This is a genomic window from Pontixanthobacter sp. CEM42 (assembly GCF_017812015.1).
Taxonomy (GTDB): domain Bacteria; phylum Pseudomonadota; class Alphaproteobacteria; order Sphingomonadales; family Sphingomonadaceae; genus Pontixanthobacter.
The window spans coordinates 2,003,101-2,060,771 of record NZ_JADQTN010000001.1; the positions used below are offsets into that span (position 1 = coordinate 2,003,101).

At 57.7% G+C, this 57,671-nt stretch carries 50 protein-coding genes and 1 riboswitch (2 of these 51 only partly in view); of the genes, 22 read left to right on the forward strand and 28 right to left on the reverse strand.

All coding sequences use genetic code 11. The annotated features are described in order from the left end of the window. Positions 1-759, forward strand: the end of a protein-coding gene (locus J9777_RS09490; protein ID WP_209348456.1) for an acetyl/propionyl/methylcrotonyl-CoA carboxylase subunit alpha. The gene continues 1,122 nt to the left of window position 1, outside the view; 759 of the gene's 1,881 nt are visible here — the last part of the coding sequence; its start codon lies off the left edge, out of view; it ends in the stop codon at positions 757-759. 93 nt (positions 760-852) lie between these two features. Next, positions 853-2,403: a carboxyl transferase domain-containing protein gene (locus J9777_RS09495; protein ID WP_209348457.1), complete on the forward strand. Its 1,551-nt coding sequence runs from the start codon at positions 853-855 to the stop codon at positions 2,401-2,403. Here J9777_RS09495 and J9777_RS09500 read toward each other — a convergent pair. Continuing rightward, positions 2,400-3,632: a multidrug effflux MFS transporter gene (locus J9777_RS09500; protein WP_209348458.1), complete on the reverse strand. Its 1,233-nt coding sequence runs from the start codon at positions 3,630-3,632 to the stop codon at positions 2,400-2,402. The genes J9777_RS09495 and J9777_RS09500 overlap by 4 nt on opposite strands. A 104-nt stretch (positions 3,633-3,736) precedes the next feature. Here J9777_RS09500 and dinB point away from each other — a divergent pair, with 104 nt between their 5' ends. Then, on the forward strand, positions 3,737-4,861 hold the full coding sequence (gene dinB, locus J9777_RS09505; protein ID WP_209348459.1) for a DNA polymerase IV: 1,125 nt from the start codon (positions 3,737-3,739) through the stop codon (positions 4,859-4,861). Here the strand turns inward: dinB and J9777_RS09510 are convergent. The 5 genes from J9777_RS09510 to J9777_RS09530 all read right to left on the reverse strand — a co-directional run bounded on the left by J9777_RS09510 (position 4,847) and on the right by J9777_RS09530 (position 8,575). Then, positions 4,847-5,245: an NUDIX domain-containing protein gene (locus tag J9777_RS09510; RefSeq protein ID WP_245228561.1), complete on the reverse strand. Its 399-nt coding sequence runs from the start codon at positions 5,243-5,245 to the stop codon at positions 4,847-4,849. The two genes, dinB and J9777_RS09510, sit on opposite strands and share 15 nt — an antisense overlap. Before the next feature lie 77 nt (positions 5,246-5,322). Next, positions 5,323-5,943, reverse strand: a complete 621-nt coding sequence (locus J9777_RS09515; protein ID WP_209348460.1) for a 6-phosphogluconolactonase — start codon at positions 5,941-5,943, stop codon at positions 5,323-5,325. Between the two features lie 70 nt (positions 5,944-6,013). After that, on the reverse strand, positions 6,014-6,487 hold the full coding sequence (locus tag J9777_RS09520) for a DNA starvation/stationary phase protection protein (RefSeq protein ID WP_209348461.1): 474 nt from the start codon (positions 6,485-6,487) through the stop codon (positions 6,014-6,016). Positions 6,488-6,584: 97 nt separating this feature from the next. After that, entirely contained in the window at positions 6,585-7,148 is a 564-nt protein-coding gene (locus J9777_RS09525; RefSeq protein ID WP_209348462.1) for a hypothetical protein, read from the reverse strand. A gap of 56 nt (positions 7,149-7,204) precedes the next feature. Further along, a complete protein-coding gene (locus tag J9777_RS09530; RefSeq protein WP_209348463.1) occupies positions 7,205-8,575 on the reverse strand; it encodes an alkaline phosphatase PhoX in 1,371 nt (456 codons plus the stop codon). 91 nt (positions 8,576-8,666) lie between these two features. Between J9777_RS09530 and J9777_RS09535 the strand changes: the two genes are divergently transcribed. From J9777_RS09535 to J9777_RS09545, 3 genes are read left to right on the forward strand one after another with little or no spacing between them, the layout of a single operon-like run. Then, positions 8,667-9,461: an SDR family oxidoreductase gene (locus J9777_RS09535; protein ID WP_209348464.1), complete on the forward strand. Its 795-nt coding sequence runs from the start codon at positions 8,667-8,669 to the stop codon at positions 9,459-9,461. Between the two features lie 29 nt (positions 9,462-9,490). Then, entirely contained in the window at positions 9,491-10,699 is a 1,209-nt protein-coding gene (locus J9777_RS09540; RefSeq protein ID WP_209348465.1) for an acyl-CoA dehydrogenase family protein, read from the forward strand. 4 nt (positions 10,700-10,703) lie between these two features. Continuing rightward, on the forward strand, positions 10,704-11,786 hold the full coding sequence (locus J9777_RS09545) for an acyl-CoA dehydrogenase family protein (RefSeq protein WP_209348466.1): 1,083 nt from the start codon (positions 10,704-10,706) through the stop codon (positions 11,784-11,786). Between the two features lie 14 nt (positions 11,787-11,800). On the opposite strand, the gene J9777_RS09550 is transcribed toward J9777_RS09545, so the two are convergent. Both J9777_RS09550 and J9777_RS09555 read right to left on the reverse strand, forming a co-directional pair. Continuing rightward, positions 11,801-12,049: a DUF6356 family protein gene (locus tag J9777_RS09550; RefSeq protein WP_209348467.1), complete on the reverse strand. Its 249-nt coding sequence runs from the start codon at positions 12,047-12,049 to the stop codon at positions 11,801-11,803. A 13-nt stretch (positions 12,050-12,062) separates the two neighbouring features. Further along, entirely contained in the window at positions 12,063-13,130 is a 1,068-nt protein-coding gene (locus J9777_RS09555; RefSeq protein ID WP_348631971.1) for a putative sulfate exporter family transporter, read from the reverse strand. Positions 13,131-13,327: 197 nt separating this feature from the next. Between J9777_RS09555 and J9777_RS09560 the strand changes: the two genes are divergently transcribed. The 10 genes from J9777_RS09560 to mmsB all read left to right on the forward strand — a co-directional run bounded on the left by J9777_RS09560 (position 13,328) and on the right by mmsB (position 21,568). Beyond that, positions 13,328-14,824 carry a CoA-acylating methylmalonate-semialdehyde dehydrogenase gene (locus J9777_RS09560; RefSeq protein ID WP_209348468.1) on the forward strand — a complete coding sequence of 499 codons (1,497 nt, stop codon included), beginning with the start codon at positions 13,328-13,330 and terminating at the stop codon, positions 14,822-14,824. 6 nt (positions 14,825-14,830) lie between these two features. Further along, entirely contained in the window at positions 14,831-15,133 is a 303-nt protein-coding gene (locus tag J9777_RS09565; protein ID WP_209348469.1) for an I78 family peptidase inhibitor, read from the forward strand. After that, positions 15,133-15,747: a DUF1214 domain-containing protein gene (locus J9777_RS09570; protein WP_209348470.1), complete on the forward strand. Its 615-nt coding sequence runs from the start codon at positions 15,133-15,135 to the stop codon at positions 15,745-15,747. The genes J9777_RS09565 and J9777_RS09570 overlap by 1 nt, the downstream gene beginning before the upstream one ends. Beyond that, positions 15,744-16,262, forward strand: coding sequence for a DUF1254 domain-containing protein (locus J9777_RS09575; RefSeq protein ID WP_209348471.1), 519 nt, complete (start codon positions 15,744-15,746; stop codon positions 16,260-16,262). Before J9777_RS09570 ends, J9777_RS09575 begins: the two co-directional genes overlap by 4 nt. Before the next feature lie 3 nt (positions 16,263-16,265). Beyond that, the gene (locus J9777_RS09580) at positions 16,266-16,652 is read left to right on the forward strand and encodes a RidA family protein (RefSeq protein ID WP_209348472.1); all 387 of its coding nucleotides are present in this window, start codon (positions 16,266-16,268) and stop codon (positions 16,650-16,652) included. Continuing rightward, on the forward strand, positions 16,649-17,623 hold the full coding sequence (locus tag J9777_RS09585) for a polysaccharide deacetylase family protein (RefSeq protein WP_245228562.1): 975 nt from the start codon (positions 16,649-16,651) through the stop codon (positions 17,621-17,623). Before J9777_RS09580 ends, J9777_RS09585 begins: the two co-directional genes overlap by 4 nt. Positions 17,624-17,641: 18 nt before the next feature. After that, positions 17,642-18,787, forward strand: coding sequence for an acyl-CoA dehydrogenase family protein (locus J9777_RS09590; protein ID WP_209348473.1), 1,146 nt, complete (start codon positions 17,642-17,644; stop codon positions 18,785-18,787). A gap of 87 nt (positions 18,788-18,874) precedes the next feature. Next, positions 18,875-19,918 (forward strand): enoyl-CoA hydratase/isomerase family protein, encoded by a 1,044-nt coding sequence (locus J9777_RS09595; protein WP_209348474.1) that lies wholly within the window; start codon positions 18,875-18,877, stop codon positions 19,916-19,918. Beyond that, a complete protein-coding gene (locus tag J9777_RS09600) occupies positions 19,915-20,697 on the forward strand; it encodes an enoyl-CoA hydratase-related protein (RefSeq protein ID WP_209348475.1) in 783 nt (260 codons plus the stop codon). Before J9777_RS09595 ends, J9777_RS09600 begins: the two co-directional genes overlap by 4 nt. Continuing rightward, positions 20,681-21,568, forward strand: a complete 888-nt coding sequence (mmsB, locus tag J9777_RS09605; RefSeq protein WP_348631983.1) for a 3-hydroxyisobutyrate dehydrogenase — start codon at positions 20,681-20,683, stop codon at positions 21,566-21,568. Before J9777_RS09600 ends, mmsB begins: the two co-directional genes overlap by 17 nt. On the opposite strand, the gene J9777_RS09610 is transcribed toward mmsB, so the two are convergent. Beyond that, positions 21,555-22,289, reverse strand: coding sequence for a hypothetical protein (locus J9777_RS09610; protein WP_209348477.1), 735 nt, complete (start codon positions 22,287-22,289; stop codon positions 21,555-21,557). The genes mmsB and J9777_RS09610 overlap by 14 nt on opposite strands. 9 nt (positions 22,290-22,298) lie before the next feature. Next, positions 22,299-23,255 (reverse strand): tetratricopeptide repeat protein, encoded by a 957-nt coding sequence (locus J9777_RS09615; protein WP_245228563.1) that lies wholly within the window; start codon positions 23,253-23,255, stop codon positions 22,299-22,301. Positions 23,256-23,382: 127 nt separating this feature from the next. Here J9777_RS09615 and J9777_RS09620 point away from each other — a divergent pair, with 127 nt between their 5' ends. The 5 genes from J9777_RS09620 to J9777_RS09640 are packed head-to-tail and all read left to right on the forward strand — an operon-like array spanning position 23,383 to position 30,631. Continuing rightward, positions 23,383-25,836, forward strand: coding sequence for an NAD(P)-binding domain-containing protein (locus J9777_RS09620; RefSeq protein WP_209348478.1), 2,454 nt, complete (start codon positions 23,383-23,385; stop codon positions 25,834-25,836). Further along, on the forward strand, positions 25,836-26,714 hold the full coding sequence (locus J9777_RS09625) for a hypothetical protein (protein WP_209348479.1): 879 nt from the start codon (positions 25,836-25,838) through the stop codon (positions 26,712-26,714). Before J9777_RS09620 ends, J9777_RS09625 begins: the two co-directional genes overlap by 1 nt. A 10-nt stretch (positions 26,715-26,724) precedes the next feature. After that, positions 26,725-28,488, forward strand: coding sequence for a cytochrome c3 family protein (locus J9777_RS09630; RefSeq protein ID WP_209348480.1), 1,764 nt, complete (start codon positions 26,725-26,727; stop codon positions 28,486-28,488). 18 nt (positions 28,489-28,506) lie between these two features. Then, positions 28,507-29,358: a phosphodiesterase gene (locus J9777_RS09635; protein WP_209348481.1), complete on the forward strand. Its 852-nt coding sequence runs from the start codon at positions 28,507-28,509 to the stop codon at positions 29,356-29,358. A 25-nt stretch (positions 29,359-29,383) separates the two neighbouring features. After that, on the forward strand, positions 29,384-30,631 hold the full coding sequence (locus tag J9777_RS09640; protein ID WP_209348482.1) for a divalent metal cation transporter: 1,248 nt from the start codon (positions 29,384-29,386) through the stop codon (positions 30,629-30,631). A 38-nt stretch (positions 30,632-30,669) separates the two neighbouring features. On the opposite strand, the gene J9777_RS09645 is transcribed toward J9777_RS09640, so the two are convergent. The 15 genes from J9777_RS09645 to J9777_RS09715 form a co-directional block, all read right to left on the reverse strand. Next, positions 30,670-30,930 carry a hypothetical protein gene (locus tag J9777_RS09645; protein ID WP_209348483.1) on the reverse strand — a complete coding sequence of 87 codons (261 nt, stop codon included), beginning with the start codon at positions 30,928-30,930 and terminating at the stop codon, positions 30,670-30,672. Between the two features lie 36 nt (positions 30,931-30,966). After that, positions 30,967-35,028, reverse strand: a complete 4,062-nt coding sequence (locus tag J9777_RS09650) for a hypothetical protein (protein ID WP_209348685.1) — start codon at positions 35,026-35,028, stop codon at positions 30,967-30,969. Between the two features lie 5 nt (positions 35,029-35,033). Continuing rightward, entirely contained in the window at positions 35,034-37,058 is a 2,025-nt protein-coding gene (locus J9777_RS09655; protein WP_348631973.1) for a hypothetical protein, read from the reverse strand. Next, the gene (locus tag J9777_RS09660; RefSeq protein WP_209348484.1) at positions 37,059-39,053 is read right to left on the reverse strand and encodes a heme-binding protein; all 1,995 of its coding nucleotides are present in this window, start codon (positions 39,051-39,053) and stop codon (positions 37,059-37,061) included. Beyond that, positions 39,053-40,429, reverse strand: a complete 1,377-nt coding sequence (locus J9777_RS09665; RefSeq protein ID WP_209348485.1) for a multiheme c-type cytochrome — start codon at positions 40,427-40,429, stop codon at positions 39,053-39,055. Before J9777_RS09665 ends, J9777_RS09660 begins: the two co-directional genes overlap by 1 nt. A gap of 78 nt (positions 40,430-40,507) precedes the next feature. Then, on the reverse strand, positions 40,508-41,227 hold the full coding sequence (locus tag J9777_RS09670; protein WP_209348486.1) for a hypothetical protein: 720 nt from the start codon (positions 41,225-41,227) through the stop codon (positions 40,508-40,510). Next, a complete protein-coding gene (locus J9777_RS09675) occupies positions 41,214-43,292 on the reverse strand; it encodes an adenylate/guanylate cyclase domain-containing protein (protein WP_209348487.1) in 2,079 nt (692 codons plus the stop codon). Before J9777_RS09675 ends, J9777_RS09670 begins: the two co-directional genes overlap by 14 nt. 57 nt (positions 43,293-43,349) lie before the next feature. Continuing rightward, a complete protein-coding gene (gcvPB, locus tag J9777_RS09680) occupies positions 43,350-44,936 on the reverse strand; it encodes an aminomethyl-transferring glycine dehydrogenase subunit GcvPB (protein ID WP_209348488.1) in 1,587 nt (528 codons plus the stop codon). Further along, positions 44,933-46,294, reverse strand: a complete 1,362-nt coding sequence (gcvPA, locus tag J9777_RS09685) for an aminomethyl-transferring glycine dehydrogenase subunit GcvPA (protein ID WP_209348489.1) — start codon at positions 46,292-46,294, stop codon at positions 44,933-44,935. Before gcvPA ends, gcvPB begins: the two co-directional genes overlap by 4 nt. 100 nt (positions 46,295-46,394) lie before the next feature. After that, positions 46,395-46,766, reverse strand: coding sequence for a glycine cleavage system protein GcvH (gene gcvH, locus J9777_RS09690; RefSeq protein WP_209348490.1), 372 nt, complete (start codon positions 46,764-46,766; stop codon positions 46,395-46,397). Positions 46,767-46,770: 4 nt separating this feature from the next. Continuing rightward, the gene (gene gcvT / locus J9777_RS09695; RefSeq protein WP_209348491.1) at positions 46,771-47,925 is read right to left on the reverse strand and encodes a glycine cleavage system aminomethyltransferase GcvT; all 1,155 of its coding nucleotides are present in this window, start codon (positions 47,923-47,925) and stop codon (positions 46,771-46,773) included. Between the two features lie 158 nt (positions 47,926-48,083). Then, a riboswitch (glycine riboswitch) is annotated at positions 48,084-48,180 on the reverse strand. Positions 48,181-48,234: 54 nt separating this feature from the next. Beyond that, a complete protein-coding gene (gene metH / locus J9777_RS09700; RefSeq protein ID WP_209348492.1) occupies positions 48,235-50,874 on the reverse strand; it encodes a methionine synthase in 2,640 nt (879 codons plus the stop codon). Further along, entirely contained in the window at positions 50,874-51,932 is a 1,059-nt protein-coding gene (locus tag J9777_RS09705; protein WP_209348493.1) for a homocysteine S-methyltransferase family protein, read from the reverse strand. Before J9777_RS09705 ends, metH begins: the two co-directional genes overlap by 1 nt. Then, the gene (gene metF, locus J9777_RS09710) at positions 51,929-52,858 is read right to left on the reverse strand and encodes a methylenetetrahydrofolate reductase [NAD(P)H] (RefSeq protein WP_209348494.1); all 930 of its coding nucleotides are present in this window, start codon (positions 52,856-52,858) and stop codon (positions 51,929-51,931) included. Before metF ends, J9777_RS09705 begins: the two co-directional genes overlap by 4 nt. Further along, positions 52,855-53,841: a metalloregulator ArsR/SmtB family transcription factor gene (locus J9777_RS09715; RefSeq protein ID WP_209348495.1), complete on the reverse strand. Its 987-nt coding sequence runs from the start codon at positions 53,839-53,841 to the stop codon at positions 52,855-52,857. The genes metF and J9777_RS09715 overlap by 4 nt, the downstream gene beginning before the upstream one ends. Before the next feature lie 112 nt (positions 53,842-53,953). Between J9777_RS09715 and J9777_RS09720 the strand changes: the two genes are divergently transcribed. Then, positions 53,954-54,979 (forward strand): aldo/keto reductase, encoded by a 1,026-nt coding sequence (locus J9777_RS09720; protein ID WP_209348496.1) that lies wholly within the window; start codon positions 53,954-53,956, stop codon positions 54,977-54,979. Here J9777_RS09720 and J9777_RS09725 read toward each other — a convergent pair. The 3 genes from J9777_RS09725 to J9777_RS09735 all read right to left on the reverse strand — a co-directional run. Then, positions 54,976-56,001, reverse strand: coding sequence for a substrate-binding domain-containing protein (locus J9777_RS09725; protein WP_209348497.1), 1,026 nt, complete (start codon positions 55,999-56,001; stop codon positions 54,976-54,978). The genes J9777_RS09720 and J9777_RS09725 overlap by 4 nt on opposite strands. A gap of 90 nt (positions 56,002-56,091) precedes the next feature. Then, positions 56,092-57,354 carry a glutamate-5-semialdehyde dehydrogenase gene (locus J9777_RS09730; RefSeq protein WP_209348498.1) on the reverse strand — a complete coding sequence of 421 codons (1,263 nt, stop codon included), beginning with the start codon at positions 57,352-57,354 and terminating at the stop codon, positions 56,092-56,094. Between the two features lie 71 nt (positions 57,355-57,425). Further along, positions 57,426-57,671, reverse strand: partial view of a glycosyltransferase gene (locus J9777_RS09735; RefSeq protein WP_209348499.1) — the final stretch only. The gene runs 882 nt beyond the window's last position; 246 of the gene's 1,128 nt are visible here — the last part of the coding sequence; its start codon lies beyond the right edge, outside the window; its stop codon occupies positions 57,426-57,428.

The following is a 57,671-nucleotide window of genomic DNA, read 5'->3' on the forward strand; positions in this document are numbered from 1 at the left end:
GGCTATGAAGCCGGTTTGGCCGTGGAACCGTTTTACGACCCGATGATCGCGAAGGTCATAGTTCATTCCGACACCCGGTCGAACGCCATCGTCTTGATGAAAGACCGCCTTGAAGGTCTGGCCGTTTGGCCGGTGAAGACGAATGCCGCGTTCCTCTATCGCGCGGTCGATCATCGGGCTTTCGAAGCGGCCGAACTGACTACCGGATTTGTCGAGCAGTACGAAGATGATCTGATCCCGCAGGACGCTCCATCCAAAACAGCCTTAGCCACAGCAGCAAAACATTTAGCAGATGAGTTCGCACCAGCGGATGCAAATGCCGTTCTTGGATTCAGACTGAATGCAGAAGCGAACCGATCTGTCCGGCTCATTGTCAATGGCGAAGCGATCGAAACGCCCATAGCTACGGATTGGCCGGACGGAGTTTTCTCGTCGTCTGCCGAACCTGCTGTGGCGTTGGTAACAGAGAAAGCGCAAACTTTCGCAATTGGACTGGATCATCCGCATGGGCTTGGAACTGCCTCCGCCGCAGACGGCGCAATCCTCTCCCCCATGCCGGGTAAGGTTATCGCAGTTGATGTGGCCGAAGGTGACAGCGTCACCGCCGGACAGCGCCTTATGGTGCTCGAGGCGATGAAGATGGAGCATGCGCTGACCGCTCCGTTTGACGGGGTTGTGACGGAACTGGATGCCAGCGTCGGCGCGCAGGTTCAGGTTGAAGCTGTGCTGGCGGTGGTGGAGCCAGCGGCAGACAGCTAACCCGTCCGTTTGTGTCAAGCGAAGTCGAGACACGTTGACGCCTCTGTCACATAGGTTCTCGACTTCGCCCGAACCGAACGGCAAAGGTATTTCATGACCTGGCAAAAAGAACTCGAAGAACTCCGTCAGCGCGAGCAACTCGCCGAGCAAATGGGCGGCGAGGAGAAAGTTTCGCGCCAACATGCTCGCGGCAAAATGGATGCGCGAGCCAGGCTGGCGGCGCTATGCGACGAAGGCTCCTTCCGCGAAATCGGCAAGATCGCGGGTAAGGGTTCGTATGATGCAGAGGGCAATCTCGAGGGCGTGCTGCCAGCACCTTTCCTGTTCGGCAAAGCCACTGTCCATGGCCGCCCGGTCGTCGCTACGGCAGATGATTTTACCATTCGCGGCGGCGCGGCGGATGCGGGGATCAAGCGCAAAATGGTTCAAGCCGAGCGTATGGCGCATGAGCTGAAACTACCGATCATTCGCATGATCGACGGCACTGGCGGCGGCGGTTCGGTCAAAACGCTCGAACAGATTGGCGCGACCTATATTCCCGCTGTCCCTGGCTGGAGCGATGTGGTGACCAATCTGGATACGGTGCCGGTTGTCGCGCTGGCTCTGGGCCCAACCGCAGGCCTCGGCGCGGCACGGATCGTCGCCAGTCATTATTCGATTATGGTGCGCGGACTGTCGCAAATCTTCGCAGCCGGGCCGGCCGTGGTCGACGGACTGGGCGCAAGCTACAAAAGCGCGGATGATCACCAACAAGCCAAGGAAGATCTAGGCGGCAGCGACATCCATACCCGCAACGGCGTGGTCGATGATGAAGTCGCCAGCGAAGCCGAAGCCTTTGTCCGCGCGCGCCATTTCCTCAGCTTCATGCCCGAATATGCCGGACAGCCTGCGCGCCGCGCAGAATGCACCGATCCGGTCGACCGCCGTGAGGAAGAACTACTCAACCTCGTCCCGCGCGATCCCAAGCAGGTCTATTCAATGCGCCGCGGTATGGACATGCTGTTCGATCAGGGAACTGTGTTCGAGATTGGCAAGAATTGGGGTCGTGCAGCGATCACGGCCTTGGCGCGGCTAGATGGCTGGCCGGTCATGGTCGTCGCGAGCGATCCCAGTTTCCTCGGCGGATCATGGGAAGCCAAGACCAGCGAGAAGGTTGAGCGCTTCGTGAAGCTCGCGGACCAGTTCCGCCTGCCGATTGTCCATCTGGTCGACAATCCCGGCTTCATGATCGGGCGGGAGGCGGAAATGGCGGGCACAATCCGCTATGGCGTTCAAGCGATGAACGCGATCTACAAAGCGACCGTGCCGCTCGCGAGTATAGTGATGCGGCGTGCCTACGGGATCGCAGGCAGCGCAATGAGCAATGCGGATCGTCATCAATATCGCTATTGCTGGCCGAGCGGCGATTGGGGCTCGCTGCCCATCGCAGGCGGGCTAGAGGTGGCGTACAAGTCCGAGATCGCCGCTGCCGATGATCCAGCTGCCGAGCTTGAAAAGATCAAAGCACGGCTCGACAAAGTCACATCGCCCTTCCGCAGCGCAGAGCTCTTCAATGTCGAGGATATTATCGACCCGCGCGATACCCGGCCTTTGCTGTGCGAATTTGCCGATCTGGCGTGGCGGAAACTCGAAACCGACAGCTAATCAGTCGACGGCACTCTGCGCCCGAACAATTTTCCGCGCTCGCTAAACAGGACGAACGCCAGCGCCACCAATGCGCAGCACAGCATCGACACGGCTAGTGGCTTTGCTGTGCCGTCATAGAGCGATCCGATCAGCGCACCCAAAACCGCGCCGGTGCTCATGCGCAGTGCGGTTTGCGCCGAACTCGCTGAACCGGCGATATGGTAGAAGGGCTGCATCGCAATCGAACTGAAATTCGCGCCGATAAAGCCAAGTGACGCCATCGACAGGCTCATCAGGATGATGAATTGGTATAGCGGCTGCTGAGGCTGGCTGGCGCTCCACAGCTGCGCGACGCTGACCGCGATAAACGCCAGCAAAGCGGCGTGCCCAACCCTGCGCGCGCCGAAGCGCTCGACTATCCGCGAATTGGTGAAATTGGCCGCTACCATGCCGACAACAGCACCACCAAAAATGAGATAGAAGTTCTCGCCCTGATCGAATGTTTCGCTGATCAATTGCTGCGAGGAATTGAGGAAGCCGAATAGCGATCCGAACACCAATGCGCTGCCCACGACGTATCCGATTGCCCCGCGATTGGTCATCGCGGTACCCATATTGCGCAGGATCGGCAGCAGATTGATCTCTTGCCGGTTCTCGTCGGTCAGCGATTCCGGCAACCGCATCCAAGTCCAAAGTCCAACGGCCAGGCCCATCACCGCCATCGCGCCGAAAATCGCGCGCCACCCGGCTAGGACCATAATGCCTTGTCCCACTGCTGGGGCGAGGATCGGGACGAGCAGGAAAATCATCATGATCAGGCTCATCAATCGCGCCATCCGGTCGCCACCAACATGATCGCGAACAATCGCAGCGGGGACTACGCTCAGCCCGGCACAGGCAAAACCTTGGATAAGCCGAAACGCCAGCAACATCGTGTAATCGGTCGCCAAAGCACAGGCGATGGATAGCGCTATGTAAGCGATCAGCGAAACGGCCAGCACCGGTCGCCGGCCATAGCGATCGGCAAACGCCCCGGGTAACAAAGCACCGGCACCCGCACCCAAGAAATAGGCACCAATGACAAATTGGCGCTCGTTTCCGCCTGCGCCCATTTCGCTCGCCATTTGGCCAAGCGCAGGCAGCATTGCATCAATGCCAAAGGCTTGCAGGCTCATCAGCAAAGCCATCAGCACTATCATCTCGCGCTCGCCCAATGCGGGTTTGGATTGATGTGCCTGAGTAGCCATGCGCGCTCCATTGCGCGGTTGTGCGGTGAATTGCCAGTGGGTTTTTAATGAAAACTGTGTGCCGCGCAGTTCCTCTTTCGTTCCAGAAAGTGTATTTGAGGCAGATGAGCAATGGTGAGGACCAAGGTAGCGACACCGAAGATGAAGGTGGTCTGCGCAAGATCATCCATGTTGATATGGATGCGTTCTTCGCCAGCGTAGAGCAGCGCGACGATCCGGAATTGCGCGGTAAGCCCGTTGCCGTCGGCGGTTCTGGCGGGCGCGGCGTGGTGGCCGCAGCCAGCTATGAAGCACGCAAATTCGGCGTGCGGTCGGCGATGCCATCGGTCACTGCAAAACGCCTATGTCCTGATCTGATCTTCGTGCGGCACCGTTTCGATGCGTACAAAGAAGCCTCTGCTACAATCCGCGAGATATTCCGGTACTTCACGCCGCATGTCGAACCGCTGAGCCTCGACGAAGCCTATCTCGATGTGACCGACGACATTCACGGGATCGGCAGCGCTACTCGTATCGCACAGCTCATTCGTGAGAGGATCAAGGAGCAGACGAACCTCACTGCCAGCGCAGGCGTTAGCTACAACAAGTTTATCGCCAAGCTGGCGAGCGACCAGAACAAGCCGGACGGGATGTGCGTCATCAAACCGGGCGAAGGCGCGCAGTTTGTAGCATCGCTGCCGGTTCGCCGGTTTCACGGCGTGGGCCCTAAAGGTGCAGAGAAGATGGCCAAGCTCGGGATCGAAACCGGCGCTGATCTGGCAGCGAAGGATATTGAATTCCTGCGCGCAAATTTCGGCAGCATGGGCGATTATCTCTACCGTGCTGCGCGAGGGATCGACCTGCGTCCGGTACGCGCCAATCGCATTCGTAAATCGCTTGGCGGAGAGCGGACTTATAGCGAGGATATCTCCAGCGGTGCCGCGCTGCGCGAAGCGATGGACAATATCATCGACATCGTCTGGGAGCGGATCGAGCGCGCCGAGGCGAAGGGCCGGACGATCACGCTCAAGCTCAAATACAACGACTTTACCTCGCTGACGCGCGCAAAGTCGCTGACGGAGAATGTTGCCGATAAGCTGGAGTTTGCCCGGATCGGTCATGAGTTGCTGGAAGAGTTGCTGCCCCTCCCCATGCCCATCCGATTGATGGGACTAACACTCTCAAATCTGGAAGGCGACAGCGACAAGGACGAGCGCAAACCCGATACGGCGCAATTATCGCTTCTGTGACATCTCGCGGTAAAGCTCCAAACGGCGCAAGGTCGTCTTGGTCAGCGGCTCGGGAAGCGAATGCATCGGGAAAAAGCGCGCCTCGACCACTTCGCGCATGTCAGCCCGCGGATTTCCGGACACTTTGGCCGCAAAAACATGCACCGCATTGTCTGCACCATGAAGTGTTTCCCGCTGGACACCCAGCAAGGTCAGCGAATGGGCTTCGCAACCGGTTTCCTCTAGCAGCTCTCGACTAGCGGCGAGCGCAGGATCCTCGCCCTTTTTCACTCCACCTGTCGGAATGTTCCATCCGCCAGATCCATAGCTCATCCGGATGAGGAGCAATTGATCGTTGAGGTCGGTCGCAATCACCGCTGCGCCTTCGACGGTCGGCTTGGTCAAGCGCCACCACAAACTGCGCGCGCTATGGGCTTGCCTATAGAACTGGCGGTGGAGTGGAGCCGGAATCAGATGAAGTATCAGGCGAAGCATGTGACCGGCTGGGTTGCTGCGCCAAGTACCCGCGCAATCGGCAGATCATGTTCGCCGCGCGTCGCGGCATCAAATACGGCGCGTTTGTCATCACCGCGAATGACGAATGCCAAGGCGCCGCTATTGAGCAGTGCTGGAATCGTCAGCGTAATCCGGTCGAATGGTGCCTCTGGCGGCAACGGATCGGGGGTCAGGCGGCGCATCTGCTGCGGATCACACACTTGCGGATCGGTATTAGGGAATAGGGACGCAATATGCCCATCCGCGCCCATACCGAGCCACACCAACGCGAAATGTGGCGGTTGTGCGTCTTTCCGGAGTGCAATGACTTTCGCGCCAGCCGGTTCGAGCAAGGCGCGAATTTTGCCGGTATTACTCGCATCATGATCCTCCGGAACAATCCGGTCATCGCCCGGCCAAACATCGATCCGGCTCCAGTCGAGCGCGCCACCGGTAAGTTCTTCCAAGATTGGAAAGGGTGTAGAGCCGCCCGGAATGCTGATCGCAATGCGGCCATCACGCGCATCCAACGCAGCGGACAGTTGCTCCAACAACCAAGCGGCAATCGCCGAATTATCGGCGTTCTCAACGATGTTTAGATTATCCATCCCGCGCCCATACCAAAAAACCCGCGCCAGCATAGAGCCGCACGGGTTTCAGGGGTGTTGGGTTAGAGGGTTACTTTAGAGTTTGCGTCAGGAACCAAACGCGCTCTTCCGCGGCATCAGTCCAATCATCGAGCAAGCCGTCAGTGGCGTTGTCGCCTGCTTGTTCAGCGAGCGGCTTCATGCCTTTCAAACGCGTGACCATTGCGGAATTATCGTCGCGCAGTTCCTCAACCATTGCCTCTGCCGAGAGCGATGCGTCATCCTGATCCTTCACTTGCGTATGGTGCGCAATTGACCCGATGGAGGTTAGCGTATTCTCGCCCAGCTTGCGCACTCGCTCGCCGATCACATCGATCTGATCGCGGATGGCAATCGCGTGCTCGTCAAACAGCAAGTGCAGGTCACGGAATCGCGGCCCGGCAACATGCCAATGGAAGTTCTTGGTCTTGAAGAACAGCGCCATATGATCCGCCAGCAAACCGTTCAGTTCGCTAACGAGTGCAGCTTTCGAATTATCGCCTGTTTGGGCATCTGTGTTGGCCATGAGAATTTCCCTTAGTGTAGAATGTTCTGCCTACACAACGGGCGATCTTCCATCGGGTTTCTGGATTAGTTGCCATTACTATGATCGAATTATCCGATCAACCAAGCAGGCCGCGCGCCGTAAGCCCGGTTATGATGGCCGCTATCGCTAGGATAATTGCCAATACCACCCGGATCGTCCGCAGCGGCAGCGTCTTCACAAGATCATCCGCCATCGTCCAACCAATCAGGACCGCACCTATTCCGCCCAATGCGCCGCCAACAGCAGCAAACCACGGAATACCCGAACCGGCTGCGAAGGCGAAGATCAAAAAGCGCGACCCATCGCCTACTTGGCGGACGAACAGCACTGAAGCGATCGCCACCAATGAGCGTGTCGGCTCCTTGATAAAACTGCGCTTGTTGGGCCATGCCAGCTCAACCGCCGCCATCATTAGCGCGAATGCCACCAGCATTGTCTTGGCTGCGCTGGGAAGCAGAGCCGCGATATATTGACCCGAGAGCGTCATCAGTACGGCAGTCATCACCGCCACACAGCACCCAATCACCAGCAGTGGAACAGACCGCCCCAATCGCCCGGATATATTCGCCACCAGCAATTGATCGCGGCTACCGAGCGAAGTCACCATCACGGCGACGAGAGTGAAAAGAAACGCTGACATGCGCTTGTATCTACCCCCGCGCCATTCGCAGCGCCAGAACTCGGTTCACTGTGTCGCTAAGCGAGCCAGGGCCCTGTAACGGCCAGCGTCGCTGTGGGGCTATATGCATTAACGAACATCACTTTGCCGTCGGGCGAGAAACACGCACCGGCTGGCTCGGTCTGGATGCGGAGCAGTGCGAGCGGATAGGGCACGCCTTCGGGCGTCAGACCGCGCAGATGGTTGGTAACCGTATCGGTATATTGGTCCTCGCACACAATCAGGTGGCCATTCGACTGGACGCAAACATTGTCGCCATAGTTGAACTGATCCGGATCGGTGCTTTCAAAGAACAGGCTCAACGCGTCCGAGCGTTTATCACGCCCGGGAATCAGCTTGAATATCTGGCCAAGCTTGGCGGCACCGCCGCTGGTCGATGCGAAATAAAGCTCGTTCTCACCCCAGTGAATACCTTCACCACGCGCGATTTTCAGTCCGCCTTGAGCAGCGGCGCGATCACGCAGATCATCTTCCGGCGCCTCGACATTGTCCATATCGATCCAGCGCACTTCGTGCATGTCCCCGGTCTTCATGGTCACGCCATCATGATTGCGGCTGTCGGTTGTGCCATCGACCAATGCCAGCGCTTGCAGCTTGCCACCCTCAGCGAGCTTGCCGGGGACATTCGGGATGAAGCGGTAGAGCATGCTGTCGCCGCGATCTTCAGTCAGATAAGCAATGCCCGTAACCGGATCGATACAGGCAGCTTCGTGATTGAAACGGCCCATGGCTTTCAACGGTTCCGGATTGATCAGCTTACCCGCATCGGCAGGCACTTCAAAAATCCAGCCGTGATCCTTTTCATTGCGCTCGCCCGCGCTGAAAACCGCTTCCTCGCAGGTCAACCAGCTGCCCCAAGGGGTGATCCCGCCTGAGCAGTTACGCACCGTTCCGGCGAGCGAGTAATATTCCTGCTCGACCTCAAGCGTCTTGGCATCAAGCACGATGGTGGTCGTGCCGCCCGGCATCACAGCCTTGCCATCGATCCGATCAAACCCTTCGGGAATGTCTTGCAGATATTGCGGACGCGGCTGCAACTCGTGATTGCGGACCAGAGCCAGCTTGCCATTGCCCAGATCGATACAGCCCATACCATCTGCCGCATCGGGGACTGTCAAACCGTCGCTCATTTTGTCGCCGAGCTTGGAGATGACTTTGTAGGAAAAGCCCTCTGGCAGATCGAACATTCGCGCTGGATCGGGTACCAGATCGCCATAGCCGGTGAAGCTTGGTGTCACGCCCGCTACGCTCGCCACTTTTGACCCGCCGGTTGAACAGCCACTTGCCAGCAATGCAGCGAATGCAGTGCCGGTAGTACCGAGGAACTGACGGCGGCTATTATTGATCGGCGTCTGATTGATCGCTGTTGGCGCAGGAATGTTCTTCATCGAGTCTCTCCGAAATATCGTACCCGATTGCGATAGCACCATGAATCCCTCATGACACTTTCAAAGATAAAATCATTGGGGAAGGTGTTGTATGAAACTCGAAACAGGAATGGCAGCGGTTGTAACGGGCGGAGCCTCAGGGCTGGGTCGAGCCAGTGCACAAGCACTTGCTAATGCGGGACTCAAAGTCGCAATCTTCGACATCAATGACGAGGATGGAGAGGCGCACGCGAAAGCGATTGGCGGCACTTTCCATCACGTCAATATTATGGACGAACAGTCGGTTGTTGACGGTTTCGATGCTGCTCGCACTGCCAATGGTCAGGAACGCGTGACCGTCCATTGCGCGATGGCCAGTAAGCGCGGCAAAACGCTGGGCTGGGACAAGGAAAACCACTGCTACAAACGTTTGCCAACCGAGGATTATGCATTCGGCGCAGAAGGCATTCTGGTGGCGAGTTACCGGATCGCCTCGCACTCGGCGCTGGGCATGGCCAATGCCGAGCCGCTGAATGATGACGGTGAGCGCGGATCGATCACGCTGACCGCATCCGTCGCGGCGCAGGACGGCCAAATCGGGCAGACGATTTATGGCAGTTGCAAATCGGGCGTGAACGGGATGGTCCTGCCCATGGCGCGCGATCTGATGGATATGGGCATCCGCGTAAACTCGGTCATGCCGGGGATCTTCGCGACGCCGCTGATGCTGGGAATGAAGGATCGCAATCCGAAAATGTGGGATCAATTGAACGCTAGCGTCCCCTTCCCCAAACGTTTGGGTGAGCCGGAAGAATTTGCCTCGCTGATCGTCGAGATCGCCAGCAACACTTACATCAATGGCCACCAGTTCCGCTTGGATGGCGCAATCCGGATGCCGCCTCGCTAAGACAGCCAGCCCGCTAGTTAGGAACACACATGGATATCGATTTCGGAAGCAAGCTAGAGGATTTCCGCGCAGAAGTTGGCGCGTTCCTGGACGAAGCCCCTACGCCTGCAATACGTGAGGCAGGCCGCAAGCTAACCAGCGTATTTGCGCCTTTTGAGCAGTGCATGGAATGGCATCAAATCCTGCACAAAAAGGGCTGGGCTGCTCCGTCTTGGCCTAAGGAATATGGCGGCACCGGCTGGTCGGTCGAACAGCGCTATATTTTCGCGGAGGAATACCGGAAACGTGATCTTCCGCCGCTCCTCCCGCAAAGCCTTGGCATGGTCGGCCCGCTGCTGATCGATCTTGGGACCGAGGAGCAGAAAGAGAAATATCTGCCCGGCATTCTGGGCGGCTTGGACTTTTGGGCCCAGGGATATTCCGAACCAAACTCGGGTTCCGACCTGGCCTCGCTCAGCTGCCGCGCCGATGCGGATGGCGATGATTACATCATCAATGGCAGCAAGATTTGGACAACTTACGCGCATCACGCCAACCGGATGTTCATGCTGGTTCGGACCGACAATTCGGGCAAGAAGCAGCAAGGCATCACTTTTCTCCTGCTCGACCGGGTCGATTACGAAGGCATGGAAATTCGCCCGATTGTCGGCCTCGATGGCAGCCCCGAGCAATGCGAAGTATTTTTCGACAATGTTCGCGTTCCGCAATCGGGCCGCGTGGGTGAGGAGAATGACGGCTGGACTGTCGCCAAACATCTACTGAAGCATGAACGCGGCGGCAGCGCCGCGAGCCCAACATTGAAACGTGGATTGGAACGGGTGCGCGAAGCCGCGAAAAGCACGCCAAGCGGATTTGGGTCCATGATGGTCGATGATCCGGTGTTCCAGCGCGATATGGGCGAGTTGGAAGCTGACATCGCTTCATACGAACATTTCGAGAAACTGGCGGTCAGCGGCCACCCGATGGCTAATGATCCGTCGTTCCCGTCGATGAACAAGACGATGAATTCTGAATTGGTCCAGCGCGTGTCGGTGATGATCACTCGCGTCACTGGCACAGAAGCGATCCCGTTCCAGAATGAGGCTTTGCGCGTGGGCGCCAATGTTGAACCGCTTGGAACCGATCTCGATCTGGTTGCCATGCCCTACTACCTCAACAGCCGCGCCACGACGATTTACGCGGGCAGCAACGAGGTCCAGCGTGATCTGATTGCCCGCACTGTCGGAAGGGAGGGATAGCCCCTTGGATTTCACTTTCACCGATGAGCAACAAATGCTGCGCGACAGCGTTTCTGGCTTCCTCACTAAGAATTACGATTTCGATCAGCGCAATGAGATCGTGCGATCAGACACTGGATGGTCACGCGACATTTGGAGGCAGTTTGCCGAGCTGGGACTGCTGGGACTGCCCTTCCCGGAAAACCAAGGCGGCTTCGGCGGTGGAGCGACCGAAACGGTTGCGATTGCCGAACCCTTCGGTGCGCATTTGCTCGCGGAGCCTTACATCGCGTGCATCTCGCTTGGCGGTGCGGCGGTGGCTGCTGCGGGGAATTCTGACTGGCTTGAGAAAGTGATGAACGGTGACGCAATCGCTGCATTCGCTTATGAAGAAGGCCGCGGCACGGCCGATCCGATCCAAGTCACGATGCAGGCTACGCCTACCGATGAGGGCTTCATTTTAACCGGCGAAAAGCGGATGGTTCTTGCAGGCGGCGAAGCAGATATACTGGTCGTGGCCGCAGAACTGGATGACGAACTCGGCCTGTTCTTAGTGGACCCGTCGGCGGATGGTCTCTCGGTCACGTCCTATCCAACAATGGATGGGCGGCGGGCGGCCAACATTCGCTTTGAAGCTGTGCTGGCAAACTCAATCATGGAGAAACCCGGCGAAGCGATCCGGACGCTGCTCGACAACGCGATACTCGCAATCTGTGCGGAGAGCGTCGGCGCGATGGGTGCGCTGATGAAGCAGACTGCCGAATATGCCGGAACGCGAAAGCAGTTTGGTGTTTCGATAGGCAGTTTTCAGGTCGTTGCGCACCGGATGGCTGACATGAAAATCGCTTACAATAAAGCCCGCGCAACGTTGCTCTATTCGGCCGCACTGATCGAAGCAGGCGAAGCTACGCAGAAGGATATTGCAATCCTCAAAGGGCAAACGGGCAAGCTTGGGCGCGAAATCGGCGAGGCCGCGATCCAGACGCATGGCGGCGTTGGTATGACTGACGAGCTAAGCGTCAGTCATTATCACAAGCGGATACTCGCCAATGATGCGTTGCTAGGAAGTTCGGAATATCACCTGCGGAAGGTGGGTACGCTCAGTTAAGATCGGCGCTTAAATCAGATGCACCAGTCGATCTGCTGACCATCGGCAGTTTCGTGTGTCATTTTCACGCGGTTCACGACCATCCGGTCATACAGTCGCCGCACCAGATTGCTGCCGGTCTTCTCGAACATGAACGGGAAGATGCCGTGGAGCACGCATGCGGCGCCCGCAGTAATCATGGGGATGCCGAAGCTCGTCGCGGCGCGGAAGTGCTCCGCATAGGTCTCGCCGACTGATTTCGGATGATCGGTAAAGATGTTCATGTCAGCTCCGGAATTACAGCATTTGGACCGCCAGCAGCGCCAGCAGGAACGCGGTGAGCGTGGTCATAATGACCGGCCCGAATGATCGCAAGCCGTGTGATAGCAGGCCCGCAAGATTGGATTTAATCGCCGCCGCTATAATGGCGAATAGCAACAAGGTGCTGGCCGTCTTATTGCCCGTATCAACGACGATATCGGGCAACGCTACGAAGCTGTTCAGCGCCACCAGCGCTGCAAAGCCGATGATAAACCAGGGCAGACCCTGACGTAGGCTAAACTTGCCACCCTCCTCAGTGCCGCTGCCCAACTTCTGGAGCACCAGTGTCACGATCAGCAGTACCGGAACCAGCAACGTCACGCGCGACAATTTGACGACCGTCGCAACCTCGCCCGCCGCGTCGGAATAGGCAAACCCGCCGCCAATCGATTGCGCCACATCGTGAATCGACGCGCCGATCAGGAAGCCCGCTTGCCTGTCCGACAGGCCAAGGAAGCCGGCAATCGCAGGATAGAAAGTCATCGCGACAGCGCTGGCAATGGTGATGCCAAGAACCACAATCGTAAACTGTGATTGTCCGACTCGCTTTTCACCGATGATGCTCCACAAAGCCAGCGCTGCGGAAATCCCGCAAATCGCGGTCGCTCCGCCGGCGAGCAGCCCGAACAGCATGTCTTGCTTGAACAATCTCGCGATGAACACGCCGACAAGAATGACGGCGGTCATAATCCCGATAAGCATTGCAAAGGGCGCTAGGCCCAGATCGGTGATCTCCGCAAAAGTGATCCGCAAGCCGATCAGGACAATGCCGATCCGAAGCAAAGTCTGAGACGCCAAATCAAGGCCAGCCGAAAGTCGCTTGTCAGCACTGACGAAATTCAGCGCGAGCCCAATCAGCAGCCCCATCAATATCGCCGGCGGACCGTAATGCTCACTGAGCCATAAGGCCGCCAGCGCCGCCACAGCCACCAGAACAATGCCCGGAATATACGACCCGATCGTGCGCTTCGCTGCAGGCTCCGCCAACTGCATTTCGCCGTACAGATCGGCCATGTAAAAAGCATCGCGCCCGGTATTTGGCACTTGGTCACTCCCAAAACGGTAGGGCGGGTGAAGGGAATCAAATCCGCTTCATTGTCTCCCTCATCCTGCCACAGCGATTGCACCGCATTGGGCAGAGGGTCAACCGGCGCAGCCTCATCACAAGAGTCGCTTTCGGTCTCCAAACCCGCTAGGAGACTGCGCAACAAAAGAACAACAGACTTTGCAGGAGATGCGCAATGCGTCAGGTTGATCACTTTATCGTAGATGGGGCAGGAAGCTCCTCTGGCCGTAAGCACCAGATCTGGAACCCTTCAACGGGAGAGGTTCAGGCCGAAGTCGCTTTGGGCGATGCTGCGCTGCTCGACAAAGCAGTTGCAACGGCCAAAGCAGTCCAACCCGCATGGGCCGCGACCAATCCGCAAAAACGCGCTCGCGTGATGTTCAAATTCAAAGAACTGATCGAAGCCAATATGCAGGAACTGGCCGAGCTGCTTTCGAGCGAACACGGCAAAGTGATCGATGATGCGAAAGGCGACGTTCAGCGCGGTCTCGAAGTGATCGAATATGCCTGCGGTATCCCGCAAGTTCTGAAAGGTGAATACACGCTCGGCGCAGGTCCCGGCATCGACGTCTATTCCAGCCGTCAGCCGCTTGGCATTGGCGCGGGCATCACGCCGTTCAACTTCCCCGCGATGATCCCGATGTGGATGTTCGGCATGGCTATCGCAGCGGGCAATGCGTTTATCCTGAAACCATCCGAGCGTGATCCAAGTGTACCGGTTCGTCTCGCGGAATTGTTTGTCGAAGCGGGCGCGCCTGAAGGTCTGTTGCAAGTCGTCCATGGCGACAAGGAAATGGTCGATGCGATTCTCGACCATGCCGATATCGCCGCCGTCAGCTTCGTCGGCTCCTCTGACATCGCGCATTACGTCTACAAACGCGGCGTCGACAACGGCAAGCGCGTTCAAGCCATGGGCGGCGCGAAGAACCACGGCATTGTAATGCCCGACGCTGATCTTGACCAAGTTGTGAACGATCTTGCAGGCGCGGCATTCGGTTCAGCGGGAGAGCGTTGCATGGCGCTGCCTGTGGTTGTGCCGGTCGGCGAAGATACTGCCGAACGCCTCAAGGAGAAGCTGATCCCTGCGATCAATGCCCTACGTGTGGGCGTGTCGAATGATCCCGATGCGCATTATGGCCCAGTTGTAACGCCGGAGCACAAGTCGCGCGTTGAAGAATGGATCACCATCGCCGAACAAGAAGGCGGCGATATCGTGATCGATGGTCGCGGCTTTGAACTGCAAGGCCACGAAAAAGGCTTCTTCATCGGCCCCACCTTGATCGACAATGTAACCCCGCAAATGAAAAGTTATCAGGAAGAGATTTTCGGCCCTGTGCTGCAAATCGTCCGCGCCAATGATTTTGAGGAAGCGGTTAAGCTTCCAAGCGATCACCAATACGGCAATGGCGTCGCGATCTTCACGCGCAATGGCCACGCTGCGCGCGAGTTCGCAAACCGCGTCAATGTCGGCATGGTCGGCATCAATGTACCGATTCCGGTGCCCGTCGCTTATCATAGCTTCGGTGGTTGGAAACGCAGCGGCTTCGGCGATACCGATCAATACGGTACCGAAGGCCTGAAATTCTGGACCAAGGTCAAGAAGATTACCCAGCGCTGGCCTGACGGCGCACCCGATGGCGGCAACGCATTTGTAATTCCGACGATGGGGTGAGAATTGATGCGTGTTCTTCCGGCTATCATCGCGACAACTCTGCTTTCCGCTTGCATGGCACCTGCAACGGACGGCCCTCAAGGCACGGTTCAAGCCGTCACCGGTGGTGAATGTGACGCTGGCAATGCGCAGCCGTTTATCGGCCGAGAAGCGGATATACGGCTGGGAGAAGATATCCTGAAAACAACCGGTGCTAAAACCTTGCGCTGGATTCCACCCAATTCTGCTGTGACGATGGATTATCGCGCGAATCGTGTTTCCGTATCCTATGACGAGGCAGCCATCGTGACTACCGTGGTGTGTGGATAGTGAAACGCATCTTGACCTATCTCGCATTTGCCATCCTCGGCATCGGTATTGGTGGATATTCCGCCCTAGCGATGGCGGGCTTGTTGCCCGGCGATCGCCGTACGGGCGGGCCAATAGAAATCAACAAGTGGTATGGTGATTTCGCGATGGGATCGGAGGATGCCAGCCCCTATTTCCGTGCGCGGATTGCGCGGCATGGTTTGCTCGCATTGGCAAACACCGAAGCCGTCTATTTCACCCGCACAGTAGATGATACCGGGCGGCCCTTTACCGAAGGATGCAGTTACCGGTTGAGCGGCGGCACGATGCCTGCACGTTGGTGGTCGGTGACACTCTATGATGCCGAGAATTTCCTGCCCGACAACGTCGACAATGCGCTCAGTTTTGATGCCAGTCGCGCCGAGGCGCAGAGCAATGAAGATGGCACATGGTCGGCAATTATTTCTGACGAGGAGCCCGGTGAGGAAGGCGGCTGGATATCGAGCAAAGCCAGCGGTAATTTCGATCTGACCTTCCGGCTCTATGTGCCCGATGACGGTGTCCTAGATCGTCCGGAAGAGATGATTGATGCACCTTCTGTCGAGCGGATAGCCTGCGCGGGAGGCGCATCGTGAAGCGTCTTATCGGACCGTTTGCAGCGAGCATCGTACTCGGTCTCGCAGCGCATTTTGCAATCGTGCATTACGCGCCGTCCTTCATCATGGACCGCGCCTATACCATGCTCGGAGAACGCGGCACGGCGGTACACGCATTCAATCTTGCCCCGCAAATGCGCCCTGACACACAAAGCGTGGTGCGCCCATCACCGGATCTAGCCTACTCAGCCTGCCGGTTTGACCTCACGCAAGCGCCCGGTGGTATTCGTGTGGTGATGGCAGCCTATGATGGTTACTCCAGCCTTTCGTTCTTCGACGCGCAGACGAATAATTTCCGGACTATTCGCGGGAATGGCGAGGCGCAAGAAGGTGTCCTCGTTCCGAAATGGGCTACTTCAAGCCAAGAAGGAGCGATCTATTCGCCCTCCGACAAAGGTATAATCCTGATCCGCCGCCTGGCACCGACTGATGAAGATTACGCGCGGGTCGTCGAAGCGGCCAAAGGCGATGTTTGCGAAGCGTTGGGAGAGTAATCTATGAGAGATCGCACCACTTCCGGTTCACCCTTTGAAGAGCAATTCGGCTTCAGTCGCGCAATCCGGGAGGGTAACCGCATCATCGTCGCTGGGACGGGGCCGATTGAAGATGACGGCGGAACCACTCCCGGCGGAGCGGCAGAGCAAGCTGCGCGATGCTGCACTTTGATCGTGAAGGCTATCGAGGCGTTAGGCGGCAACGCAAAAGATGTTGTTCGCACGCGCATGTTTCTGACCGATATCGATCAACAAAGTACGGTGGGCGAAGTCCACGCAAAGTTCTTTGGCGAAGCCCGCCCAGCCGCAACGATGGTTGGCGTGGCGACGCTATGCAGACCCGAATGGCTGGTCGAGATCGAGGCCGAAGCGGTGATTGGTAACGCATGATCTGGCGGACGCTCCTGACCCTTTGGCTGGGCGCTATGCTGGCAGCCTGCAGCGCAACCGCGCAGGATGGCGCCGACCAACCCGCACTGGCCGAAAAGCGCATTGCGCTGACTTTCGATGATATCCCGCGCCATCTCGGTGCGTTCTACGACGATGACGACAAGAGAGCGGCGCACATCATCGAAGCACTCGGTGACACGCAGGCCGCGTTCTTCCTCAACCCGGACAAAAATGATGAACGCCGAGGCGCTGAAGAACGAATCGCGCGCTATGTGGCGGCCGGTCACGTCATCGCCAATCACACCGCCACACATCCGCAACTGCGCGATACCGATACGGCAGACTATCTTGCCGATATCGACGTAGCAGCAGAATGGATGCGAGATCGCGAGGGCTTCCGCCCATGGTTCCGCTTCCCGTTCTTGGACGAAGGCGGCAAGGACAAGATTAAACGCGATGCCATCCGCGCCGGGCTGATCGAACGCGGCCTGACCAATGGCTATGTCACCGTGGATGCATCGGACTGGTTCTACGAGCAGGCGGCAATCGATGCCAAGAAAGCAGGTCGCACAATCAATATGGATGCGCTGGGCGAACTCTATGTCGAGAGCCATATCCAGTCCGCCGAATTTACGCATGGCTTGAGCCTGAAGGCTCTGGGCCGTGCACCCGCACAGGTGATGCTTCTGCATGAAACCGATCTGGCCGCGCTCTACCTAGATGATTTGATCGCGGCGCTGAAAGCCAATGGATGGACTATCGTCACTGCGGATGAAGCTTTTGCTGATCCGATCGCGCAAATTCACACTGATGTCCCCTATGCGCAGGGCACGCTTATCGAGTCCATCGCATGGGAACGCGGGTTGCCCGCACCGCGTTGGTACGAACGCAACGATACGAAAATCGCGAACGAACTTTTCCGCACCCGCGTGCTTGGTCTTGAACCCGCAACGGATGCAACACCCGAATAATTACGCTAACGGACCCTTATGACCAATCAATTCCAACTCAATGAAGACCAGCTTGCGATCCAGGAAATGGCGCAGCGCTTCACCGCCGATAATATCACACCATTCGCCGCCGAATGGGATGAGAAAGCGCATTTCCCGCGCGACGTAATCCAGCAAACCGGGGAACTCGGCTTTGGCGCGATTTATGTGTCCGAAGAAAGCGGCGGGATTGCGCTCGGCCGGCTCGAAGCTGCACTAATTATGGAGGCCATGTCCTATGGCTGCCCCGCAACCAGCGCCTATATCTCGATCCACAATATGGCTGCGTGGATGATCGACCAGTTCGGTTCGGCAGAGCTAAAAGAGAAGTATCTGCCCGATCTCGTCACTATGGACAAAATCGCCAGCTACGCGCTGACAGAGCCGGGCAGCGGCTCCGACGCGGCAGGCTTTAAGACCACCGCGAAGCGGGATGGCGATCACTATGTGCTGAACGGCACCAAGCAGTTCATTTCGGGTAGCGGGTTCAACGACGTATATGTCGTGATGGTCCGTACCGGCGAGCATAAGTCGAAAGGCATTACATGCCTTGTGGTCGACAAAGACACCCCCGGCCTGACTTTCGGTAAGCCCGAAAAGAAGCTTGGCTGGAACGCCAGCCCAACTGCGCAACTGATCTTTGAAGATGCGAAAGTGCCCGTCTCCAACCGCGTTGGCGATGAAGGCGAGGGGTTCCGTTTTGCAATGATGGGACTTGACGGTGGGCGCTTGAACATCGGCGCGTGCTCGCTCGGCGGGGCACAACGATGCTTAGACGAAGCAATTGCCTACACCAAAGAACGCAAGCAGTTCGATACGCCGATTGCCGACTTCCAGAACACGCAATTTATGCTCGCCGATATGGCGACCGAGCTGGAGGCGGCCCGCGCGTTGCTCTATCTCGCCGCTGCAAAAGTCACCGACGGATCACCCGACAAGTCACGCTTCTCTGCAATGGCGAAGAGGCTCGCAACCGATAGCGGTAGCAATGTCGTGAACAATGCACTCCAACTCTTCGGTGGCTACGGTTACCTCCGCGAATATCCAATCGAACGCTTCTGGCGCGATCTGCGCGTTCACTCGATCCTCGAAGGCACCAATCAGGTTATGCGTATGATCGTCGGCAGAGACTTGTTGAGGCAATGATTACGTTGAGCCCCGTTCGTGTCGAGCGAAGTCGAGACACGGGATTGGTAGGGGTTCTCGACTTCGCTCGAACCGAACGGAAATTGAATGTCTGAAGTACTGATCCACAAACATGGCCGAGTAGGTCATATTTCGCTCAACCGCCCAAAGGCGCTCCACGCGCTGACGCTCGACATGTGTCACGCGATGAGCGCGGCGCTAAGCGAATGGGCGAATGATGACAGCGTCGAAGCCATCATCCTTGACCACGCCGAAGGGCGCGGGTTCTGTGCGGGCGGCGATATCAATCTTCTGCGCAAATCGGCGCTGGAAGATGGCGGCGTTTCAGGCCGCAAGTTTTTCCATGATGAATACCAACTCAACCACCAGATGATGACGTATCCGAAGCCGATTGCGTGCTTCATGGATGGTATCACGATGGGCGGCGGCGTGGGCATTGCACTGCCCGCAAAGTTCCGCGTCGCGACGGAGAACACACGTTTTGCGATGCCGGAAACCGGCATTGGGCTGTTCCCCGACGTGGGCGGCGGCTGGCATTTGTCGCGCCTCGGCGGCAGGCTTGGCCAGTTTCTTGCGCTAACCGGCGCGCGGCTTGATGGCGCGGAATGCCTATGGGCCGGCCTCGCCACGCATTACGTTCCGAGCGAAATGATTGCCGACGCCAAAGCGCGGATCATCGAGAAACCGGGCCGGATCAGCGGTGTACTATCCGAAATGGTTGGTAGCCCGCCTGAAGCACGGATCGAAAAGAACGCAGATAAAATCGCGAAACACTTCGCGTCCGATACTCTCGAAGACATTATCGCCAGCATGGATGCCGATGATAGTGACTGGGCCGCGAAAGAACGCGATACGCTGGGCACCAAGAGCCCACAAACGCAGAAAGTCGCCCTGCGGCAACTGGCCGAAAGTGCCAAGCTGACTGACTTCGCCGACAATATGCGGATGGAATACCGCATCGGATCGCGCGTGCTGCTACGCCCTGATTTTGCCGAGGGCGTGCGCGCGGTGATCGTTGACAAAACCCACGATCCCAAATGGGATCCGGCAACTCCCGAAGGCGTGAGCGAGGAGCTGCTCGACAGCATCTTTGCACCGCTGCCCGCGAATGAAGAATGGACACCCCTATGACGTATGAAACCATCACAGTTGAACGACGAGACGCAGTTACACTGATCACTCTCAATCGACCCAAGGCACTGAACGCGCTCAACAGCCAAGTGCTTGATGATCTGATCGACGCATTCGGCAAGTTTGAGACAGACGATAGTCAGCGTTGCGCCGTGCTAACAGGATCGGGTGACAAAGCCTTTGCTGCGGGCGCTGATATCAAGGAAATGTCAGAGAAACCTGCCGCCAATTTCTATCTCGACGACTTCTTTGCCAAATGGACAAGCCATCTGGTCAAGGCCGTCCGCAAGCCGTGGATTGCTGCAGTCAACGGCTTCGCGCTCGGCGGAGGTTGCGAGCTAGCGATGATGGCCGACTTTATCCTCGCATCGGACAACGCCAAATTCGGGCAACCTGAAATCAAGTTGGGCGTTGCTCCCGGCATGGGCGGTAGCCAGCGCCTTACCCGCGCAGTCGGCAAGGCCAAGGCGATGGAAATGTGTTTGACCGGCCGGATGATGGGCGCAGAAGAGGCTGAGCGCGCAAATTTGGTCGCGCGTGTCGTGCCGCATGATGATCTCCTCGACGAAGCGATGAAAAGCGCTGCTCTGATCGCGGGCATGCCGCCGATGGCAGCCGTCGCGAATAAGGAGATGGTCAACGCCGCATTTGAAACCGGCCTCGATCAAGGCATAATCTTCGAACGCCGCCTGTTCCAAATCCTGACCGCTAGCGAAGACAAGGCCGAGGGAATGGCAGCATTCATCGAGAAGCGCGAAGGCAATTGGAAAGGCCGTTGATATGAAAATCGCCTTTATCGGACTGGGCAATATGGGCGGCGGGATGGCCGCGAACCTTGTGAAGGCCGGACATGACGTAAACGCCTTCGATCTGAGCAGCGATGCGCTCGATCTGGCGAAGGACAATGGCTGCTCGACCTTCATGGCCGCGAGCGAAGCGGTTCAGGGTGTCGATGCGGTAGTATCGATGCTGCCCAACGGCGCGATAGTGAAATCGGTCTATACCAGCGACGTGTTCGGCAGCGCGCCCGAAGGGACCGTGTTTCTCGATTGCTCGACCATCGATGTCGCGACCGCAAAAGAAGTAGCGAGTGCTGCAACCGGCGCAGGATATGACATGGTCGACGCGCCCGTCTCGGGCGGTATCGCAGCGGCCAATGGCGGCACGTTGACCTTTATGGTCGGCGGCACCGAAAGCGCTTTCAAACGCGCAGAGCCAATCCTGCAGGCCATGGGCAAAGCCGTGATTCATGCGGGCGATGCGGGTGCAGGCCAGACGGCGAAGATCTGCAACAATATGCTGCTTGCGGTGCATATGATTGGCACGTGCGAAGCGATGAAAATGGCGGAGAAACTGGGTCTGGATCCGCAGACATTCTACGAGATCAGCAGCCAATCATCCGGTTATAATTGGTCGCTCAATGCCTACACGCCGATGCCCGGAGTGGGCGTCGAGAGTCCTGCCGACAATGAATATCAAGGCGGCTTTGCGACTGCCTTGATGCTGAAAGATTTGCGGCTTGCCATGGAAGCGGCAGACAATTCGGACAGCGCAGTTCCGCTGAGTTCGCGCGCGGCATCACTGTACGAAGATTATGATGCAGCGGGAAATGGCGGCCTGGATTTCTCTTCGATCATCAAGACGTATTAATAGTCGCAATAATCTGATCGAGCCACTCGCGCGGTGCCTTGCGCCGTCCGATGTCGGCGACAAATTCCTGCCCGCGCGCGACGCTGCGCAGCCTGCCGCCGCGCAGCCAGCGGTCCGCTCGGTCGTGGTAGGACAGTCCGCCCTGCTTCAGCCATTCCGGGCGATTCCATAGGCTTGGCGGGCCACCTGAAACGGTCAGGCGCAAGGCCGGATCATCGGTCGCCGCGGTGGCACCGCTGCCGACATAGATAACATCATTCTTGCTATGCATACCCAGCGCGTGCGGGTGGCCCATTTCGGCGAGCTCTGCTCGGCGATTGTCCTCGCAGATACTCAGATCAACGATTTCCTCGATCATTTGATAGCCGAATATCCGGTGATGCGGCTCGCCTGTTTCTTCCTCACGGAACAGCCCGAAGAACACGAATACATCCCCGAAACCAACGCCCTGGTTACACAAATGCGTTTGCGCAGCGGCATGCTGGCCGAACAGACACATCCCATCTTCGCGAAACATTGGATCGTGGTGGCAGAAGTCTTTAGCGCGCCATTTTTTGCGACTGGCGATGCTTGCCAGCTCGCCCAATCCAAGGTCGCCATAGGTAGCAGTCGAATGTCCAGCGCTCGGGATCGGCAGGCTGATCGGGCGGCCATCGACAATTGGGGATGCTCCGCCACCCGCCGCGCTATCAAAGCCTTTGCGGCTGAAGATGATCTTCATAATGGAGCGCTATTCGATACCAAGCGCCGCTGCTTCCTTGCGCAGCCGGTCGGCATCACCGGGATTGCCGGCAATCGCATCTTTGAGTGCTTGGCTGGCTTTGTCGGGCTCGCCCAAAGTCATCCGGCTGCGCATCAGCATTACCCATCCATCCGGATTGGCCGGATTATCGCGCAGCTTCGCATCGAGGCTTTCGACCATGCTCACCGCCATGTCGCGCTGCTCCCCTGGAGCAATCGCACCAGCAGCGGCAATCTGCTCCCTGCTCGGACCGGGAATCGCATTGCCCGCCGTTAGTGCCTGTGCAGGAGGAGCGGCTGGACGCTGCGTATTCGCCGCTGCAATGCGAGCATCGACCTCAATATTGTTGATTTTACCGACTTGTTCAATTGTCTGGCGGAGGTTGTTCTCCCATGGGGCACCGGGCGGTGTATCTTCGAGCAGCGCCAGCCAATCGGCAATCGCGCCCTCGTGATCCTTCGCCAGATCCTTCTTCACCGCTAGGAAGTAACGTGCCCGCGCGTCGGTTGGATCAAGTTCCAGTGCTTTCTCAAATGCACTCACCGCATTGGTTGGCATCTCCACCGAGTCGCTGGCCATCAACCGCGCCTCACCCAGCGATGACCATAAGACGGCATTGCCCCGGTCGCCTTCGATGGCTTGGCGATAGGCGCGCGCAGCCTCTCCATATTGCTCGGTCTGATAATAGGCGAAACCCAGTTCCTGCCATGGCCCTGGATTCAGCGGATCAGCCTCGGCAGCGGTTTTCAACGCCTCGATCGTCGGCGGTAATTCGGCCTCCGCAACCACCGGCGCGGCTTCGTTCGTACCATCAGTAACCGCTCGATAGATTACGGCCCCTCCTGCCAACACAAGCGCTGCGATCAAGACAGCAATGCTCGTCCGCGACATGCCCCGCCCGCTGTTTGTTTTGATCGATGTATCGGAATCGGTTTTGTCTGCCATGACGGATGGCTAGCAGCGCTGAAATTCGTCGGCAATTGATACTGCCAATTCATACTGGTGATTTGTCGTGATTTGCCTATTATCAACCGAGGACGATGATAGGGTCGCACCATCATCGGGGGGATGGATGTCGGAGCACTACCGCGTAGCGATTGTCGGGTCGGGGCCAGCGGGCCTCTCGGCTGCTGCGCATGCGGCAGAGCTGGGCATGCCGCATATCCTGATCGAAAAGACCGATCACCTCTCTGACACGATTTTCAAATACCAGAAGGGCAAGCATGTCATGGCGACGCCCAGCAATCTGGTGCTGCGCAGCGATATCGATTTCGACGCCGGCAAGCGTGAGTTCATTCTCGACACGTGGGACACCCAAATTGAGGAGCACAAAGTCAATGTGCGGCTGAATTCGGAAGTCACCGCGATAACTGGTGAAACCGGCAACTTCAAAATCGAGTTGAAAGGCGGCGACACCATACAGGCCGAAGCAGTGGTTATGGCCATTGGCACGCAGGGCAATCCGAACAAGCTTCGTTGTCCCGGCTCTGACTTGCCACTGATCCAATATCAGCTGGACGATCCGGGCGAGTATTTTGACGAGCACATAACGGTGGTCGGTTCGGGCGATGCAGGAATTGAGAACGCATTGGGTCTCGCGGCTGACCCGGCGCAGCGTAATGTTGTCTCAATCCTCAACCGACGCGCAGAATTTGCCCGTGCCAAGCCCGCTAACGTGGCGCTGCTGGAAGAGGCAGAGCGCGAAGGGCGCATTTCTGTCCGGCGCGAAACCAATCCCAGCGAAGTGCGCGACGCTGAGTTGGTATTGGAAACGCGCGATGGCGCCGAAACTATTCCCTGCGACCGGATTATCGCACGGACTGGTTCCCAGCCTCCGCGTGGTTTCGTCGAAGGCTGCGGGATTGAGTTCACGAGCGAGGAACGCAGCGCCTTTCCCAAGCTGACGCCTAGCTTTGAAACAACCAAATCAGGCATTCATGTCATCGGCGCATTGGCCGGCTATCCGCTGATCAAGCACTGCATGAACCAAGGCTATGATGTGATCGAGTTCCTTAATGGGAACCACGATCTGAAGCCTGCGGACGAGCCGATCCTTGCAGAAAAATTCGCCGCCCTGCCTGGCAATCGCAGCGTCGACGAATGGCTCGAAATTTTCCGCAACAATATCGTCATCCTGAACGAATTGTCGCCGCTGCAAATGCGCGAATTGATGCTCGATAGTGATGTCGCGGCGTTCGATAGCCACGACATGATTTTCGTGCGCAATGACCCGGGATCGTCGATGTTCTGCATCGCCGAAGGATCGGTACTGGTCGAGGTCAATCCGGATGACAGTTCGATTACAGTCCCCATCGAACAAGGCTCTATCTTCGGCGAAGTTGGCCTGATTTCTGGCCGTCGCCGCGGCTCGACGATCCGCGCTGCCGAACCGGCAGTTACGCTGGAACTCTCCCGTACCGCCGCACTCAAACTTATTGCAACCGTCCCCAGCGCTGGCCGCGCGGTCAACCGCATCACGATTGAACGACAATTGCTGCAAATGTTTGGCTCGGGCCTGACGAAGGAAGACGTCGCTGAGCTGGTTGAAGCCGCCGAAGTTGTCGAAATCCGCGCGGGCCAGAATGTCGTGGAAGAAGGCGGCGATGACAAAGACATCTTCGTCATCCAGCAAGGCTCAATGATCGTCGAGAAGAACCTCGGCGGCAAACCTATCTTCCTCTCCTATCTCCCGGCAGGCTCCTATTTCGGCGAAATGGCTGTGATCGACGGCAGCAAGCGTACCGCCACCGTCAAAGCCGCGATCAAATCCGAAGTCGTGAAGTTCCCGGGCGACGCATTCCTCAGACTGATGGAAAAGAACCCGGCGCTGCGCGAGCGAGCTCTGAACGACATGGCATCGCGACGGCAGGTCAATTCCTTCGTGGAAGAGCGCAAAGAGAGCTTCAGCGGCGCGGTCGACATGTATTCGGAAACCGCCAAATTCCTGATCGACAACGGGATCGGCGAAGCCACCGATGTGTTGCTGATCGACGAAACGCTTTGTGTCGGCTGCGACAATTGCGAGAAAGCCTGCGCCGACAGCCATGAAGGCCTGAGCCGCCTCGACCGCGAGGCAGGCCGGACCTATGCACATCTTCACGTTCCGACATCCTGCCGCCATTGCGAACACCCGCATTGCATGGCCGATTGCCCACCTAACGCAATTAAACGTGGCCCCGATGGCGAAGTGTTCATCGATGAAACCTGCATCGGCTGCGGCAATTGTCAGCGCAATTGTCCCTATGGCGTGATCCGGATGGATCCCAAACCGCCTAAGAAACCGTCGCTGCTGTCGTGGCTGCTATTCGGCGCAGGCCCCGGCCCCGGCGAAGCAAGCTATAGCTGGCGCAAAAAAACCGCGGAGAAGAAAGGACTTGAGCAGGCTAAGCAAGCGATCAAATGCGATATGTGCGCCGGAATTGATGGCGGTCCAGCATGTGTGCGTGCTTGCCCGACTGGTGCCGCAATCCGCGTGGCACCCGAGAAGTTCCTGACCTTCACCAAGCTGGTGGAGGATGTCGACTGATGGCCTCCTCAGCAAAAAATTCAGGCAGTGCCAACTTTGAACGCGCCGAGAAGCGCCGCGATACCGATCATGAGAGTTTCCTCAGTCACAAGCGGATGCGCTGGCTGAAAGTGTCGGTCGCATTGTGTCTGATCGTTATCGTGTCCTACTTCCTCGTCGATGTAGAGCCGCGCCACAATGGCGGTACTTGGTACGGTTATACGCTCGGAACAATTGGGGCTCTCCTGATTGTCTGGCTCTCCCTGCTCGGCATCCGCAAACGCAATATGAGCCCCGGCCGGTGGAGCCTGAAAGCGTGGACCAGCGCGCATGTCTATCTTGGCCTTGCGCTGATTGTGATCGGGACGATGCACACCGGCTTCCAGCTTGGCTGGAATGTCCACACGCTCGCTTGGGCGCTGATGATGCTGGTGGTTATATCGGGCATTTACGGCATTTCAGCCTATGCCACGCTACCCCGCTCACTCAGCAATAACGCGCGCGAGATGACCCGTGGGCAGATGGTGGAAGCGCTTGCCGCGATTGATCGCCAACTCGAAACCGCCGCCCAACCACTCGATCGGGGAGAGGCGGACGCAGTGATTGCCGCGTTGGGTCAGGACGTTTTCAAAGCCGGTTTCTTGGCACGCCTCACTGGCACCTATCCGCGCTGCGCAACTGCGCGCGCGCAAAATTCTTTCCCTGCCGGCTCGATCAACAAGGCAGAGGAGAAAGTCTCTGCGTTGCTCGGTCGCCGCAAGGCTCAACTTGGCCAAATCCGCCGCCACATGCGCTACCGTGCGCTGCTCGAAGTGTGGCTGTTCATCCATGTTCCCGCAACCATTGCGCTGATCGCGGCCCTCGCCGCGCATATCATCAGCGTGTTCTATTATTGGTGAGGGGCGGCACATGACTTTCCTTATCCGCACCATCGATTTCACCGCCAGCGGACGCGAAATTGTCCGCGACCGCGAAGTCGAGCAGAGCAGCCTGACTATCGGGCGTGCTTCCGAAAGCGATATCCATCTGCCGGACCTCGCGGTCGAACAGCAACATGCCACTCTGACCAGCAATGATGATGGCACTATACTTGCTGAGGCGGTCGGCACGCTTGGTTTTACGCATGATGGCAAGACCACCACCTCCACCAGCTTCGATCCGGCCAAGGGCGCGGAACTTGGTTTCGGCGGTTACCGACTGGCCTTCTCACGCGATCCTGACGCGCCTGCGTCCATTACGATCAGCAAGACGGCAGAGCATGGCGAGGACGTTGACGACGTCAAGGGCTTCGCGCTTGGATCTGCCCTGCCCAGCAAGCGTGTGATGGCGTGGATCGGGCTTGGCGTCATCTTATTCGCCTTCCTTATCGTGCCGATTTACACGCATCTGAACCGTGATCCCGCAGAACCCGACTATGACCGCACCGGCCACACTATGATGGATGCGAGTTGGAGCACTGGCGCGCTCAGCCTGGCCCATCACGGGCTGGAGGACAATTGTGAGGCATGCCACGTCAAACCATTTGAATCGGTTCGCGACGAGACCTGCCTGACTTGCCACGAAGCGATTGGTGACCATGCCGAAATTGACCGGCAACTGACCGGACGCGGGCCAATGTCAGCGGGCGACGAGTTCCAGTGGAAAGTCGCTGGCATGTTCGGCAAAGAAGGCCCCGGCTCTTGCACCACTTGCCATACCGAGCATGAAGGCGCGGGCCGGATGGAGCCGACCGCCCAGCAATTTTGCAGCGAGTGCCATGACGGAATGGATGAGCGTCTAACCGACACCAAGCTGGAAAACGCGGCAGACTTTGGCGACGCACACCCGCAATTCAAAGCGATCTACCATCCGCAATTGGGTAGCGAAGAGACCGCGCGGATATCGCTGGCAGATAAACCGCAAGAACAGCACGGCCTGAAATTCCCGCACGACATGCACATGGACAAAAGCGGCGGCGTTGCGCGGATGGCGCGCAATATCGGTGCCAAGCAAGGCTATGGCAATTCGCTCGTCTGTGCAGATTGCCACACACCGACATCGGACAAAGAAGGCTTCCTGCCGGTGAATATGGAGGAGGATTGCGAGAGCTGTCACAGCCTCGTCTATGACCGCGTTGGCACAACTTTCCGCTCGTTGCGGCATGGTGATGTCGACCAGATGCGCGCCGATCTGCGTGCGATGGACCGCGCCCCGCGCCGCTCTGCTGCTCCTGTCGGCCGCAAGCGCCCCGGCGAATATGCGCGCGGCGGGCTTTACTATCAGAACTTCGGCCGTCCTGCGCGATCCTATATCGCGATCAATCGCGCACTCGCCAGCGATGGCGTGTGCGGCGAATGCCACATCCCGACGACCAATAATGGCAAAGCCGATGTCGTGCCTGTGCATCTGCGCGACAATTACCTGCTCAATGGCTGGTTCGACCACAAGGAACACGAACAGGAAAAATGCAGCACCTGCCATAAGGCAGAGACATCGAAGACATCCGAAGACTTGCTGCTGCCCGGCATCGCAATTTGCCGCGATTGCCACCTTGGGCAAGACGCGAAGGAAGCGGAGGTGCCATCGAGCTGCGCGATGTGCCACTCTTACCACCCGAAAGGCGCTACCTTGCCGGGCGAGGAGAAATCGCCCACAAAAGACACAGTCGCGCTGATGAGCCGGAAACCGGAGTAGCGTGATGGAAGGGATCACATGCTGATTGCGCAGATGACCGATATCCATATCGGCTTCGACCCGGCAGCAAAGCCGGAGGAGCTGAACCGGATTCGCTTCCGCATGACCCTCGACCGGCTGCTAAACGGCCCCAATCAGGCGGATATGTTGGTGCTGACCGGAGATCTTACCGATCACGGTGACAAGGATAGTTTTGAGAAGACCGCTGAGTTACTCGAGGCCTGCCCGATGCCGATCTATTCCATCGTTGGCAATCACGATACGCGCGAGGGACTGCTGCACGCTTTCCCCGACACGCCGGTCGATGCGGATGGCTTCATTCAATACGCGGTCGAGCAAGACGGCCTGCGCATCCTGTTTCTCGACTCATTGGAAGAGGGCCGCCACGGCGGCGCATTCTGCGAAAAACGCGCGGCATGGTTAAGTGCAGAGCTTAACGCTCATCCCGAAACGCCGACGCTGATCTTTATGCATCACCCGCCGGTTGTCTCGGGTATTGGCTGGATGGACCCTGGCGCGGATGAGCCATGGATGCTCCGCTTTGCCGAAGCTATCCGAGGCCATGACCAAGTTCGCGCGATCCATTGCGGACACCTGCACCGCCAGATCAACGCTACCGTCGAAGGCAAATTGCTGAGCGTCACCCCATCAGTCGCACCGCTGGTGGCCATGGACCTGCGTCCAATCGATCCCGAAACGCCCGACAATCGCGATCTTATTACGACAGAATCTCCGACTTACGCCCTCCACCGCTGGGACAATGGCGAGCTCGTCACTCACTACGAACGTGTGTGGGACTGGCAGGTGCTGGCGAAGTATGACGCCAATCTTCAGGGTATGATCAAAGAGATGTTTGCCGAGCGGGAGTGAGGCCAAGCACTGTACAGGAGGGCATATGGATTTCCGCGCTTGGCAGCGGGCCGCTGGCCCGGGAATAATATTCTCCGGCGCTGCAATCGGCGTGTCTCATCTCGTTCAATCCACCAGAGCCGGCGCGATGTTCGGGCTGGCGCTGGTTGGCGTGATCATCCTGATAAATTTGCTCAAATACCCAGCCTTCCGGTTCGGTATGGATTATGCGCACGCCACGCGTAAGACACTAATCGGCGGCTATCGCGAACTTGCGCCTTGGTTGGTGTTGCTGGTTGCTGCGATGGCTTTGTCCGTTTCTCCAATCGGCCTCGCTGCGGTCAGCGCGACAACAGCAGCGATCCTTGCGGCCCTCACTGGCGTCGAGCTGCCATTCCTCGCTCTGGTAGTGATCGTTATTGGGGCAACAATCCTGATGCTGCTCGTTGGCGGATATGGCTGGCTCGACCACCTGAGCAAATTTCTGATAGCGTTTCTTTCGCTTGCGACAGTTACGGCCGCCGCGCTCGCGTTACCCCGCGTAAACTGGGCAAGCGCGGTAAGTTTTGAATGGACGATGGACCCGCTCGCGCTGCTGTTCGTCGTTGCACTTGCCGGCTTTATGCCAAGTGCTATCGGCCAGTCGGTCGATATCTCCATTTGGACGCTCAAGTCACAAGAGGACGAGGCGGACAGTGATCGACTGCCAATGGGCACCATGCGGAATGGCTTTCTCTCCGCCTATGCGCTGACAACCTTTCTAGCGATCTGCTTTTGCATCATGGGCGCCGGCGTCATGCATTCGGGCGGCGTTACTCCGGAAAGCGGAGCCGCAGAACTCGCAACTCAGATCATCAATCTCTACAAGGAAACTCTCGGTCCGATCCCGGCCTATCTGGCGGCGATTGCAGCATTTTGCGTTATGGTCACGACGATGGTCGCATCGTTCGACGGAGCCGCACGCGGAATTGGCGCGCTTTATCAAGAATATCAGGGCAATGTCGGTGGTAGGGCCAGCAACCGCCAATATGCTTTCTTTCTTGTACTGTTGGCAGTTCTCTGTGTCGGAGCGCTAATCGCGATGAAGGACAATTTTGCCGACTTCATCGATCTCGTCACCTCAATCTTCTTCGTTCTTACCCCCGGAACCGCGCTGCTCAACCATCTCGTAATCACACGCTGCGAAATGCCGGAAGAGCATCGCCCCAGCAGAGCGATGCGATTGCTTAGCCTGACCGGCATAGTGGTTATGACCGCGATGTCGGTAATGTTCTTCGTGCTAAAGGCTGGTTGAACGCATATTGCCAAAGGGTAGTCCAGCGTGAGCGAACATCAGCTAGCATTGAAAACCGCAAATGCGCCGAAGCCACCGAAACAAGCATAGGCGAACCAGAAGTTAAGCCGCAGCTTTCGAAACGCGCGATCAATTTCTTTATCGGCAAGATCTCTGTAGCTCCCGCTACGCAACATTTTCGTCAGATCAGCAAAGGGATCGTTCCATGGATTGTCCGGTGCTGGGCGTATTCCATGCCGTGAATGCAGCAAATCTCTAAGCCGGTCTTGGGTAAGCCAGAGAGAAATCGCGGCAGCCATCGGAAAAGCGAACGCTATCAAATACACAGAGCAAACCTACTGCCCCATCGCCGGTTCTTCGCGGCTGAAGCGACGTCCGATCCACGCCCGCATATCTGGCTCGTCCCTCACCTTCCACGGCGCGCCGCCGCCGGTCAGGAACAGCCGTTCCATCTCCTCGCGGGTGAATGGGCGGGAGCCTAAGCGGCCGAAGACGGCCATCTGTCCGCCGGTTTCATCCACCGCACGGTCACGGTCGAGGCCTTTGGAGAGCGATATCGCAGGCGACTTGGTCTTCGCCCATGCGACCAGTTCGGGCATCGGCGCTGGACTGAAGCCGTAGAAATTGGGCTGGCTGTCAGGCGATGTCAGTTGCAGTACTTTCATCCCGTTCACCCCGTCTGCAACATAGGCGAACAGGGACGCATTGGTTGATCCGACGATCACATCCTCGGCATCATTCAGCGTGCCGCCAAGCGTTTCCTTTTTGTAGATTTTCGGTGCCATCGGCTTGGTGATGTCAACGATCACCAGACCATCCTGTTTCGCCGCGACATAGGCGTAAGTCCGCGCGAGATAGACACGTTGGGCATTGGCCAGCTGTACAGTGCCTTCGGGTCGCAGTACCGGATTGCGCAGATTGGTGACGTCGAAAAGCTTCACGCCCTCTGCATCGGTCACCCACAGATAGCGGAACTGGATTGCCGATGCGCGCGCATCATTCATCTCGCGAACTGCGGCAATTTGCGGGTTTTTCGGATCTGCCAGATCAACCACAACCAGCCCCCGATCCGACGTGATATAGGCAATCTCGCCCGCCAGATGCACATGTCGCGCTCCAGTAAGAACCCCGCCTTCATTCCATGCTTTCGAGCCATCGGCGAATTGTAGGCGGCTAAGCTTGTTGTTGCGGAATTCGCCATCAGCCATGGTGTTGACGTTGACGAGGATCAGGCCCTCCACTGCGTCGGTCACCACCGCATATTCATAAATCGGCAGGAACGGCTGTTCCTCATTCATTGCGCGCATCTGCTCGGTATTGCGCAGCGGATTGATCGGCTGATTGGTCGCGAGCGCCATGCAAGTCGCGTTGGTGCTGCTCACATGTGTGTCATGGCCAAGGCTGCTGAACGGCGCAGTGATGATCCGTTCCGAAATACCCTTATTGCCAATGGAGGCGATGTCATAGACACGGAAGCCGCCTTTGCCCTCTGCCACGAACATATACTCGCCGCGCATCTGCAAGCAGCCGACACGATCGCTGGTGCCCTCATGCACATTGGCGAATTCTTCGAACGGTTTGGTTTCGCCGGAAAGGTCCTCATCGAAAGCTTCCCCGCGCACCCAATCTTTTAGCTCGCGCCCATTATCGTCGACGAATTGCTTGTAATAATCAGGATAAGCATATTTGTGCAGATAGGACCCGAGCACAGCTTGCGGTTCGTCCCATTCGGTCACGCGTACAGCCTCGAACCCGCCTTCAAGGCCAGTCCACGCATTCATCCCGACGAAGTTCACATAGTTCGTACCGAGCAGCAGCAGCTGCGACATAATCGCATTGTTATCCTCTGCCTCGGCCAAGTGACAATCGGAGCATTGCTTGGTCTCTGTCATCCGTACCGTATGCGGGAAATGCGGTGCGAAGGCTTGCGAACTGAACCCGATGGCAGAGATTGGCGGCTGCTGCACATAGATGCGCTCACGGTTGATATTGGTCGATGACAGCACCAGCGCCGAAGTCGAACGAACCGGCGCAACCTGATTGCCTTTGGTGGTCTGGTGCTTGCCGAGTTGGAACATCTGGTCGCGCGCAACCTGCGGATTGTACGTCGCGAAATTCCGCGTCTCGCCATTCTCGTAATGGTGATCCTCAGTCTTCCAGTTGGCTTCAATTGGCAAGTGACAGCCGCCACAACTGGTCGTCCAGCTCAGGTGGCAAGTGAAGCAGGCCATCTCCTCATCTTCGTGGGCGCGGTCACCTACCGTGATACCTGTGCCAAATTCAAACTTGCCTGTTTCCGCGCCCGCTTTCGACATCAGCTTTGCGCGCGCCGATTTGGCATTGAAGTGGGGTGACGTGTTGTCGACGCTGTCTTTGGTCAGGCTGACTTTCCATTCGAGCGACGGATCGACGATGGAACGCTGTGTCAATGTGCGTTGGCCCAAATTATCATAAGTCCATTCGAAACGGCGCTTGCCATCGGGGTTTCGGAGCAGCGACAGATCGCTGCCCTTTGGCGGCGCAGCAGGGCCGCTGGTGCGGAGCGTTGGATAAGCGTCTGCCGTGCCATGGCAGTCCTTACAGCCGATCTCGATGGCGTTTGCGACCTCGCCATAGATCATGCCGTTGCCATGACTGTCCTGCGCGTAGTGACAATCGGCGCATTGCATTCCGACCTCGGCGTGAATGCTCATCAAATGCACAGCCTTGCCTGGGTTCACACCAGGTTCGACGAACTTGCCTTCGCCTTCCTTACGCCATTTCTCCGGATCGTCATTGGCAACAATATTGCCGTCTTTGTCGAGCAGATTGCCCTCGCGGTCGCGCTTGAAGATGCCACGGAAATTCCACCCGTGGCCATGATAGTCGGCGAATTGCGTGTCTTTCAGATCCTTGTTCAGATCATACAGGTTACGCGTGAAATCGAGATCAGCCCATTTGCCTTTGGGAGACGCTCCCTCGGGATTGCGTTCCAAAACTTTGTGCACTTCCTCGGCGGTCGGATATTTCTGCTTCTCCGGCCACATCGCTGGCGCGTCGGATTCGTAATCCCACATCGTGTAGCCGAGATAGGAATTCAGGAAGATATTGGGCTGGTGCATGTGGCAATTCATGCACTGCGCTGTTGGGATGGAGCGCGTGAAGACATGCTGGAGAGGGTGCCCCTTCTCTTTCACCGGCGGTTTCTCTTTATGACTATCGCCCGGCTGTTTTACGCCAGCATGGCCATCGTCTTTACCGCCATGACCATACTCGTCGTGCCCGGGTTCCATCTTGTTCGCAATGGTCGGATCGACGGTAATTGTCTGCCCGTCGCGCCCGTATTTAGCGTAGATCGAGCTGTGACGCGGTTCGCGGTCATTGGCGTAAACCACATGGCATGATGCGCAGCCTGAATGGCGGTAGTCGCCAGGTTGATCGTTAGTGCCCATGAACCACATAAACGGATCGTTGAGGCGCGTTTTGTGGATGTTGAGCACCGGAATTGCCACGCGCAGGCCAGTGCCCATGCCGCGATTGGACTGCTTCAGATCAGGCCGTCCGGGCTCTTCGAGGCGCTGGATAGAGCCTGTCGGGTTGGGCAAGCCAATCTCGGGGAATTGCGAGTTGATCGTGCGCCCGCCGCGTTCGAACACCCGGAACACATCACCCGGCGGGATCACTTGCCATGTCGGCAGAGGGTAGAGTTCGGCGAGCGCACCGCGCTTCTTCTGGTTCTCAGTCAGAGTACCCGGAGGCGCGCCGGGTGAAACCAGTTTCGCTGGCTTACCATCGCGGGTGAACGCCTCTCCAAAGATGTAGTTCTTATAAGGTGCGATACCATTATTATAGGACGCCCCGCCCCACAGCATTGCGCCAGTTGCCATGAGCGAACGCTCGCCTGCCTCAATCACATCCAAGTGACACGAACCGCACGCTTCGCGCGCCACGCGGTAATCGCTGGGGTTCACGAATTTGACGAACTCGGGCGATTCCTTGTTGAGCAGCGTATATGTGCGCTTCGGGTTGGCCGATGACGGATAGTGCCAGCTGCTGGGGTATTTCGGTAGGACATGCGCTTTTTCGCGCGCCGCTACGTAAGCCGGATCGTCATGGTCCAGCTCGCTATTACCTTGCACTTTCGGGTTGCCCCCATGGCAATCGACACAGCCAAGCCGAACCGCAGGAGTGGTGTGCATTGTGGGGGCGTCAGTCTGCGTATGGCAGGAATAGCAACCATCCGACTTCGCCATCATCTCTTCGAGCGTCTGCTGCGCGGGTGCAGGCGCGGCAAGCACTGCGCTATAGTCACGATTGACCGGCTTCTCGCCCGATGCCGCCTGCGTTTGATTGCCGCCAAACAGCATCGCAATCCCGGCCATCAGGAAAGCGGACATCAAGGTCAAAAGGCGGATCATACGCATCAGTAAGTCAGGATCACATTTGCGAGCACAGAATAGTACGTTCCCGTATTGCCCAGATTGTCGAACAGATCATCGAAGCCCTTGCCGGACACCAGCGCCGCACCGGAGAGGCGGAACACAACGTTCTGAATTGCACTGGGCCTCCAGATTGCAGCGGCAGAAAGGTCGAAACCAATCTCTTTGGGGATGCTGCCTTCGTTGCGTAGCGCTTCCAGCGAAGAGGTATTCTCGAACCATAAATGATTGGCGTTAGCGGAAAGGCGAAACTCTGGCGTCAGATCAAAATCCGCACCGGCACCGACCAGCATCAGGCCCGGATTGTTGAAGTTTGATTGGCCCTGCTCTTTCGAGGGGCGCAGCGAATTCAGAAGACCATTACGATTGTTGACAGACACCGCGCGTCCGCCCCCGGCAAACGGGATGGTTTGACGTATCCAATAGGACGTATCAGCACCCGCGAAGATCGGGTTTTCGAACACCGCATCGTAGCCGCCCTCGACATCATCATAAGGATCGTCATCGCCGCTGGCATAGGCTCCCGACAGGCGGAAGCGTGCCCAGTCGCGGTCATAGCTCAGCTCTGCTGCAGCGAAAAAGGCCCGGATGTCGGCAGGGCGATCCGTGAAAAAGCTGTTCCGATCTTCGCCAAACACACCGTAAGCGCTCGCGGTGATGTTGATCCGGCCCACTCGCCCGTCGGCGTTATAGCCGACATAGAACGCATCATATTCGCGCCCTCGCAAATTGCCGAGCAAAGCGGGACGGACCGGAAAACCATTATCGTCGATCTGGATATCGTCAGCTTCACGGTTGCGGTTGTAAGCGACGGTAATCTGGCTGGTCAGCGCCGGTATCAGGAAATCCTGCCGGTATGCGTTGGCGATAAACAGGAAGTCGTTACGCGGGGTCTGGGTAACGGCATTCAGGCCGCTATTGGTGTCTTTCTCCAATCGCCAGAAGGCCGCGACATTATATTGGAAGCGGTTATTGTCGCGCGTACCAAAGAAGCGCAGACCCAGCTGCTGATCCTGAAACAGGAAACCGCGAAAATCGGCCTGAAACGGTTGGATGCCGATCCGGAAGCTGTCGAAATCATAGCGGTCGGATGTGTTGCGGATGTGATAGTCGAAAAACAGTTCCTGCACGCCGACGAAATAGTCAGTCCGGCTGCTGCCCTTGCTTGGTTCTACAAACAGCACGCGCTTCTCGGGCACATCGACATGGTTCACGTTGAACGCGAGCGTCGCGCGGTATTCCACGTCTGGAGGCTTATAAGCGGTGTTGCCTTTGAGCAGCGCAAAGCCGGTCAGGAAAGTCTGCGACAGGACCAAGCTGCCTTCATTGCCAAAAACATCGAGGCGATCCGGGTCTTCGGTAGTCTGCACGCCGACCGGGATCGGGAACGTGCGCGGTTCAACCACCGTATCGCTGATCACATTGGCGACGAAGAACCAGTCATCGCCATTAATCGGCAGCCATGGAACCTTCTCGCGATTAATCGGGCGATCACCTTTATAAGTGTTCTGGTTGTACGGGTCCCACCACTTCTCCTTCACCAGCCCGAGCGACTCAATCAGCCGCCAGCGGTCGGGGATCGGAAGTTGGTCGGTCGGGAACGCTTCGGGAGGCGGCGTGCGAAACGCGCCCTCATTGGTCTGATCGATCTTGTCGGGCAACTCGCCGGTCACACCGGGACGCCGCCGTCCATCGATCGATTCATTATCAACCGCCGGAGGTGCGGGCGGTTCGACCTCAATTTCGGGCTCTTCGACTGAATCAGGTCCTGTCTTGTGCGGAACTTGGCGTGTTTCAGCAGGCTGCGTTTGCATGCCAAGCGACAGTGTGCGGGCGCTCAGAGAACCAAAAGCTTCTGCGAAGCTCTTAGGGCGAACAGAAGTCATATCCGCTTTTTGAGTTACCGGAGCGAGATCGGAAAACACCTCGGCGAAGTCAGCCTGACTCGCAGGTTCCTCCGCAGGACCGGTTGCCTGCAAAATCAAAGGAAGAACGAAAGCGACGCTCACTTATAGACCCTCGCAGACATTCTGAGCGGGATCATCGAGGAACGGCGCGAAGGGACAATTGACGTAGCGCAACCGGACCGATCCACCATTGATGTTCACCACAATCCGGTCTGCGCGAATGGCTGCCGGTGCATTGCTGATCCCGCCGACGCGCTGGCCAGCATTGTGCAGGCCAAGGAAGCTGACCATGTCATCCTGATCAATGCCATCACCCGAAACGCCGATCCCGCCGACCAGCTGATTGCCGCGATAGACGGGCACCGATCCAGGGAATATCTGGATGCCATTGGCGATACGCTTCTGTCCGCCCGGGCCGTCCGGCACAAAGGTGCACTCATTGGCTGTATCGGGATTTGCGCCCTGCACGAAGCCGAGGTGCTGAACGATATTCACGGCGATCAAATCCGTTTGCAAGCCTACCGCAAAGGGGCTGAATGTGTTCGGGTCTTCTACCGAGAGCGGTCCCGCTATCGGGCCAACTTCACCATCAGGGAAATAAGGCCGCGACAGGTTCCCGCCTGAGCGATCCGCAAAAGCAAACGTGCCCGTAAGCGCATTGGCGTCATTCAGGAAATTGCGCACGCGCGGCACATAGGCAGGAACGTCCGCAACGCCCGGGAATATTGTCGTACCGAGCAATTGCTGCGCGGCCACGGCATTGGAGAAGAACGCAGCCGTGCGTGCTTTCTGCAGCGATACATCGGTTCCGAAAATCGGGCCATCGGGCGAGCGGACAATGCCCAGCACCTGCCCGTGCGTATCGACCAGACTAACAGTCGCCTGCATCCGGCTATCGAGCGGGCGGCGGATTTGCGCCCGAGAGCGGGAAAGCACCGCAAAGGCCTCTTCCAAAATCGCGCGCGATTCAGCGGCGCTGAGCGGCTGGGCCACGCTTGCCCCGTCAGTACCTGCACGGATCGGGAAACGTCCCGCGCCTGCCCCATTGGTCAGGACATAGGCGTCTTGATTGGTGAATTCAGCGGCTGTGCTTTGCCGAATACCGGATGCTTCGGTGCCATAGGCAACGCCTTGCTGGATCATGCCATTGCTATAACCGGTCACAGCTACCAAGCCGCCAGCCGGTCCATTAATCGCACCAAAGCTGGTTTGTAACGGCGACAAGTCGCCAACCGCTACATCGGTGAAGCGCAGGCTGGTACCGTCTACAGTTATGCGGTCAGCGGCGATCTCTACCGGTGGAGCAAAGCCCTGAATACCTGCAAGCGCAATCGCCTCTTCGGCATCCGCGTCACGGTCCAGAATATTACTGTCGAATCCGTAATCGCCATCACCGGCAATACCTATACCGCCAACGACGACGCCGTTCTTGTAAATTGGGAAGCCGCCCGGATCGGCAGCTAGACCAAGTGGCGAACGCTTTGGTCCGATGAATGCGCCCGCACCACCACCGCCAGTGAAGCGCGCATTGAGGTCCGAACATGGCAATTGACTGAACTGCACGCCGAACAATGGTCCGCTTTCCAAACCAACCGTGGTCGGCGCAGGTGGGAAGTGCTGCTGCACAATCTGGCTGGCAGTTCGGGTCGAGAAGGCATTGCCTCCACTAGAGAGATACGCGCCCGTAATCGCTTTTGCGATGGCTGCTGTGGTCGATGGGACATCTGCGCCTTGTAGACCGATGGGCATGGCCGTCGTGCCGCCAATTGTCTCGCTGCTGAGCGTCGTTACCGTCGGCGCGCCAGTCATTTGGAATACCCCAAGGACGTTTCCAACCCGGTCGGTCACTGCAATCGTTGAGGCGAGACCTCTTGCTTGCGCCTCTCCAACGGCCTGCGCCATGATCTGCTGGACTTCGCCCACGGCAAGAAACTCGGCAGCGGGATCGGCGAACAAGCGCCCTTGCGGCGGAGGTGTGGGCGATGGCGCGGGTGTGCCACCGGTTGGCGGCGCGTTCTGGCCGCTATCACCGCCTCCACAAGCTGCGAGTGCAAGCGCACCAGCCAAACACCAATAGGTGCCGATCCTGCGCGCCATTACCGCAACGCTCCTATCGCGCGCGTCGCTTGCCCGAGAGCATCGCGGAATTGCGCTGGCTTGTAAGTACCGGGGCTGCGCACAGCGCTGTAAGCCCGGTTGATATTGGCACGAATACCCGCCGCAGCACCGGTCGTGATCCGTCCGTCGCGAACCATAGCGTTGAGCAACGTGTCGACCGCCATCACCGCCTGCGCTGATCCGGCATAGTCAGTGAAACGCGGGCTTGTAGTGCGGTCCGAAATTGCCTGTACGACCGTGAAGGCGTCATTACCTGAATAGCCGCGTCCAGCGAGGCTATTCGACAAAGCTGCCGCTTCTCCGCGAAGCACCTGCGCGGCCTGCACTGCGGCACCGCGTCCTTTGCCCATCGCACGGTGGAAGTCCTTGCTTGCCTTATCGAATGCAGCGGCGCGGCCTGGTGCCAATGCACGCGATACTGCGGACAGCATGATAATATTCTCATCATTATAAGGCGCCATACCGAACGGGATCGGGCGGCCCGGATTGGTTTCAAAGGTCAGCTTGCGCTGCGGACCATCGGTGATCGCGCGGTGGCAAGAATGGCAGTCATAGAAGTAATATTCAGGGAATACGCCTTCGGTGCCAAATTCTTCGCGCGCGAACAGATCAGTGGAACGGCGAACCGCCTCTGCCTGACCAACCGCCCATAGGCGGACGCTGTCGGTCTTACCCTTGCGGTCTATATAATCCGCATCTTCGTCATGATGCTGTTGCAATGCAGAAAACAGGTCGAGCTCGAACGCCACACGCGGGTGGCCGGCAGCCATCATCGTATGGCTGACAAACTGGTTTCCATCTGCACTACCGAAGTGACAATCGAGGCAAACCCGCGCACGCGTTTGCGGACGCTCCAGCGGCGTCAGGCCAGCCGCGACGTTCGATTGATGCGTTGCTGGCGCAGCATAGTGGACCGCGAGCCAGCTTGATGATGCACCATGGCACGTTTCGCACCCGACACCGTCGGACACTTGAAAACGCGCACCTTGCTGTGATTTGGGGACATAAGTCGCGTGGCAGCCGAGGCATTGCGGGGCAGAGGTCGCAGGACCGATACCCATACTTGCTGCAATCTGGCGACCGCGCGGAGACGCCAATGCAGCATAAGCGCGGCTATGCGCGCCGGTCGAAGATGAGGGTTCTTGCCAACTGGCAATTTCATCTTGGCGGACGACTTCGCCATTGCCTTCGGCGCGGCCATGGCAGGTCGATCCAGCGCAAGTCGCCACGCCTTCATATTGGCCATTACCAGGGGTTTGTGCATCGGTGGGAGAACTACCCGCAGAGAGGAATGCCGCAGCGGCCAACAATGGCGCGCCAGCTATCGCAATAAATTTTCCCCGGATTCGCGTCACGAACCACCTCCCCTAAGACGGCACCCTAAGACATCAACTCTGTCCTGCAAGCGGGAATTCTCATCCCCCACTAGCCGATCACATCAAAGTGGTCGCGAGAAGATCGACTTGAGTGGTGCAGCCTTTGCCGAGCAGAGCCACTGTCAGATCGTCCAAATCCTCAGGTACTGCGTCCATTTGGGTGAATTTTATCATTGCGGGAGCTCCGCCGCTCGGGCCGGTAATCGAATAGGTCGAACCCTCTGCCAGTGGCAGGCGTTTGCTGTCCCACGCGGTTACCATCTCGTCCTCGAGGAAAGTCACGTGGACATGCTCGGCAGACTCGGCACTCGCAATGACATAGGTTGATGCCTGATCACGCCCGGGACGCCACATTTGCACGGCGGACATGTCCGCGACGCACATCGTGCCGGATTTTGAAACATCGACCCACCACAAATTGGGGCTAGTCAGCGATGCTGGCGGCGGATCGCCGCGTGTTGCCCCGGTGCGTACTTGTCCGGCGGCACGGCGACGAGTCAACGCCGCGATGGCTGTGCGGTTGCTTTTGCCGCGTTCGGCAACGCGGTGGGTACCTGCGCCGCTAATCACACGCGTTCCGCCATTGGCAAGAATGGTCACCGAGTCACCCGTCTGCAAAGTAATCCGGCCACTATCACTCAGCTTCATCCCAACAGGATATTTGCTAGCTGATGGGCCGCTGGACTTGATGACAACACCTGCTTGGGCAGCAATAGGTGCCACAACAGCAGCGCATCCCAGCGCGGCGGAGATCATTAGCGGTTTAACCGAGAACATAGGCTCCCTCCTCGTTCAAATTCTTAATCCGGTGTAGCAGATTTTCCAGCGCAGTGTCATCTGGATGGCTTCGGATAAGGCTCTCTACCACGCTGGCTGCGCCGGTCTTGTTAGTTTCCGACATTGTGAGAGCTTCGTGCATCTTTGCCCGATCTGCCTCAGGGAACTCCGGAGAGGGCTCCAGAATGTCGACCGGCTGCGCCCTTCCGCGCAGCACCACGCGGCCCATCGGACGCCACCAATCGAGGCCCGAACGTTCGGCAAATTCGCGGCTAGCCATCACGCTGGACTCGAGCGCTTTGTTCGCTGCTTCCAGCCTGGCGGCGGTATTCATGCTGTCACCCAGTGCGGTATATTGAATCCGCGTATCCCCGCCGAAATTGCCGACAACTGCCTCGCCGTAATGCAAGCCGACGCGGGTCTTGCCGATTTTCGGGAGGTCAGGATCCATAGCAGCGACTTCCGCACGAAAGGCTTCGCCAGCTTGCCAGATCGCATAGCCAGCCTTGGCCGCACGCTCTGCATCATCAGGCTTGGCAATCGGTGCGCCCCAAAAAGCAACCACCGCATCGCCAACAAATTTGTCGATCACGCCGCCATGGTCGAGCACAACTTGGCTTAGCATTTCTAGATAGCGGTTGAGCAGTTTCGCGACCATTTCGGGAGAGACCGCATGGCTCATCTTGGTGAAGCCCTCCAGATCGCTGAAAAGGACATAAATCTCCTTCTTCTCGCCATGCAACGCGAGAAGTTCAGGGTTCTCGATAATCTCGGCAGCCATCTCTTGCGGGAGATATTTGCCAAGCGCCCCTTGTGCAAAATTACGCTGCACCGCCCCTGCGGCCCGTGCGGTCGAGGTCACCGCCATAAACGCGATCGCCCAGCCTGCCAGCCACCCGACTGCGGGCAGGCCATAGGTATCAGCGCCTTGAAAGTGCATCACAAAGGGAGCACCCAGCATAATCATGAACTGCAACCCCAGCAGCGCATAAATTTGCCAACTGCCCCATTCGAGCAAGCCGGTCAGCACCGCCATTGCGATAACCAAAATCGCCAGCGCCCAAAGCGTTGCTGGCAGCGGCTTGGAGAGGCTTGCCCCGTCGAGCATCTGCGCCATCATTTCGGCGTGGACTTGCAACCCCGGAGGATCGAAGCCGGTTCCGTCCGACACGCTGGTCGGCACGCGGTCGAAATCCACAAGATCGCCGCCAATCAGGATGTATCGGCCTTCGAACAGAGGTCGATATTCATCGATCACTGCTGGAATTGCGAAGACTTCCTCGTCTGCAAGGGAGTCGATGGGAATGATCGGGAACAGCGTTTCCGCAATGGCCTCCTGACCACCTTCGATCGCATCGTTCTGACCATCGCGCGCCGACAGGCGGTAGCGGATCGCTCCCGCATATCCCGGCAACGATTTTTCGGCCTCGTCCGCTCCCAACAGCATTGAGCGCGTAAGAGTTGGCGGCAAGCGATCGTCGGGCTGAGGCCACCGGCGCGTAACGTCAAAAGCATTATCGAGCTGGATACTTGCAGGGACCGCGTTGCTGCCTTGCAGCCGGTCCAGAAACTCTTCGAGATAGAGCTGCTGCTCATATTCGATGTCGCCTTCATTTGCCTCTTGCAGCACATAGGCAACCGAGACTGGGGTCTGCATATTGCGCAGCGTTTCGATCAGCTCTTCATCTTCATCCTGAGGCTGGTCGAACAAAATATCGATACCGATGGATTTTACGCCCAGCTTGTCGAGATTGCGCAAAGCCGCGGCCAGCATCCCGCGATCGAGCGGCGAACGTTTTTGTGCCTTGATCAGCGTCTGCTCGTCATAGACGACCATGATGATACGCGGATCCTGCTCGACATCCTGCATGCTGGCAGTCTGATAAGCGCGGAAATCATACATCCCCGTCTCGGCCTGATTGATAATTGGCACCGCCCAGCCAAATCGCGCGACAATCAGCGCGAGCACAACCAATAGGATCGTGAGGCCCAGCCGCCTCGGGCCAGCCTCGCGCACATTGCGCCAGCCGCGTTGGATGAAATTTACTGAACGCGCAGACGCCATCACGTCCTCCCCTAAATTCAGGAAAGACGCTCAAGCGTTTCCGGTCAAGTCTAGGCGTTACTCGGGATCGGTATAAGCGAGCAGCGGTTTGCGCGCCGCTTGCGTCTCGTCCATCCTGCTACGCGGGGCATAGTGCGGCGCAGTGGCAAGCGTTTGATCGCCTGCTTTGGCCCGCTCAACGACGCTGCGGAAAGCCGTTATAAACTGATCGATAGTCGCTTTGCTTTCGGTCTCGGTCGGTTCGACCAGCATCGCGCCATGGACCACCAGCGGGAAATACATCGTCATCGGGTGGTACCCCTCGTCGATCATTCCCTTGGCCAGATCCATGGTCGAGAGACCATCGGCAAAATCCTTATCGCCAAACAACGCTTCGTGCATACACGGCCCGCTTGGTGCGTACGGCGCGTAAAGCACGTCCTCCATCGAGCGTAGGATGTAATTTGCGTTGAGCACGGCATCTTCGGCAACTTGCTTAAGCCCGTCAGCGCCATGGCTAAGCATGTAGGTCAGGGCGCGGGTGAACATGCCCATCTGGCCATGGAATGCGGTCATCCGCCCGAAATGGCTAAGCGGCCCACCGAAATGCTCTTTGGCGAACGCGTCTGCGCCCTCTTCCTCTACCAAGTGCACGACGCCGTCTTTAGTACGCGCAGTATATGGCAGCGGGCCGAAGGGACTGAGTGCTTCAGACAGCACAACCGGACCGCTACCCGGTCCGCCACCGCCATGCGGGGTAGAGAAAGTCTTGTGCAGATTGATATGCATCGCATCGACGCCAAGATCACCCGGGCGCACTCGCCCAACGATCGCGTTGAAGTTCGCCCCATCACAATAGACGAAGCCGCCTGCTGCGTGGACCGCATCGGATATCGCGCGCATATCCGGTTCGAACAATCCGCACGTGTTCGGGTTGGTGATCATCACCGCCGCAACATCGGGTCCAAGGCGTGCTTTCAATGCCTCGAGGTCGACACGGCCATCCGCGTTAGCGGGGATGCCCTCAACGCGGTATCCGGCAAAGGCGGCCGTCGCGGGATTGGTGCCGTGGGCACTTTCGGGCACCAGTACGACTTCGCGCGCATCGCCGCGCGCTTCCAAAGCCGCACGGATACACAGGATACCGCATAGCTCACCATGTGCGCCCGCTTTGGGGCTCATCGCCACACCGTGCATCCCGGTCAGCTTAATCAGCCAATGCGCCAGCTCGTTGATCACGCCGAGCGCACCGCGCACCGTATCAACCGGCTGCAAAGGGTGAACGTCTGCAAAGCCAGGCATCCGGGCAACTTTTTCATTGAGGCGCGGGTTGTGCTTCATAGTGCAGGAACCAAGCGGGAAGAAACCCAAATCAATTCCGTAATTCTGACGGCTGAGGCGGGTATAGTGCCGTATCGCTTCAGGCTCTGCCAAACCGGGCAGGCCGATATCCGCATCACGCGCCATTCCGCCGAGGCGAGTGGTTGCAGACGTATCCACTTCGGGCAGATCGACGCCGGTGGTTTGATTGTCCGCGATCTCGAAGATCAACGGCTCTTCCAGCATCAGCGCCTTATTGCCGGTGGTGGTTGCGGGACCGCCAAATTTGCCCTCGCCGGCTGCAGGTGTCGTGGGCTTCCAGCCGCTCTGATTGGGCGCGTTCATGCCAATTTCTCCTTCAGCGCGGAACAGAGGGTTTCGATATCCTCCTCGGTCGTGGTTTCGGTAACCGCAACCAGTAATCCGCCGGAAAACGCATCGACGTCCGGATACAGCCTGCCAAGCGATACGCCCGCCAAAATCTTGTCTTCGGCCAAATCGCGCACGATCTGCCGCGCGTCCGCATCGAACATGATTGTAAACTCGTTGAAGAAGCTGTCGTTCAGAACCGTCACACCGGGAACCGCCGCCAGTTTGTCTGCCGCAATACAGCTAAGGCGGTGGTTCTCTGCCGCCAATTGCCGCAACCCTTTCTCGCCCAGCAGCGTCATATGCACACTGAACGCCAGCGCGCAGAGTCCGCTATTGGTGCAGATGTTGGACGTCGCTTTCTCGCGCCGGATATGTTGCTCACGTGTCGAAAGCGTCAGCACAAAACCGCGCTTGCCATCGGCATCGACGGTCTCACCGCAAAGCCGCCCGGGCATCTGGCGGACATGCTTCTTGTCGCGCACAGCAAACAGGCCGAGATAGGGTCCGCCAAATTGCAGACCAACGCCAATCGACTGACCTTCACCCACGACGATATCCGCGCCCAGCTCACCGGGTGACTTGATCGCACCCAACGCCACTGGTTCGGTGTTTACGGCGATCAGCAGCGCACCTTTGGCATGCGCTGCTTCGGCAATCTCTTCCAAATCCGGCAGGCGGCCCAAAATGTCGGGATATTGGACCACAACGCAGGATGTATTGTCGTCGATCCGTGCAATCAGACCCGCATTGTCGGGCTGCGCACTGATCGCGGGCTTCGCACCGGCGATATCGTCATCGGTAAACTTGGCCATCGTGCGAACGACTTCAGCATAGTGGGGGTGCAGCGCGCCGGAGAGAACCACTCGCTTGCGCTTGGTTACGCGATGCGCCATCGCCACCGCTTCCCAGCATGCGGTCGAGCCATCATACATCGATGCATTGGCTACTGCGCAGCCATAGAGGCGCGCAACCTGGCTCTGGAATTCGAACAGCATTTGCAGCGTGCCCTGCGCGATTTCGGGCTGGTACGGTGTGTAGGCCGTCAGAAATTCGCCGCGCTGGATGATATGATCGACCGAAGCCGGAACATGATGGCGATAAGCCCCGGCGCCGAGGAAAAACGCCGCATCTGCCGCCGCCAGATTCTGCTTCGACAGCGTGCGCATATGTTTCTCGACCGCCATCTCGCCGGCATGCATTGGCAAATCGCGGATCGGTCCATCAAGCCGCGCCACTTCGGGCACATCGATAAACAGATCATCGACAGAGGAAGCGCCGATAGTGTCGAGCATCGCCGAGCGGTCGGTATCGGTGAGGGGTAGGTAACGCATTCTATCAATTCCCGTCATCCCAGCGAAGGCTGGGATCGCTGTCCGCTAGGTCGGACGATGTTGAAAAAGATCCCGGCCTGCGCTGGGATGACGTCGGTAATTACAAGCTGGCGACAAACGCCTCGTAAGCCTTGGCGTCCATCAGGCCTTCAAGTTCGTCCTTGTCACCGATGGTCATTTTGAAGAACCAACCGTCTTCTTCAGGAGACGTGTTCACCAGCGCGGGGTCTTCTTCCAAGGCGGCATTGCCTTCGACAACTTCGCCGGTGATCGGCGCGTAGACGTCGCTTGCTGCTTTGACTGATTCCACGACAGCCGCATCGCCGCCCTTATCGACCATCGATCCCACTTCGGGCGTTTCGACAAACACAATGTCGCCCAATTGCTCTTGCGCGTAGTCAGTGATGCCGACGGTTGCGGTATCGCCTTCTACGTCGATCCATTCATGTTCATCGGTGAAGTAACGGGCCATCGGTTCAGTCTCCTCGGTAGTAATTATTCGGTACGAAGGGCATCGGCGTAACGGTTGCATCGAGCCGCTTGTTCCGGACCTCAATCTGCAATTGAGTATCTTTCTTGGCGTAGTCGGATGCGACGTAAGCCATCGCGATCGGATAACCGAGCGTAGGCGAGAAACCGCCGCTGGTCACACGGCCGATCTGTTCGTCTCCGGAGAATACCAATGCGCCTTCACGCGCAGGCATCCGGCCGTCGACTTTAAGGCCAACACGCTTGGTCGGCGATCCTTCATCCAGCATCTTGGCGCATGTCGCATGGCCCATCCAGCCACCCGTTTCACGGCGGCTTTTGGCGAGGCCAAACAAGAGGCGCGCCGACACAGGATCGGTCTCCGTATCAAGATCATGCCCATAAAGCGGAAGGCCAGCTTCCAGACGCAGCGAATCCCGTGCACCCAAGCCAATCGGTTGCACCTCAGGTTCATTGCACAGCAGCGTCGCAATCTTCTCTGCATCCTTGGCCGGGAGCGAGATTTCAAACCCGTCTTCACCGGTATAGCCGGAGCGGCTGATGCTCATCCCGACGCCATCAATTTCGAAATGTCCGAACTTCATAAAGACCAACGATGACAGAGGAAATTTTCCTGTCGCATGGCGGTCTAGTGCCACAAACGCTTCCGGGCCCTGCAATGCCAGCAGAGCACGGTCTTCGAGGTGGTTGAGCGTGACATCGTCGGGCAGATGCTCGCGCAGATGGGCGATATCTTCCCATTTGGTCGCACCGTTCACCACGAGGTAGAACTCGTTCGGCCAGCGTGAAACCATCAGATCATCGAGTACCCCGCCTTCCTCGTTGAGCAGCAGAGAATAGCGCTGCATGCCCAATTCCAGCGTAGACAGATCGATCGGTAGCAGCGCCTCAAGTGCAGCAGCAGCGCCTTCGCCGGAAATCAGCAATTGCCCCATATGGCTGACATCGAACAGGCCTGCATGGGTGCGGGTCCAATTGTGTTCAGCCACGATTCCACCATGCTCTCCGGCATATTGAATCGGCATCTGATAACCGGCAAATTCGACCATCCGCCCGCCCATTTTGCGGTGCCATGCGTCCAACGGGAGCATTTGCTCCTCCGGCATATCGTCTGGGTGGGTATCAGATGTATCGTCGCTCATAACAGTCCCCGGCAAAGTGCACACGCGCCATTACGGCCCGCCAATTCTGCACCCCCTCTGTCGGGTAACCTGAGAGTTTTAACGTGCCGCCCGTTACCGGATCTTGCACGCTTACCCCTTCGGTGGCCCGTCTTGCGAAGGGCGCTTTCCAGAGTGTCTGCCAATGCGCGGTCCGTTATACCTGAGAGTTTCCGGGGCGGTTGCTCCTTCGGTGCCACAGCTCCTGCAAGCTATGATCTCTCCCGCGCATCGGCCAAAGAATCACTTCCTTGGCGACGGATATTTCACTGCGCGAATAGCGCGCCTCGGTCAATCAAGATTGGGCCTCAGCCAGCGTTCGGCGGTGGATAGATCGACACCGCGGCGCTGCGCATAGTCTTCCAACTGATCGCGGCCAATGCGCGCGACGCCGAAATACTGGCTTTCCGGATGCCCAAAATAGAACCCGCTCACCGCGGCCGTAGGGAACATCGCGAAGCTCTCTGTGAGCTCCAGTCCGACGTTTTTCTCCGCTTCGAGCAATTCGAACAGGATCGGCTTAAGGCTGTGATCGGGACAGGCAGGATAGCCCGGCGCAGGGCGGATGCCGCGATATTGTTCTTTGATCAGCGCCTGATTGGTCAACTGCTCACCGGGAGCATAGCCCCACAGATCGGTGCGTGTGTGCTGATGCAATCGCTCGGCGAAGGCCTCTGCAAAACGGTCTGCCAAGGCTTTCAGCAGGATGTCCGAATAATCATCCTTGTCAGCTTGGAAACGCGCACTGTGCGAGTCGATACCGTGGATGCCGACCGCGAAACCGCCAATCCAGTCGCCCGCCGGGTCGATGAAGTCAGCGAGGCACATATTCGCGCGGTCGCGGCTTTTCTTCACTTGCTGACGCAGGAACGGGAGCACGACATGCTCCTCGCGATTGACCCGGTGGATGGTCACATCGTCACCATCCCGTGCGCAGGGCCAGAAGCCGCACACACCGCGCGCGGTCAGCCATTTTTCCTCGACAATCTGATCGAGCATCGCCTGCGCATCTTCAAACAGAGGCCGCGCGGCTTCTCCGACGACATCGTCTTCCAAAATCGCGGGGTAATTGCCGTGCAATTCCCATGCGCGGAAGAACGGCGTCCAGTCGATATACTCGCGCAGATCGGCCAGATCCCAATCGTCGAAAACATGCACACCCGGTTTGTCCGGCGGCGCTGCTTTGTCGCTGAGATAGGCGTCGTAATAATTGGCCCGCGCTTCGTCCAAAGTTAGCAATGCGCTCTGTGCTTTACCTGCGCGGACGTCGCGGACATGCGCGTAGTCACCGGCAACTTCTTGCACGAAATCATCGCGCAAAGTGTCGGACAAGAGCTTACTCGCCACGCCTACGGCACGGCTCGCGTCGAGCACATGGATCACCGGCCCGTCATAGGCCTCGTCGATCCTCAGCGCGGTGTGAACTTTGCTGGTCGTCGCACCACCAATCAGCAGCGGCATAGTCATATTCGCGCGCTGCATTTCCTCGGCAACGGTCACCATTTCATCGAGCGAAGGCGTAATCAGACCTGACAGCCCGATCATGTCGACGTCCTCTTCTTTGGCGACTTCGAGGATTTTGGACCACGGCACCATCACGCCCAGATCAATCACTTCATAGCCGTTACATTGCAGAACCACGCCGACGATATTCTTGCCAATATCGTGCACATCGCCCTTCACGGTGGCCATGATAATCTTGCCCTTGGAGGCCTGATCTTCGGGTGCCATGCCTGCCTTCTCTGCCTCGATAAACGGGATCAGGTGGGCGACGGCCTTCTTCATCACGCGGGCAGATTTGACCACTTGCGGCAGAAACATTTTGCCGCTGCCGAACAGATCGCCGACGACATTCATGCCGTCCATCAGCGGGCCCTCGATCACTTCGATGGGTCGGCCACCGCGTTCTTCAGTGGCGGCGCGCATTTCTTCAGTGTCCGAGACAATATCCGCGTCGATGCCTTTGACCAACGCATGCTCAAGCCGCTTTTCAACGGCCCAACCGCGCCATTCCTCAGCTTCCTTTTCGGCCTTCGCGTCCTTGCCTTTGTAGCTTTCGGCAAGGTTGATCAATCGCTCGGTCGCGGTCTCTTCACCCTCGACAGGGCGCATCAGGATCACATCTTCGCAGGCATCGCGCAACGTGGGATCAATAGTGTCATAGACATCAAGCTGGCCCGCATTGACAATAGCCATATCGAGGCCCGCCGGGATAGCATGATAGAGAAACACCGAATGCATCGCGCGGCGCACAGTCTCGTTACCGCGAAAGCTGAAACTCAGATTGGATAGTCCGCCTGATGTCTTGGCATGCGGGCAATTTGCCTTGATCTCGCGCACCGCCTCAATGAAATCGAGGCCGTAGCGATCATGCTCCTCAATACCGGTCGCAACAGCAAAGATATTGGGATCAAAGATGATGTCCTCAGGCGGGAAGCCGATGCCGGTCAGCAATTCATAGGCGCGCGAACAGATCTCGATCTTGCGCTCTTTGGTGTCAGCCTGACCCGTTTCGTCAAACGCCATCACGACCACGGCCGCGCCGTAATCCATGCATTTGCGCGCTTGCTCTAGGAATTGCTCTTCGCCCTCTTTCATTGAGATCGAGTTGACAATGGGCTTGCCCGAAACGCATTTCAGACCCGCTTCGATCACTTCCCATTTGGAAGAGTCGATCATCAACGGAACGCGCGCGATATCAGGTTCCGCCGCAATCAATTTCAGGAACGTCGTCATTGCGTGAACTGCGTCGAGCAGCCCTTCATCCATGTTGACGTCGATCACCTGCGCACCGTTTTCGACCTGCTGACGAGCAACCTCGACAGCCGTGTCATAGTCATCCGCCATGATCAGCTTTTTAAACCGGGCAGAGCCGGTCACATTGGTACGCTCGCCAATATTGACGAATTGGGCGGTTTGGGGCTGTGTCATTATGCTGCGATCGTGAAAGGTTCGAGGCCGGCAAGGCGCATTTGCGTGTCGCGTTGCGGCAATTTGCGCGGAGCAAGCCCTTCAACCGCACCCGCGATCGCCGCGATATGTTCAGGGCTGGAGCCGCAACACCCGCCGAGGATATTCACTTGTCCGTTCTCCGCCCATTCGCGGACCAGTGACGCAGTGGTAGCAGGCAGTTCGTCATATTCGCCGAGTTCGTTGGGCAGTCCCGCATTCGGGTAAGCCATCAGCTGCGTATCGGCGATCTTGCTGAGCATTTGGACATGCGGGCGCAATTGCTCCGCGCCGAACGAACAGTTCAGCCCGACAGTAATCGGATTGGCGTGGCGCACGGCATACCAGAACGCTTCGACCGTATGGCCAGAAAGATTCCGGCCCGACAGATCGGTCAGCGTCATCGACAGCATGATAGGGACATCGCGGCCCAGCTCACGCTCCAACTGCTTGACCGCCATCACGCCTGCTTTAGCGTTGAGCGTATCGAAGATCGTCTCGATCAGAATAAAATCGCAGCCGCCTTCAATCAGTGCAGCTGCTTGCTCGTGATAGACGGACGTCAGATAGTCGAAATCGATTTCACGAAAGCCCGGGTCTTCGACATCAGGCGATAACGACAGCGTCTTGTTAGTCGGACCGATAGCACCTGCAACGAAGCGCGGGCGGCCATCCATCTCTTCGAATTCATCGGCCAGTTTGCGCGCAATCTTGCCCGATTCAACATTGATATCGCGCACCAATGCCTCTGCCGCATAGTCGGCCTGGCTGATGACATTGGCAGAGAATGTGTTGGTCGCGATCACATCCGAACCGGCATCCAAGTAAGCGCGGGTAATGTCTTCGATCACATCGGGCCGTGTCAGCGCAAGAATGTCATTATTGCCCTTTTGGTCGGCTTTCAAACCCAGATCACCGGCGTAGTCCTCTTCAGACAATTTGCGGTTCTGAATCTGCGTACCGAATGCGCCATCGGAAATCAGAACGCGCTTGGCGGCTTCTGCGTTGAGTTTCTCACGCGCGGTCGAGAGGGGTGTCATTGGGCATCACCTTTGGGACGCATCCCGAGCATATGGCAAATCGCATAAGCGAGGTCCGCGCGGTTCAATGTGTAGAAATGGAAATCGCGCACACCGCCGGCATAGAGGCGGCGGCACAATTCGGCAGCTACAGTAGCCGCAACCAATTGGCGCGAAGCAGGCCGCTCGTCCAAACCATCGAACAAGCCGTCCATCCAAGCCGGTATTTCAGCGCCGCAAGCACCCGCGAATTTGCGGGCCTGGGCAACGTTGGTCACGGGCAAAATACCAGGGAGCAGCGGAGCAGTGATACCCTTCGCCGCCGCTGCATCTTGAAAGCGGAAGAATTTGTCAGCGGAGAAGAAGAACTGGCTGATCGCGCGCGTGGCACCGGCATCCAGCTTGCGCTTCAGATTATCCAAATCGCTTTGCGGGCAATCGGCATCGGGGTGCGTTTCAGGATAGGCCGCGACCGATATTTCAAAGTCGGCGATCTCTTTCAAACCTGAAACCAGTTCGGCAGCGTTTGCATAACCATCGGGATGCGGCACAAACGGCGCGCCCGGCTCGCCCATATCTCCGCGCAGAGCGACAATGTGGCGGACGCCTGCTTCCCAATAGTGCTCCGCGACTTCGCGGATTTCTGCCTTGCTGGCATCGACGCATGTCAGGTGCGCCGCGGCAGGCATCTGCGCTTCTTTGATGATCCGCGCGACCGTGTTGTGCGTGCGTTCGCGCGTGGAACCGCCTGCACCATAAGTAACCGAGACAAAGCTTGGATCGAGCGGTTTCAATTCCTGCACCGCATCCCATAGCTTCGCTTCCATCTTCTCCGTTTTGGGAGGGAAGAATTCGAAGGACGCATTGATATCGCCCGGCAAGCCGGAGAAGAGCGGCGTGTCGACAGCGGTTTGCGCTTCGCGTTTCGGGTCTAGCTCATTGGTCATCGGACTGCCTCTTTCTGATCGGTAGAGGCGGGAACACCGATGCGGGTCCCAAGCCATATTTTCACAGTCAATTCGCCTTCATCAAGCGCAATGGGCTTAGCCGGCTGATAGCCCGCCTCGCGCAGCAGATCGCGGATCGCTTTATCGGTAAAGCCCAGCCGGACATGCGCATGGCGATCGCGCAATTCTTCGTGATCATGCGCGGCAAAATCGACAATCGCGATGCGACCGGCAGGCCGTGTGACGCGTGCCGCTTCAGTCAGTGCCGCTGCTGGATCCTGCGCGAAGTGCAGAACTTGGTGCAGCAGCACGGTGTCGAAACGGTGCGCTTGAAATGGCAACGCAACAAAGTCGCCCTGGACCAACTCAATGCCGTCGCTCGGGAGGTTCTGCAGCTTGGCGCGCGCAACGCGGAGCATGTCGAGGCTTTTATCGAGCGCGACGATATGATCCGCTTGCGGGGCGAACAATTCAGCCATCCGGCCGCTGCCGGTACCGATATCGAGCAACTGGCCAAGCGGCTCCTCACCCAATGCCTGGAACAAACGTTCTTCGACCTGCTGATCGGGGCTGTGTAGTTGGCGCAGCTCATCCCACTCGTCGGCATGGCGTGCGAAGTAAGATGCTGCGTTTTCCTCGCGCGCGCCGCGGATATTCTTCAACTGCCGCCGGTCGTCGGCGCACATCGTGGCAAAAGCGTCATCCTCGCGCTCTGCTGTCGCGAGCAGGCGCGACACCGCTTCACCTACCGGATTGCCGCGCTCATTGCCGACGGAAGCGCGCAGAAACACCCAGCTTCCTTCGCGGTGACGCTCTGCCAAACCCGCATCGCACAAGATCGCTACATGGCGTGAAACACGCGGCTGGCTTTGCCCGAGAACCTGCGCCAATTCGCCCACCGCCAGTTCCATCGCTGACAGCAGCCGCATAATGCGGAGACGCGTAGGATCCGCCAGTGCGCGCATGGTGGTTTCAATCTTCATGTCGGAGGGCATATAAAGATATCGTTATATCTGCAAGTGGATACGGAACTTTCCTACTCCGCAAACGGCCGATAGGATGTGTTTCATCAACTAACCCCCGTGAAAGTGCGTCATGAAATATACCAAATTCGGCAATACCGGCCTGACCGTCTCGCGATTGTGCCTCGGATGCATGAGCTTCGGCGATGCCGCGGCAGACGGCCATGATTGGGCGATGGACGAAGACGCTTCGCGCCCGATGATCCGGCAAGCGCTGGAAGCGGGGATCAACTTCTTCGATATCGCCAATTCCTATTCCGGCGGAACCTCCGAGGGAATCACCGGCAAACTGCTGAAAGAAATGTCGCGGCGCGATGAGGTTGTGATCGCGACCAAGGCATTCTTTCCGTGGCGGCGAGCACCCAACACCGGTGGTCTCTCTGCCAAAGCACTAATGCATGCGGTGGATGACAGTTTGCGTCGTCTCGGCACCGATTACATCGATCTCTACCAAGTCCACCGTCTTGATCTGGATACACCGATGGAGGAAATCCTTGAGACGCTCGATGCGATCGTTCGCTCTGGCAAAGTCCGCTACATCGGCGCGTCGTCTATGTACGCATGGCAGCTGATGAAGATGCTGCATATCTCCGAGATAAAGGGCCTGAAACGCTTCATCTCGATGCAGAATTACGTCAATCTGCTTTACCGCGAGGAAGAGCGCGAGATGCTGCCGCTGTGCGCCGATCAAGGTGTCGCGGTGATGCCGTGGAGTCCAATGGCTCGTGGGAAATTGACGCGACCTTGGGATGTTGAGACGGATCGTTCGCAAACTGATCTGGTCGGCAAAGCACTCTATTCGCGGGCTGATGCGAATGACCGTGCAGTTGTCGATGCCGTGGCAGCGCTGGCCGAAAAACGCGGGTTACCAATGGCGCAAATCGCGCTGGCTTGGGTACTCCACCAAACTGCAGTGACTTCACCCATCATTGGTGCGACCAAACCGAAGCATATCGAAGATGCTGTGGCAGCGCTTGATGTCGAATTGTCGCGAGATGAGATCAAGGCGCTCGAGGCACCTTACGTCCCGCATTCGGTTTCAGGAATTTTCGGGATGCCGAAGCATGATCTGGAAGTCAGCGTTCTCGGCGAGGGCTAACGCCGCTTCACACTGCGCCGGTGAAGCAGGCACACCGGAACTCGTCGCTCGGTCGCTTCTTCACCGCCCAATGCAGCGCGCACCAGTAAAGCGCCCGCGACATCAATGTCCGGCTCTATCGTGGTCAAAGGCGGGTTCGAATATTGGCCTGCTCGAAGCCCGTCAAAACCGATCATCGAGCAATCCTCGGGAACCGAAATACCTTCAGCGTTGAATACTTCCAGCACACCCAATGCAATCGTGTCCGTGCTGACAAACAAACCATCGAATGGCTTGCCGGAAGCGATCAATTCCCGGGCGGCTTTGCGGCCTTGTTCTTCGCGATCAAGACTCTCATCGACCGTAAACAATACCGGCTTCAGACCGCGATCTGTGATCGCTTTGGCATAGCCATCATTGCGTTCGCCGAATTGCTTCTGCGGCGAGTCCGCCGACCCGATATGAACAACATGCTTACACCCGGCATCAAGCAATTCAGTCGTTGCCAAAATGCCGCCTTCATAATTGTCCGAGCGAACCCATTCCAGCTCATCAAACGGAGAGCTCCAATAGGCCACCGACCGTCCATCACCGCTCAATTCACGAAAGTAATCCCACGCTGCGTTATTCACGCCGGTGCCGATCACGATCATTGCATCTGCCTGGCCGCGCTCTTCATATTTGCCGAAAAACCGACCTTCCTCAGATTGGAAGGACACTAGCGTTTCGTAACCCTGCTTCGCTCCAGCCGCGCAAACGCTGCCAAGCAAAGAGAAGTGGAACGGGTTCAGACCACTGGCCGATTCATCAGGGCGGCCAATCACGACAACAGCCAGAGTACCTGTCTTACCTCGCCGCAACCGTGCAGCGCGCTCGTCCACAACGTAGCCCAGTTCTTCCGCGGCCTTCATCACTTTGGCACGCGTCGGCTCGGTTATCGCAGTTGAGCCAGCGAGCGCACGCGATACGGTCGATTGACTGACTCCGGCACGCTCGGCGACGTCGAACGACGTGACCCGGTAGCGCGCTTTGCGCTCTGTCATAGTTTCCCTCTCCATATTCTGTGCATACCTATCCCAAGAATGCGAGCGTTGGGCAAGTGGCCCGTAACCACACTCGGGGACCAGATGTGATTAAGGCCGGATCTGACCAGAGCCATGCACCAGATATTTGAAGCTGGTGAGTTGCTCTAAGCCGACAGGACCGCGCGCATGCATCTTGCCAGTGGCGATACCGATTTCCGCACCCATCCCGAACTCGCCGCCATCGGCAAATTGGGTCGAGGCATTGTGCATCACAATCGCGCTGTCGATTGCAGTCATGAACTGGCGCGCAGCGTCATCGTTTTCAGTGACTATTGCATCGGTGTGGCCGGAAGAATGCTCTGCCACGAAGGTTACCGCCTCATTCAATCCATCGACTAGCTTGACCGAGGCAACCGCATCCAAGAATTCAGTGCCGAAGTCGTCATCGTTTGCCAGCCTCAAACGACTATCAATCGCCACCGAATCCGGATCACCGCGCAGTTCGCAATCGGGCATCGCATCAGCCAACATTGGCACGAAACGCTCGGCTACCACTCGATCAACTACAATGCTTTCGGTCGCCCCGCACACACCTGTCCGGCGCAGTTTGGCGTTGCGGACAATTGAGACTGCCTTTTCGAGATCGGCGTCAGCGTGAACATAACTGTGACAATTGCCGTCCAAATGCAGCAATGTCGGTACCTTTGCTTGATCGCGCACCAACTCAACCAGTCCGCGGCCACCGCGTGGGATCACCAGATCGACATAATCCACCGCGCAAAGCAAATCGGAAACGGCATTGCGATCGGTTGTGCCAACGGTTTGCACAGCATCTTCGGGCAAGCCCGCAACCCGCAGACCAGCTTGCATACAGGCGACGATCTCTCGTGTGGAATGCTGGCTTTCAGATCCTCCACGCAGGATTATCGCATTACCTGATTTGACGCACAATGCGCTCGCATCAGCACCGACATTCGGGCGGGATTCGTAGATCATCCCGATCACACCAATGGGCACCGCGACGCGCTCAATCTTCAAACCGTTGGGGCGGTCGAACTCGGCCAGTTTCCGCCCGACCGGGTCAGGCAATTCTGCAATGTTCTCAAGCGCCGCAGCCATGCCTTCGATACGGTCCGCAGTGAGAAGCAAACGGTCGATGAAGGATTCGGGCTTGGTAGCCCGAACGCTCTCAACGTCTTGCTGGTTCGCTTCGAGCAGCGTCGATGTCGCCGCTCGCAAGGCGTCGGCAGCAGCTGCTAGCGCATGATTCTTCGCTTCGGTGTTCGCTGCAGCCAATCCGCGCGCGGCCACTTTGGCTCGCTTACCAAGCGTAGCGATAGTGAAAACAGAATTGGCCGCTGAGCAGTCCATAGCTTCGTATTAGCACAAACGTGCAAACGGCGAAGTTGAGAAAAGCTTGGCTATACTAAAGCCCGCGCACCTCAGCCTAAGCCAGCTATCCTCAAATGATCGGTAACAGATGCTTCGACCGAATATTCTTCTGCTATTGCGCGCATCGCAGATGGCGTTGCGCTATTCTGCATCGCGCCGGCAATAGCATCCGCAAGTGCTACTTCGTTCTCTACCGGAACCGCTGGACGACCCAATGCCGCAAACATCTCCGTCAACCCATCGGAGCAATCCGTCGTTACGACATCGCAACCAGCGGCCATCGCTTCCAAAGGTGC

Bases quoted from the DNA above. Each gene is read 5' to 3' on its own strand.
- J9777_RS09495 (WP_209348457.1), top strand. From the start codon at position 853: ATGACCTGGCAAAAAGAACTCGAAGAACTCCGTCAGCGCGAGCAACTC.
- J9777_RS09500 (WP_209348458.1), bottom strand. From the start codon at position 3,632: ATGGCTACTCAGGCACATCAATCCAAACCCGCATTGGGCGAGCGCGAG.
- dinB (WP_209348459.1), top strand. From the start codon at position 3,737: ATGAGCAATGGTGAGGACCAAGGTAGCGACACCGAAGATGAAGGTGGT.
- J9777_RS09515 (WP_209348460.1), bottom strand. From the start codon at position 5,943: ATGGATAATCTAAACATCGTTGAGAACGCCGATAATTCGGCGATTGCC.
- J9777_RS09520 (WP_209348461.1), bottom strand. From the start codon at position 6,487: ATGGCCAACACAGATGCCCAAACAGGCGATAATTCGAAAGCTGCACTC.
- J9777_RS09525 (WP_209348462.1), bottom strand. From the start codon at position 7,148: ATGTCAGCGTTTCTTTTCACTCTCGTCGCCGTGATGGTGACTTCGCTC.
- J9777_RS09530 (WP_209348463.1), bottom strand. From the start codon at position 8,575: ATGAAGAACATTCCTGCGCCAACAGCGATCAATCAGACGCCGATCAAT.
- J9777_RS09535 (WP_209348464.1), top strand. From the start codon at position 8,667: ATGAAACTCGAAACAGGAATGGCAGCGGTTGTAACGGGCGGAGCCTCA.
- J9777_RS09540 (WP_209348465.1), top strand. From the start codon at position 9,491: ATGGATATCGATTTCGGAAGCAAGCTAGAGGATTTCCGCGCAGAAGTT.
- J9777_RS09550 (WP_209348467.1), bottom strand. From the start codon at position 12,049: ATGAACATCTTTACCGATCATCCGAAATCAGTCGGCGAGACCTATGCG.
- J9777_RS09560 (WP_209348468.1), top strand. From the start codon at position 13,328: ATGCGTCAGGTTGATCACTTTATCGTAGATGGGGCAGGAAGCTCCTCT.
- J9777_RS09565 (WP_209348469.1), top strand. From the start codon at position 14,831: ATGCGTGTTCTTCCGGCTATCATCGCGACAACTCTGCTTTCCGCTTGC.
- J9777_RS09580 (WP_209348472.1), top strand. From the start codon at position 16,266: ATGAGAGATCGCACCACTTCCGGTTCACCCTTTGAAGAGCAATTCGGC.
- J9777_RS09585 (WP_245228562.1), top strand. From the start codon at position 16,649: ATGATCTGGCGGACGCTCCTGACCCTTTGGCTGGGCGCTATGCTGGCA.
- J9777_RS09590 (WP_209348473.1), top strand. From the start codon at position 17,642: ATGACCAATCAATTCCAACTCAATGAAGACCAGCTTGCGATCCAGGAA.
- J9777_RS09595 (WP_209348474.1), top strand. From the start codon at position 18,875: ATGTCTGAAGTACTGATCCACAAACATGGCCGAGTAGGTCATATTTCG.
- J9777_RS09600 (WP_209348475.1), top strand. From the start codon at position 19,915: ATGACGTATGAAACCATCACAGTTGAACGACGAGACGCAGTTACACTG.
- J9777_RS09610 (WP_209348477.1), bottom strand. From the start codon at position 22,289: ATGAAGATCATCTTCAGCCGCAAAGGCTTTGATAGCGCGGCGGGTGGC.
- J9777_RS09615 (WP_245228563.1), bottom strand. From the start codon at position 23,255: ATGGCAGACAAAACCGATTCCGATACATCGATCAAAACAAACAGCGGG.
- J9777_RS09620 (WP_209348478.1), top strand. From the start codon at position 23,383: ATGTCGGAGCACTACCGCGTAGCGATTGTCGGGTCGGGGCCAGCGGGC.
- J9777_RS09625 (WP_209348479.1), top strand. From the start codon at position 25,836: ATGGCCTCCTCAGCAAAAAATTCAGGCAGTGCCAACTTTGAACGCGCC.
- J9777_RS09630 (WP_209348480.1), top strand. From the start codon at position 26,725: ATGACTTTCCTTATCCGCACCATCGATTTCACCGCCAGCGGACGCGAA.
- J9777_RS09635 (WP_209348481.1), top strand. From the start codon at position 28,507: ATGCTGATTGCGCAGATGACCGATATCCATATCGGCTTCGACCCGGCA.
- J9777_RS09640 (WP_209348482.1), top strand. From the start codon at position 29,384: ATGGATTTCCGCGCTTGGCAGCGGGCCGCTGGCCCGGGAATAATATTC.
- J9777_RS09645 (WP_209348483.1), bottom strand. From the start codon at position 30,930: ATGGCTGCCGCGATTTCTCTCTGGCTTACCCAAGACCGGCTTAGAGAT.
- J9777_RS09650 (WP_209348685.1), bottom strand. From the start codon at position 35,028: ATGATCCGCCTTTTGACCTTGATGTCCGCTTTCCTGATGGCCGGGATT.
- J9777_RS09660 (WP_209348484.1), bottom strand. From the start codon at position 39,053: ATGGCGCGCAGGATCGGCACCTATTGGTGTTTGGCTGGTGCGCTTGCA.
- J9777_RS09670 (WP_209348486.1), bottom strand. From the start codon at position 41,227: ATGTTCTCGGTTAAACCGCTAATGATCTCCGCCGCGCTGGGATGCGCT.
- J9777_RS09675 (WP_209348487.1), bottom strand. From the start codon at position 43,292: ATGGCGTCTGCGCGTTCAGTAAATTTCATCCAACGCGGCTGGCGCAAT.
- gcvPB (WP_209348488.1), bottom strand. From the start codon at position 44,936: ATGAACGCGCCCAATCAGAGCGGCTGGAAGCCCACGACACCTGCAGCC.
- gcvPA (WP_209348489.1), bottom strand. From the start codon at position 46,294: ATGCGTTACCTACCCCTCACCGATACCGACCGCTCGGCGATGCTCGAC.
- gcvH (WP_209348490.1), bottom strand. From the start codon at position 46,766: ATGGCCCGTTACTTCACCGATGAACATGAATGGATCGACGTAGAAGGC.
- gcvT (WP_209348491.1), bottom strand. From the start codon at position 47,925: ATGAGCGACGATACATCTGATACCCACCCAGACGATATGCCGGAGGAG.
- metH (WP_209348492.1), bottom strand. From the start codon at position 50,874: ATGACACAGCCCCAAACCGCCCAATTCGTCAATATTGGCGAGCGTACC.
- J9777_RS09705 (WP_209348493.1), bottom strand. From the start codon at position 51,932: ATGACACCCCTCTCGACCGCGCGTGAGAAACTCAACGCAGAAGCCGCC.
- metF (WP_209348494.1), bottom strand. From the start codon at position 52,858: ATGACCAATGAGCTAGACCCGAAACGCGAAGCGCAAACCGCTGTCGAC.
- J9777_RS09715 (WP_209348495.1), bottom strand. From the start codon at position 53,841: ATGAAGATTGAAACCACCATGCGCGCACTGGCGGATCCTACGCGTCTC.
- J9777_RS09720 (WP_209348496.1), top strand. From the start codon at position 53,954: ATGAAATATACCAAATTCGGCAATACCGGCCTGACCGTCTCGCGATTG.
- J9777_RS09725 (WP_209348497.1), bottom strand. From the start codon at position 56,001: ATGACAGAGCGCAAAGCGCGCTACCGGGTCACGTCGTTCGACGTCGCC.
- J9777_RS09730 (WP_209348498.1), bottom strand. From the start codon at position 57,354: ATGGACTGCTCAGCGGCCAATTCTGTTTTCACTATCGCTACGCTTGGT.